General features: G+C 71.2%; 59 protein-coding genes and 4 pseudogenes (2 of these 63 only partly in view). 25 read left to right on the top strand and 38 right to left on the bottom strand.

Going from position 1 to position 53,820, the window contains the following annotated elements; translation table 11 throughout:
* Positions 1-94, top strand: partial view of a flavoprotein gene (locus tag ACYVF7_RS35300; RefSeq protein ID WP_460349278.1) — the 3' portion only. 434 nt of this gene lie to the left of the window's left edge; only the last 94 of its 528 coding nucleotides appear in the window; its start codon lies off the left edge, out of view; its stop codon occupies positions 92-94.
* On the opposite strand, the gene ACYVF7_RS35305 is transcribed toward ACYVF7_RS35300, so the two are convergent.
* A complete protein-coding gene (locus tag ACYVF7_RS35305) occupies positions 88-582 on the bottom strand; it encodes an FAD-dependent oxidoreductase (protein ID WP_460349280.1) in 495 nt (164 codons plus the stop codon). The genes ACYVF7_RS35300 and ACYVF7_RS35305 overlap by 7 nt on opposite strands.
* Positions 583-641: 59 nt before the next feature.
* On the opposite strand from ACYVF7_RS35305, the pseudogene ACYVF7_RS35310 reads away from it, so the two are divergent.
* From ACYVF7_RS35310 to ACYVF7_RS35320, 3 genes and pseudogenes are all read left to right on the top strand, one after another.
* A pseudogene (locus ACYVF7_RS35310) lies at positions 642-764 on the top strand (hypothetical protein); the annotation flags it as partial.
* Between the two features lie 11 nt (positions 765-775).
* Positions 776-937, top strand: coding sequence for a hypothetical protein (locus tag ACYVF7_RS35315; RefSeq protein ID WP_460358281.1), 162 nt, complete (start codon positions 776-778; stop codon positions 935-937).
* 111 nt (positions 938-1,048) lie between these two features.
* Positions 1,049-2,035 (top strand): MBL fold metallo-hydrolase, encoded by a 987-nt coding sequence (locus ACYVF7_RS35320; RefSeq protein ID WP_460349282.1) that lies wholly within the window; start codon positions 1,049-1,051, stop codon positions 2,033-2,035.
* Between the two features lie 21 nt (positions 2,036-2,056).
* Here ACYVF7_RS35320 and ACYVF7_RS35325 read toward each other — a convergent pair whose 3' ends face one another.
* From ACYVF7_RS35325 to ACYVF7_RS35340, 4 genes are all read right to left on the bottom strand, one after another.
* Positions 2,057-3,571: a beta-N-acetylhexosaminidase gene (locus ACYVF7_RS35325; protein ID WP_460349284.1), complete on the bottom strand. Its 1,515-nt coding sequence runs from the start codon at positions 3,569-3,571 to the stop codon at positions 2,057-2,059.
* A 76-nt stretch (positions 3,572-3,647) separates the two neighbouring features.
* Entirely contained in the window at positions 3,648-4,511 is an 864-nt protein-coding gene (locus tag ACYVF7_RS35330; protein WP_460349286.1) for a hypothetical protein, read from the bottom strand.
* A complete protein-coding gene (locus ACYVF7_RS35335) occupies positions 4,508-5,467 on the bottom strand; it encodes a S66 peptidase family protein (protein WP_460349289.1) in 960 nt (319 codons plus the stop codon). Before ACYVF7_RS35335 ends, ACYVF7_RS35330 begins: the two co-directional genes overlap by 4 nt.
* Before the next feature lie 221 nt (positions 5,468-5,688).
* Complete coding sequence (locus ACYVF7_RS35340) at positions 5,689-6,246, bottom strand: MarR family winged helix-turn-helix transcriptional regulator (RefSeq protein ID WP_460349291.1); 558 nt, start codon at positions 6,244-6,246, stop codon at positions 5,689-5,691.
* Positions 6,247-6,295: 49 nt separating this feature from the next.
* Here ACYVF7_RS35340 and ACYVF7_RS35345 point away from each other — a divergent pair, with 49 nt between their 5' ends.
* Positions 6,296-7,021, top strand: coding sequence for an SDR family NAD(P)-dependent oxidoreductase (locus ACYVF7_RS35345; protein WP_460349293.1), 726 nt, complete (start codon positions 6,296-6,298; stop codon positions 7,019-7,021).
* Positions 7,022-7,082: 61 nt separating this feature from the next.
* A complete protein-coding gene (locus ACYVF7_RS35350) occupies positions 7,083-7,838 on the top strand; it encodes a glucose 1-dehydrogenase (protein ID WP_460349295.1) in 756 nt (251 codons plus the stop codon).
* Here ACYVF7_RS35350 and ACYVF7_RS35355 read toward each other — a convergent pair.
* On the bottom strand, positions 7,825-8,451 hold the full coding sequence (locus ACYVF7_RS35355; RefSeq protein WP_460349297.1) for a winged helix-turn-helix transcriptional regulator: 627 nt from the start codon (positions 8,449-8,451) through the stop codon (positions 7,825-7,827). The genes ACYVF7_RS35350 and ACYVF7_RS35355 overlap by 14 nt on opposite strands.
* 67 nt (positions 8,452-8,518) lie before the next feature.
* Between ACYVF7_RS35355 and ACYVF7_RS35360 the strand changes: the two genes are divergently transcribed.
* The 4 genes and pseudogenes from ACYVF7_RS35360 to ACYVF7_RS35375 all read left to right on the top strand — a co-directional run bounded on the left by ACYVF7_RS35360 (position 8,519) and on the right by ACYVF7_RS35375 (position 11,824).
* A complete protein-coding gene (locus ACYVF7_RS35360; protein WP_460349299.1) occupies positions 8,519-9,364 on the top strand; it encodes a maleylpyruvate isomerase N-terminal domain-containing protein in 846 nt (281 codons plus the stop codon).
* Positions 9,365-9,563: 199 nt separating this feature from the next.
* A pseudogene (locus ACYVF7_RS35365) lies at positions 9,564-10,196 on the top strand (glycoside hydrolase family 3 N-terminal domain-containing protein); the annotation flags it as partial.
* Entirely contained in the window at positions 10,115-10,663 is a 549-nt protein-coding gene (locus ACYVF7_RS35370; RefSeq protein WP_460349302.1) for a glycoside hydrolase family 3 N-terminal domain-containing protein, read from the top strand. The pseudogene ACYVF7_RS35365 and the gene ACYVF7_RS35370, both read left to right, overlap by 82 nt.
* 249 nt (positions 10,664-10,912) lie before the next feature.
* Positions 10,913-11,824, top strand: a complete 912-nt coding sequence (locus ACYVF7_RS35375) for a sulfotransferase family protein (protein WP_460349304.1) — start codon at positions 10,913-10,915, stop codon at positions 11,822-11,824.
* Here the strand turns inward: ACYVF7_RS35375 and ACYVF7_RS35380 are convergent.
* The 7 genes and pseudogenes from ACYVF7_RS35380 to ACYVF7_RS35410 form a co-directional block, all read right to left on the bottom strand.
* Complete coding sequence (locus ACYVF7_RS35380) at positions 11,799-11,927, bottom strand: hypothetical protein (protein ID WP_460349306.1); 129 nt, start codon at positions 11,925-11,927, stop codon at positions 11,799-11,801. The genes ACYVF7_RS35375 and ACYVF7_RS35380 overlap by 26 nt on opposite strands.
* Positions 11,928-12,100: 173 nt before the next feature.
* A complete protein-coding gene (locus ACYVF7_RS35385) occupies positions 12,101-12,493 on the bottom strand; it encodes a hypothetical protein (protein WP_460349309.1) in 393 nt (130 codons plus the stop codon).
* A gap of 22 nt (positions 12,494-12,515) precedes the next feature.
* Positions 12,516-13,052: a hypothetical protein gene (locus ACYVF7_RS35390; protein ID WP_460349311.1), complete on the bottom strand. Its 537-nt coding sequence runs from the start codon at positions 13,050-13,052 to the stop codon at positions 12,516-12,518.
* 54 nt (positions 13,053-13,106) lie between these two features.
* The gene (locus ACYVF7_RS35395) at positions 13,107-13,382 is read right to left on the bottom strand and encodes a hypothetical protein (RefSeq protein ID WP_460349313.1); all 276 of its coding nucleotides are present in this window, start codon (positions 13,380-13,382) and stop codon (positions 13,107-13,109) included.
* A gap of 125 nt (positions 13,383-13,507) precedes the next feature.
* Entirely contained in the window at positions 13,508-15,418 is a 1,911-nt protein-coding gene (locus ACYVF7_RS35400; protein ID WP_460358283.1) for an ABC transporter ATP-binding protein, read from the bottom strand.
* 167 nt (positions 15,419-15,585) lie between these two features.
* A pseudogene (locus ACYVF7_RS35405) lies at positions 15,586-15,948 on the bottom strand (ABC transporter permease); the annotation flags it as partial.
* A gap of 130 nt (positions 15,949-16,078) precedes the next feature.
* A complete protein-coding gene (locus ACYVF7_RS35410) occupies positions 16,079-17,332 on the bottom strand; it encodes a nuclease/transposase family protein (protein WP_460349315.1) in 1,254 nt (417 codons plus the stop codon).
* 473 nt (positions 17,333-17,805) lie between these two features.
* Between ACYVF7_RS35410 and ACYVF7_RS35415 the strand changes: the two genes are divergently transcribed.
* On the top strand, positions 17,806-18,186 hold the full coding sequence (locus ACYVF7_RS35415) for a substrate-binding domain-containing protein (RefSeq protein ID WP_460349317.1): 381 nt from the start codon (positions 17,806-17,808) through the stop codon (positions 18,184-18,186).
* 24 nt (positions 18,187-18,210) lie between these two features.
* On the opposite strand, the gene ACYVF7_RS35420 is transcribed toward ACYVF7_RS35415, so the two are convergent.
* From ACYVF7_RS35420 to ACYVF7_RS35440, 5 genes and pseudogenes are all read right to left on the bottom strand, one after another.
* Entirely contained in the window at positions 18,211-19,005 is a 795-nt protein-coding gene (locus tag ACYVF7_RS35420; RefSeq protein WP_460358286.1) for an aldo/keto reductase, read from the bottom strand.
* 151 nt (positions 19,006-19,156) lie between these two features.
* On the bottom strand, positions 19,157-20,215 hold the full coding sequence (gene bioB / locus ACYVF7_RS35425; protein ID WP_460349319.1) for a biotin synthase BioB: 1,059 nt from the start codon (positions 20,213-20,215) through the stop codon (positions 19,157-19,159).
* Between the two features lie 102 nt (positions 20,216-20,317).
* Positions 20,318-21,079: an enoyl-CoA hydratase/isomerase family protein gene (locus tag ACYVF7_RS35430; RefSeq protein WP_460349321.1), complete on the bottom strand. Its 762-nt coding sequence runs from the start codon at positions 21,077-21,079 to the stop codon at positions 20,318-20,320.
* Positions 21,080-21,199: 120 nt separating this feature from the next.
* On the bottom strand, positions 21,200-21,412 hold the full coding sequence (locus ACYVF7_RS35435; RefSeq protein ID WP_141961196.1) for a helix-turn-helix domain-containing protein: 213 nt from the start codon (positions 21,410-21,412) through the stop codon (positions 21,200-21,202).
* Between the two features lie 126 nt (positions 21,413-21,538).
* A pseudogene (locus ACYVF7_RS35440) lies at positions 21,539-23,136 on the bottom strand (ABC-F family ATP-binding cassette domain-containing protein).
* A gap of 279 nt (positions 23,137-23,415) precedes the next feature.
* On the opposite strand from ACYVF7_RS35440, the gene ACYVF7_RS35445 reads away from it, so the two are divergent.
* The 4 genes from ACYVF7_RS35445 (at position 23,416) to ACYVF7_RS35460 (ending at position 26,894) form a co-directional block, all read left to right on the top strand.
* A complete protein-coding gene (locus tag ACYVF7_RS35445) occupies positions 23,416-23,655 on the top strand; it encodes a hypothetical protein (RefSeq protein ID WP_460349324.1) in 240 nt (79 codons plus the stop codon).
* Between the two features lie 309 nt (positions 23,656-23,964).
* The gene (locus tag ACYVF7_RS35450) at positions 23,965-25,035 is read left to right on the top strand and encodes a DUF2330 domain-containing protein (RefSeq protein WP_460349326.1); all 1,071 of its coding nucleotides are present in this window, start codon (positions 23,965-23,967) and stop codon (positions 25,033-25,035) included.
* An 80-nt stretch (positions 25,036-25,115) separates the two neighbouring features.
* Positions 25,116-25,511 (top strand): ABC transporter permease, encoded by a 396-nt coding sequence (locus ACYVF7_RS35455; protein ID WP_460349328.1) that lies wholly within the window; start codon positions 25,116-25,118, stop codon positions 25,509-25,511.
* Between the two features lie 153 nt (positions 25,512-25,664).
* Positions 25,665-26,894, top strand: a complete 1,230-nt coding sequence (locus tag ACYVF7_RS35460) for an EAL domain-containing protein (RefSeq protein ID WP_460349330.1) — start codon at positions 25,665-25,667, stop codon at positions 26,892-26,894.
* A 4-nt stretch (positions 26,895-26,898) separates the two neighbouring features.
* On the opposite strand, the gene ACYVF7_RS35465 is transcribed toward ACYVF7_RS35460, so the two are convergent.
* The 3 genes from ACYVF7_RS35465 to ACYVF7_RS35475 all read right to left on the bottom strand — a co-directional run bounded on the left by ACYVF7_RS35465 (position 26,899) and on the right by ACYVF7_RS35475 (position 30,155).
* On the bottom strand, positions 26,899-28,101 hold the full coding sequence (locus ACYVF7_RS35465) for an alpha/beta hydrolase fold domain-containing protein (protein WP_460349332.1): 1,203 nt from the start codon (positions 28,099-28,101) through the stop codon (positions 26,899-26,901).
* A gap of 204 nt (positions 28,102-28,305) precedes the next feature.
* Positions 28,306-28,944 (bottom strand): response regulator, encoded by a 639-nt coding sequence (locus tag ACYVF7_RS35470; protein WP_460349334.1) that lies wholly within the window; start codon positions 28,942-28,944, stop codon positions 28,306-28,308.
* A 62-nt stretch (positions 28,945-29,006) separates the two neighbouring features.
* Positions 29,007-30,155, bottom strand: a complete 1,149-nt coding sequence (locus ACYVF7_RS35475) for a sensor histidine kinase (RefSeq protein ID WP_460349336.1) — start codon at positions 30,153-30,155, stop codon at positions 29,007-29,009.
* Between the two features lie 133 nt (positions 30,156-30,288).
* On the opposite strand from ACYVF7_RS35475, the gene ACYVF7_RS35480 reads away from it, so the two are divergent.
* A complete protein-coding gene (locus tag ACYVF7_RS35480; RefSeq protein WP_460349338.1) occupies positions 30,289-30,834 on the top strand; it encodes a hypothetical protein in 546 nt (181 codons plus the stop codon).
* Between the two features lie 109 nt (positions 30,835-30,943).
* Here the strand turns inward: ACYVF7_RS35480 and ACYVF7_RS35485 are convergent, their stop codons facing one another.
* Positions 30,944-32,272: an aminotransferase-like domain-containing protein gene (locus ACYVF7_RS35485; protein WP_460349340.1), complete on the bottom strand. Its 1,329-nt coding sequence runs from the start codon at positions 32,270-32,272 to the stop codon at positions 30,944-30,946.
* A gap of 90 nt (positions 32,273-32,362) precedes the next feature.
* On the opposite strand from ACYVF7_RS35485, the gene ACYVF7_RS35490 reads away from it, so the two are divergent.
* Both ACYVF7_RS35490 and ACYVF7_RS35495 read left to right on the top strand, forming a co-directional pair.
* Entirely contained in the window at positions 32,363-33,193 is an 831-nt protein-coding gene (locus tag ACYVF7_RS35490) for an alpha/beta fold hydrolase (RefSeq protein WP_460349342.1), read from the top strand.
* The gene (locus ACYVF7_RS35495; protein WP_460349344.1) at positions 33,190-33,963 is read left to right on the top strand and encodes an SDR family oxidoreductase; all 774 of its coding nucleotides are present in this window, start codon (positions 33,190-33,192) and stop codon (positions 33,961-33,963) included. The genes ACYVF7_RS35490 and ACYVF7_RS35495 overlap by 4 nt, the downstream gene beginning before the upstream one ends.
* Here ACYVF7_RS35495 and ACYVF7_RS35500 read toward each other — a convergent pair.
* On the bottom strand, positions 33,941-34,423 hold the full coding sequence (locus ACYVF7_RS35500) for an SRPBCC family protein (RefSeq protein ID WP_460349346.1): 483 nt from the start codon (positions 34,421-34,423) through the stop codon (positions 33,941-33,943). The two genes, ACYVF7_RS35495 and ACYVF7_RS35500, sit on opposite strands and share 23 nt — an antisense overlap.
* Before the next feature lie 31 nt (positions 34,424-34,454).
* Positions 34,455-35,039: an HD domain-containing protein gene (locus ACYVF7_RS35505; RefSeq protein WP_460349348.1), complete on the bottom strand. Its 585-nt coding sequence runs from the start codon at positions 35,037-35,039 to the stop codon at positions 34,455-34,457.
* Between the two features lie 96 nt (positions 35,040-35,135).
* Here ACYVF7_RS35505 and ACYVF7_RS35510 point away from each other — a divergent pair, with 96 nt between their 5' ends.
* The gene (locus tag ACYVF7_RS35510; RefSeq protein ID WP_460349350.1) at positions 35,136-35,642 is read left to right on the top strand and encodes a hypothetical protein; all 507 of its coding nucleotides are present in this window, start codon (positions 35,136-35,138) and stop codon (positions 35,640-35,642) included.
* Positions 35,643-35,649: 7 nt separating this feature from the next.
* Here the strand turns inward: ACYVF7_RS35510 and ACYVF7_RS35515 are convergent, their stop codons facing one another.
* The 10 genes from ACYVF7_RS35515 to argF all read right to left on the bottom strand — a co-directional run bounded on the left by ACYVF7_RS35515 (position 35,650) and on the right by argF (position 44,618).
* The gene (locus ACYVF7_RS35515; protein WP_360879074.1) at positions 35,650-35,970 is read right to left on the bottom strand and encodes a metal-sulfur cluster assembly factor; all 321 of its coding nucleotides are present in this window, start codon (positions 35,968-35,970) and stop codon (positions 35,650-35,652) included.
* Positions 35,967-36,413: a Fe-S cluster assembly sulfur transfer protein SufU gene (gene sufU, locus ACYVF7_RS35520; protein WP_460349354.1), complete on the bottom strand. Its 447-nt coding sequence runs from the start codon at positions 36,411-36,413 to the stop codon at positions 35,967-35,969. Before sufU ends, ACYVF7_RS35515 begins: the two co-directional genes overlap by 4 nt.
* A gap of 34 nt (positions 36,414-36,447) precedes the next feature.
* A complete protein-coding gene (locus tag ACYVF7_RS35525; protein WP_460358288.1) occupies positions 36,448-37,758 on the bottom strand; it encodes a cysteine desulfurase in 1,311 nt (436 codons plus the stop codon).
* 2 nt (positions 37,759-37,760) lie between these two features.
* On the bottom strand, positions 37,761-38,510 hold the full coding sequence (gene sufC / locus ACYVF7_RS35530) for a Fe-S cluster assembly ATPase SufC (protein ID WP_460349356.1): 750 nt from the start codon (positions 38,508-38,510) through the stop codon (positions 37,761-37,763).
* Between the two features lie 5 nt (positions 38,511-38,515).
* The gene (locus ACYVF7_RS35535) at positions 38,516-38,830 is read right to left on the bottom strand and encodes a non-heme iron oxygenase ferredoxin subunit (RefSeq protein WP_345436417.1); all 315 of its coding nucleotides are present in this window, start codon (positions 38,828-38,830) and stop codon (positions 38,516-38,518) included.
* The gene (gene sufD, locus ACYVF7_RS35540) at positions 38,827-39,945 is read right to left on the bottom strand and encodes a Fe-S cluster assembly protein SufD (protein ID WP_460349358.1); all 1,119 of its coding nucleotides are present in this window, start codon (positions 39,943-39,945) and stop codon (positions 38,827-38,829) included. Before sufD ends, ACYVF7_RS35535 begins: the two co-directional genes overlap by 4 nt.
* Position 39,946: 1 nt before the next feature.
* Entirely contained in the window at positions 39,947-41,359 is a 1,413-nt protein-coding gene (gene sufB / locus ACYVF7_RS35545; protein WP_345436413.1) for a Fe-S cluster assembly protein SufB, read from the bottom strand.
* Positions 41,356-42,114: a helix-turn-helix transcriptional regulator gene (locus ACYVF7_RS35550; RefSeq protein WP_460349361.1), complete on the bottom strand. Its 759-nt coding sequence runs from the start codon at positions 42,112-42,114 to the stop codon at positions 41,356-41,358. Before ACYVF7_RS35550 ends, sufB begins: the two co-directional genes overlap by 4 nt.
* A 76-nt stretch (positions 42,115-42,190) precedes the next feature.
* The gene (locus ACYVF7_RS35555) at positions 42,191-43,558 is read right to left on the bottom strand and encodes an MFS transporter (protein ID WP_460349363.1); all 1,368 of its coding nucleotides are present in this window, start codon (positions 43,556-43,558) and stop codon (positions 42,191-42,193) included.
* A gap of 67 nt (positions 43,559-43,625) precedes the next feature.
* Positions 43,626-44,618 (bottom strand): ornithine carbamoyltransferase, encoded by a 993-nt coding sequence (gene argF, locus ACYVF7_RS35560; RefSeq protein WP_460358290.1) that lies wholly within the window; start codon positions 44,616-44,618, stop codon positions 43,626-43,628.
* Positions 44,619-44,736: 118 nt separating this feature from the next.
* Between argF and ACYVF7_RS35565 the strand changes: the two genes are divergently transcribed.
* The 5 genes from ACYVF7_RS35565 to ACYVF7_RS35585 all read left to right on the top strand — a co-directional run bounded on the left by ACYVF7_RS35565 (position 44,737) and on the right by ACYVF7_RS35585 (position 49,164).
* Positions 44,737-45,648 (top strand): ABC transporter ATP-binding protein, encoded by a 912-nt coding sequence (locus tag ACYVF7_RS35565; RefSeq protein ID WP_460349365.1) that lies wholly within the window; start codon positions 44,737-44,739, stop codon positions 45,646-45,648.
* Positions 45,649-45,695: 47 nt separating this feature from the next.
* A complete protein-coding gene (locus tag ACYVF7_RS35570; protein ID WP_460358292.1) occupies positions 45,696-46,412 on the top strand; it encodes an ABC transporter permease in 717 nt (238 codons plus the stop codon).
* Between the two features lie 3 nt (positions 46,413-46,415).
* On the top strand, positions 46,416-47,357 hold the full coding sequence (locus ACYVF7_RS35575; protein ID WP_460349367.1) for an EamA family transporter: 942 nt from the start codon (positions 46,416-46,418) through the stop codon (positions 47,355-47,357).
* Positions 47,358-47,482: 125 nt separating this feature from the next.
* Positions 47,483-48,103, top strand: coding sequence for a Uma2 family endonuclease (locus ACYVF7_RS35580; protein WP_460349369.1), 621 nt, complete (start codon positions 47,483-47,485; stop codon positions 48,101-48,103).
* 53 nt (positions 48,104-48,156) lie between these two features.
* The gene (locus ACYVF7_RS35585) at positions 48,157-49,164 is read left to right on the top strand and encodes a COX15/CtaA family protein (protein WP_460349371.1); all 1,008 of its coding nucleotides are present in this window, start codon (positions 48,157-48,159) and stop codon (positions 49,162-49,164) included.
* A gap of 66 nt (positions 49,165-49,230) precedes the next feature.
* Here the strand turns inward: ACYVF7_RS35585 and ACYVF7_RS35590 are convergent, their stop codons facing one another.
* The 4 genes from ACYVF7_RS35590 to ACYVF7_RS35605 form a co-directional block, all read right to left on the bottom strand.
* Entirely contained in the window at positions 49,231-50,298 is a 1,068-nt protein-coding gene (locus ACYVF7_RS35590; RefSeq protein ID WP_460349373.1) for an alpha/beta hydrolase, read from the bottom strand.
* Positions 50,299-50,518: 220 nt separating this feature from the next.
* Complete coding sequence (locus ACYVF7_RS35595) at positions 50,519-51,607, bottom strand: PHP domain-containing protein (protein ID WP_460358294.1); 1,089 nt, start codon at positions 51,605-51,607, stop codon at positions 50,519-50,521.
* Positions 51,607-52,227 carry a helix-hairpin-helix domain-containing protein gene (locus tag ACYVF7_RS35600; protein ID WP_460349375.1) on the bottom strand — a complete coding sequence of 207 codons (621 nt, stop codon included), beginning with the start codon at positions 52,225-52,227 and terminating at the stop codon, positions 51,607-51,609. Before ACYVF7_RS35600 ends, ACYVF7_RS35595 begins: the two co-directional genes overlap by 1 nt.
* A 19-nt stretch (positions 52,228-52,246) precedes the next feature.
* Positions 52,247-52,864 carry a GntR family transcriptional regulator gene (locus ACYVF7_RS35605; RefSeq protein ID WP_460349377.1) on the bottom strand — a complete coding sequence of 206 codons (618 nt, stop codon included), beginning with the start codon at positions 52,862-52,864 and terminating at the stop codon, positions 52,247-52,249.
* 140 nt (positions 52,865-53,004) lie between these two features.
* Between ACYVF7_RS35605 and pdhA the strand changes: the two genes are divergently transcribed.
* Positions 53,005-53,820: the 5' portion of a pyruvate dehydrogenase (acetyl-transferring) E1 component subunit alpha gene (gene pdhA, locus ACYVF7_RS35610; protein WP_460349379.1), read on the top strand. Its footprint extends 243 nt past the window's final position; the window shows 816 of its 1,059 coding nt (coding positions 1-816); its start codon is at positions 53,005-53,007; its stop codon lies beyond the right edge, outside the window.

The raw sequence follows: 53,820 nt of genomic DNA on the forward strand, positions 1-53,820 counted from the left end.
GTACGGCCCGGGCATCTATGAGCCGTCACCGCCCGGGAGCGGAGGCGGGGATTACCCCTGGGAGCCGGTGATCGAGGCCCTCAAGGCTCAGTAGCCCTTGATCTGCGGCCAGGTGAGCTCGACGCCGTCGCGTACCAGGTCGTCCTGGAAGTCCTGGAGCAGACGTTCGGTCGCGTGCACCTGTTCCGGCTCGACGCGGTGCGCCAGGCAGTGCGCGGCGAGTGCGCCCGCGACCTCGCCGATGTTCCACTCGACCGGGTGCAGGCGGTAGCAGCCGTTCGTGATGTGCGTCGTCCCGATGTTCTTCGAGGCCGGCAGGAGATTGCGCAGTCGTACCGGGATGAGCGCGCCCAGCGGGATCTGGAAGGGACAACTGGCGACGTCGATGTAGGTGTCGCCGCCGGTCGACGGGTGCAGGTCGATGCGGTACATGCCGACGCCGACCGAGTCCGGATACCGCACGGCGCCATGCGCTCCACGGACGGCGAGGGACAGGTCCTGCTCGACGATGGTGCGCCTGGCCTGGATCCGGCGGGACTCACGGATGTACGGCGCCTTGGCCAGGCCGTCGCCGGTCCCCATCACGCCCCCGTGCAGCCGGAGTCCCGGCCACCCGGCGCCGCCGTCGGGGCGAGACCGGGTTGCTCGGGGTCGCCGTCCGGTTCGCCGACCATCTCGCCGAGACGTTCGGACCCGGCAGGCGCACCGAGCTGGACGGTCACCCGGCGGTCGAGATGGGCCTCGTCGAGCTGTACCGGCAGACCGGCACGCGGCGATACCTCGAACTGGCCCGGTACTTCGTCGACGCTCACGGACACGGAAACGCGACCAAACCGGGCTTCGACCCGTCCCGATCACCCTCGTCCCGTACTACGCCTGGGCCAACCGCGGCCCCCACGCCATGCGGATATGGATCCCGACGCTCGACCGCCGGTGAGCCGCACGAAAATCGGTGTGTCCGCGGAAACTCGGCCGCTACGATCGCGGAAACTTGATCATGGCGACAGTGACGTGCCGCCCACGACCGTTCCTGGAAAGGGCGCTCCCGATGACGCGGATTCCGGAACAACGGCCCGGCCACCCCGAACTGCTGGAACGGGCGCATCCCTTCCGGCAGTGGAAGACCTGGCGGATTCCCGGTACCGAGCTGACCCTCAGCGGCTACTCCCGCGCGAACGACAAGACCTTCTTTCACATCCCCGAGCTGCGGTGCAGCCTCGACGCGGGGCTGTGTGAAGGGCGGCAGGTCGACACGGTCTTCCTGACGCACACCCACCACGACCATTCCAAGGACCTCGACTACCTGGCTTCCAAGGACTCGGGCACGGACATCTACCTGCCGGCCGAGGCGGTGCCGTACGTGGAGTCCTACCTGCGCGCGTCCGCCGAGCTGAACCACGGAGCGGGGTTCGACCCGGCCCTGGCGGGGGGCCATCGCCTGCACGGTGTACGGCAGGACGACGAGTTCGTCTTCGGGCGCCGCGGACACCACGTGCGGGTGGTGGAGTGCGAACACAAGGTGCCCTGCGTGGGATATGCCTTCTCGGAGCGGCGCAAGGCGCTGCGGCCGGAGTTCGAGGAGCTGCGGAGGTCTCTCGCGCAAGAGGGCCGGGGCCGGGAGTTCGGCCGGATCATGGCCCGGAAACGCGCGGAGGGTGTCACGGTCGACGAGGAGGTCCACCGGCCGCTGTTCGCCTTCCTCGGTGACACGCACGTGAACGTGTTCGAGCGGAATCCATGGCTCTTCGAGTACCCGGTCGTCATCACCGAGTGCACCTTCATCGACGATGCCGAGATGGATCGTGCGAATCGGGTCGGGCACACGGTGTGGAGCCGGCTCCGGCCCGTGGTCGAGGCTCACCCGGAGACCTTGTTCGTCCTGACCCACTTCAGCCTGCGCTACTCGGACCGGGAGATCCTCGCGTTCTTCCGGCGGGAGTGGGAGGAGGCGAAGGACCCGCGGCCGGACAACGTCGTGTTGTGGGCGCACCCGGAGAGCCGCCTGCCCGAGCAGCACCAGCACAGCACGTCCTGAGCCTGGGCGGGCCGGCGGCGGTCAGTCCGCCATCCGCCACGTCTTCCGGGGCTTGCCGTGCATCCGTCCGGGGATGCCAGGGCGTTGCTGCCCTGGGCGGGGTCCGGTGGGCGGGCGGTAACCGACGCCCAGCGCGTCGAGGCGGGCGTAGTGCGCCGCGTTCATCCGGCGTTCGAAGCCGGCGAAGTCGCGTTCATCCGGGTGCGGCAGGTCGGACCAGGCCACTTCGGCGAACGCGACGAGCCGGGGGAACGCCTGGTAGTCCACCCGGCCGCGGTCCTCGGCGACTTCGGTCCACAGATTGGCCTGGGTACCGATGACGTTCGCCGCATACGGCGTACCGGTCAGCCGGGGCGGGATGGGCTCGAACCGGTAGACGTCCTCGAGCGTGTGCACCCACCCGACGGGCACGGGCTCCTCGGCACCGTGGGCCTGGACGTGGTCGAGGTAGACCTCCTGCTGAGGACACATCACCACACTGTGGCCGGCCTCCGCGGCGGCGATCCCGCCTCGGTACCACCGCCAGCACATGACGGCGGCGTCCTCCGCCAGGCCGCCTTCCAAGATCTCGTCCCAGCCGATGAGCCGCCGTCCACGCGCGGCGAGCCACCGGTCGAAGTGACGGATCATCCAAGACTGCAGCTCGTCCTCGTCCTTGAGCCCCAGGTCACGGATGCGCGCCTGAGCCGTGGGCGACTCGCGCCACTGGTCCTTGCGGCACTCGTCACCGCCGATGTGGACGAACCGGCCGGGGAAGATCTCCAGCACCTCCTCCAGGACGTCCTCGTAGAAACGCAGCACGACGTCGGTGGGGGCCAGCACGTTGGGGTTGATGCCCCAGTCGGTCAGCACCTCCAGCGCGGCGGTGTCGATGACGTCGGCGTTTCCGAGCTCGGGATGAGCGGCGATGGCCGCCTGCGAATGACCCGGCAGGTCGATCTCCGGGAGGACCGTGACGTGCCGCTCCGCCGCGTACGCGACGATCTCCCGCAGGTCGTCCTGCGTGTAGAAGCCGCCGTGCGGCCGCTCGTCCCAGAGCACCGGCTCACCCCAGCCCATGCGAGTCCGCCGCCGCCAGGCGCCGATCTCGGTCAGCCGGGGGTGCCGTTCGATCTCGACGCGCCACCCCTGGTCGTCGGTGAGGTGGAGGTGCAACACGTTCAGCTTGTGGGCGGCCAGCAGGTCGACATAGCGCAGCACATCGTCCTTGGGCAGGAAGTGCCGCGCGACGTCGAGCATGAAGCCCCGCCAGGCGAAACGCGGCGCGTCCTCGATCGTCACGTACGGCACCGTGACCGGTTCCGGCGCGATGGGGGCGCGGCGAAAGGCGTCCGGGCCCAGCAGCTGCCGCAGGGTCTGACGGCCCCAGAAGACACCGGCCTCGTCACCGCCCACGATCTCGGCGCCGTCGGCCGACACGGTCAGCCGGTACGCCTCCGGCGCGAGCGACGGATCGACTCCGGTACGCACCTTCCCGCTGAACGGCCCGGAGCCTCCCAGCCGCTCGAGCCGACGGGGGGCGGGTATCAAGCTCACCTCGGTCGCCACACGTCCAGTCTCATCGCGGAACGACTCACTCGCCAGGCCCGTGCCGGCCCCGTACTCAGTACACCTAGGGAAGGTCGTCGAGGAACTGGAGGAAGTCGGCCGGCAGGACGAGGCGGCCTCCGACGGAGCGGGTCTCCAGCAGGGTCAGGGTGCCGTTCCTGACCCAGAAGAGCTCGGGGGTGAGCGAGCCGGGCCCCTCGTCGTAGGCGTTGCGCGCGAAGGCGTGCAGCCGCTCGGCGGTGATCATCGCGGTGTTCTTGCGGATCGCGCAGGCGGCGATCGCGCTCCGGGTGGGCGCGACGGCGAGCGCGCCGTACGGCCCCGGATCGAGGTAGGCGTCCAGCCAGAGCAGGTGCGTCGCGGCGTAGAACGTCTGCCCTTCCAGCACCCGGATGCCGGTGTCGTCGATGACGTCGCACTCCAGGGGGCCGTCGGCGCGCACGCCGTCGCGGCCGACGGCGAACAGCTCATCGGCCGTCACCGGCCAGGTCACGGCGTCGTCGGTGACGATGGTGCGGACGGTCGTGGGAGTGTCGGCGACGATCGCCTCGATGAGCCCGGGCGCGAACGGCCGGCAGATGAGGCGGCCGGTGCGGGCCTCGGCCGGATAGACGCGGGCCCGCAGCAGGCCCTTGACCAGCGGGAAGTCGCGCAGGTCCAGCGGCTCCTCGATGGCGGTGATGATGGTGCCGACGTGGTCGGCGACCAGTGCGGGCCAGTCGTCGCGGGGCACCTGCCGGGCCAGTTGCCGCAGGTTACGCATGCCGATGTGCAGGCGCTGCGGGCCGTCGAGGAGCATGGCGTCGTTCTGGACGGGACGGCAGCCGTAGCCGTGGCTCTCGGCCACGAGCACGACGAGCGAGTCGAGGGCCCGGTCGTCGCCGCCGGCCGGGGCGGGCCGGTGGTCGCGGCGTTCGAAGGTCGTCATGGTGTCTCCCCCGCGAAGGCGCCCGGAGGTCCGGTCCGCCGCCCCCGGGCGTCCGGCACGCCCGGGTGGAGTACGAGCGCGTCCGCGTCGAGGAGGACGGGAACGCCCAGCCGGATGGTGAGCTGCCGGGGGCCGTGCCCGACCGGCACGCCCGTGAGGATCGGCACGCCGAGCGGGCCGAGGCGGTCGGCGAACACCGCGTCGAGGTCGCCGCAGCCGGTCCAGGTGCCGAGGACGACGCCGGCGACGCCGTCGAACCAGCCCGACTGGCGGAGCTGGGTGAGCATGCGGTCGACGCGGTAGGGCGCCTCATGGACGTCCTCGAGGAACGCGACGCGTCCGGTCGCCGGCTCCGGAGCGTACGGCGTGCCGAGGAGGGAGGTCAGGAGGCAGAGGTTGCCGCCGGTCAGGACGCCGGTGGCGCGGCCTCCGCGCAGCGCGTGCGTGCCGTGCACGGGCGCTCCCCGGTCGAAGAGGCCGGCGCGCAGGTGGGCGACCGCCTCCGGCTCGGCGTCGGCGACGATCAGTGAGGAGGCCATGGGCCCGAAGGAGGTGGCCACCCCGAGCCGCCGCCCGAAGGCCACGTGCAGGGCCGTGACGTCGCTGGATCCGTGGAGGATCTTGGGGGTCGCGCGGCGGAGCGCGGTCCAGTCGAGGTGGTCGAGGACCCGCGTCGCACCGTAGCCGCCGCGGGCGCACAGGACGGCGGCGACCCGCGGGTCGCACCAGGCCTCCTGCAGGTCGGCCGCGCGGCCGGCGTCGGCGCCGGCGAGATAGGGCACGTCGGGAGCGGTGTCGAGGACGTGCGGACCGATGGTGACCTCGAGGCCGAGGCCGCGCAGCACCGCCGCACCGCGCTCAAGACGGTCGGGATCCACCGGACCGCTGGGGGCGACGACGGCGACTCGATCCCCGGCATGGAGGGACGATGGCTGACCGCCCCCGGGGTCGCGCATCCGCCCCTCCTTGTTATGTGCTGCGTCAGAGCATGACACCAAAAACCCCCGCAGCGGAAGAGGTCAGGTGCCGCGCGCCCGAGCCCTCGGCGTCAGCCCACCTCTGACAGCAGGCGGTCAGAACCTCCCCGATCGGCTCGTTGATCACGGGCGGGCAAAGCGATCATACGGCGTTCACCACCCCTGGACGATCCAGAGCCCGTCTCATGTCCGGCCGCCGGTCAGTCCTCCGGCGGCCCGAGCCGGGAATCGGCGTCTCCGCGTTCGAGCAGGCCGTCAAGGAGCTTGCGCAGCAGTTCGGTGAGCCGGTCGCGTTCGGCCGGGCTGAGGTGATCGATCAGGCCGTCCTCATAGCGGAGCAGCCCCTCGACGCTGCCCTCGATCAGCGCGTGCCCGGCGTCGGTGAGCTCGACGCGGAGCGTACGGCCGCCGGGGCTGCGGACGGCACGGACGGCCCCGGCGGCCTCCGCGCGCGCCACCCGCTGGCTGATCGCGCCGGCGGTGACGAGGCACTGGTCCTTCAGCCGGGCGGGTGTCATGGCGTACGGGGGGCCGGCGCGCCGCAGGGTGGACAGCAGGTCGAGGGTCGCGCTGTCGATCCCGAGGCGGGTGAGGGTGCGGCGCCGCTCGTCACCGAGGATCTTCGCCGCCCGCCACACGCGGGTGATCACGCCGATCGACTCCACGGGGACGCCCGGCAGCTCGCGCAGCCAGGCGTGCTGAATCTCGTCGACGGCGTCGGGCTCACGGGAAGAGCCGGGTTTGCGTTCAGCCTCCACGCCGCCTAGCGTAACTGACATTGTTTAGCTCTAAACAAGGAGGTTTGTGATGACACGGACGGCCGTGGTGACCGGCGGCGGCACCGGCATCGGCCGGGCGATCGCGGAGACGCTGATCGAGCAGGGCCTGGACGTGACGATCACCGGACGCCGCAAGGAGGTGCTGGAGGAGACCGCCACCGCGATCGGGGCGCGTGCCGTGGCGTTCGACGCGGCGGACCCGGCCGCGGTCGAAGGAGCGCTCGCCGAGCTGCCCGACCGGGTCGACGTGCTGGTCAGCAACGCGGGCGGCAACGCCGAGCGCCGCCTTCCCCCGGTCGACGACGGCGACCTGGCGGGACTGCGCGAGCGGTGGCTGGCGCAGTACGACCAGAACGTGATCAGCGCGGTGCTCGTGACGACGGCGTTGACGCCCCGCATCGCCGACGACGGCCGGGTCATCCTGTTCGGGTCCATCGCCGGCGCGCGCGGCAGCGGCGCGTACGGCGCGGCCAAGGCGGCCGTGCACAACCTGGCCGCCGACCTCGGGGCCCGGCTCGGCTCCCGGGGCATCACCGTGAACACCGTGGCGCCCGGCCTGGTGGAGGACACCGAGTTCTTCGGCGGGACGCTGACCCAGGAGCGGCGCGAGTGGCTGCACTCCCAGACGTTCAACGGCCGGGCGGCCACGCCGGGCGAGGTCGCGGCGACGGTGGCCTTCCTGGCGTCCCCGTCGGCCGGGCACATCACCGGCCAGGTGATCCACATCAACGGCGGATCGTTCCTGGGCCGCTGACCGCCGAACAGGCGAGGAGCCGCCGCGCGACCGTCCACGGGCCGTGATGCATGATCGGAGGATGCGATTCTCTGGACGCGTGGTCGCGGTGACCGGTGCCGGCATGGGGATCGGGCGGGCGATCGCCCGGAGGTTCGGCGCGGAGGGCGCCGAGGTCCTCGTCGCCGACCTGGACGCCGCGAGCGCCGAGCGCACGGCCCGTGAGATCCCCGGCGCCCGGGCGCTCGCCGTCGACGTCACCGACCGCGCGAGCGTCCGGGCGGCTCTGGCCGGCACGCCCGTGGACGTCCTCGTCAACAACGCCGGCGGCGCGAGCGACGCCGCGTTCGAGACGCTGTCCGAGGAGGTCTGGGACCGGGACGTCGACCTGTGCCTGAAGGGGACCTTCCTGTGCACGCAGGCCGTGCTGCCCGCGATGCTCCAGCGGGGCGGCGGCGCGATCGTCAACATCGCCTCGGTCAACGGCGTCGTCCACGTCGGCAACGAGGCCTACAGCGCGGCCAAGGCCGGGGTCCTGAGCCTCACCCGGAGCGTCGCGGTCCGCTACGGCCCGCAGGGGATCCGCTGCAACGCCGTCGCGCCGGGCACGATCCGCACCGGCACGTGGGACGACCGCGAACGGCGCAGACCGGGCGTCCTCGACCGGGTCGCGGACTGGTATCCCCTGCGCCGGGTGGGCGCCCCGGACGACGTCGCCGCCGCCGTGGCCTTCCTGGCCTCGGACGACGCGGCCTGGATCAGCGGCGTGACGCTGCCCGTGGACGGCGGCCTGCTGGCGGGAAATCAGCGCATGGCCGACGACATCATGGACGGCTGAAGACGGCTCGTACGGCGGCTTCATCGCCTTCGACGTCGACGAGTCCACGGGCGTCGTCGAGGGTGAGCGCACCCGCTGCCAGCCCGAGAACGATCGAGGCGTCAGCGCGCACGACGGCATCGAGATCGCGACCATCGTGCAGGCTCACCTCCATGCCCGAGCGCGTCGCCCGCACCTGAAGCAGCTGATCGTCGACCGCGATCCCCACCGTCGACGACCGGCGTGCGGCCGTCCTGCCGGCGAGCAGGGCCGGGAGGGCGACGACGAGCCATTCGGCGCGGAAACGGTCGCCGCCCGGGCCCCGCGCCATCAGCGGCGTGGACCAGCGGATGAGGCCCTCGACCGGCTCCCGCAGCTCGGCGCCCCACGGGGTGAGGGCGTACACGATGGCGTTGCCCTCCTCGGCCAGGTGCCGCTCGACCACTCCGGCGGTCTCGAGATCGCGGAGCCGGTCGGCGAGCAGGTTGGTGGCCACGCCCGGGAGCCCGCCCAGCAGCTCGCGGTAGCGGGCGGGAGCCATGAGGAGTTGACGGACGATGAGCAGGTTCCACCGGTCGCCCACGACATCGAGTGCCCGGGCGAGACCGCAGTACTGGCCGTAGCTTCGACTCATCTCACCTACTTGACAATTTCAAGCTTGCCTGACTGAATCCAGCATAACCGGTGAAAGGAGGCTGGTCATGGCTGACACGGTCCCGGCTACGGCGCGCAGTGGTGCGCCCGACACCCTGACCCAGGCTCGTACGGCGTTGCGGGACGTCGCCCCCCGGCTCGCCGCGCTTGTGCGGAGCGCCCCTGACGCCGACTCCGCCTCGGTCGGTACGTGGACGGTGGGCGAGGTCGCGGCTCACCTCTCTCACGTTTTCCGCCTCGACGCCGACGCCATCGCCGCAAGACCGGTCCCGCAGGCCATCGTGACGACGGCGGGAATGGCCGAGGTCAACGCGAAGATGCTGACCGAGGACGGCGAACGGGACCCGGCCGTGCTCGCGGATCGCATCGGCACGCTCGCGGACGAGTTCGACGACGTCGTGTCGCGTTCGCGGGCGACCACCGTCGACTGGCTGCAAGGTATCCGCCTGCCGCCTTCGGCGGTGGCTTGTCACCTGCTCGAGGAATGCCTGGTCCACGGCCATGACATCGCCAGGGTCACTGGGAGCCCGTGGCCGATCGAGCGTCACCACGCTCTGCTCGCGATCGAGGGAGCCGCGCTTCCGCTCATCGCGGCTCTACCTCCCACCGCTTTCCTGAACCAGGAGAAGGCCGCCTCCTTCCGGGCCCGGTTCGATGTGCGTCTGCGCGGAGGTGGGCGCACGTCGCTCGTCTTCGACGGCGGTTCGTTGACGCTCGACGCGGCGGGCGCACGTGACGTCGACGCCCACCTCTCCGCCGACCCCCTGGCTCTCATGCTGCTGTTCATCGGCCGGCAGGGGCTGTGGAAACCGCTTCTCGGCGGGAAGCTCGCCGCTCGGGGTCGCCGGCCGTGGAAGCTCGCTCGCATGCTCAGCGTCATAAGCCCCCCGTAGCCCGTCAGCCGGACGATCGGCCGGGCAGTCCGCGTGAGGTCCCGGAGACTGCCGGGGTGGTCGTGCGAGCGGCCCCGGGTCCTGGCCCGGACGGGGCCCTGTTCCACAATCGGAGGAGGAGTCCGAATCCGGCCGCCCGCCGAGGCGGGCCTCAGGAGCGGGAGGAGGCGCGCCCCGCGCCGCGGGGCGCTGGACGGCCATGACGCATCGATCGATCAGCCGGCGGGACGCGCTCCGCGCGGGCGCCGGGCTCACCGCCGTGGCCCTCGGGCCGGCGCGCGAGGCCGCCGCGGACGCGCCGACGCCGGAGCAGCAGGCCGGGCAGCGGGTGATCTTCTCCTACTCCGGACCGGCCGTGCCGCAGCCCCTGCTCGACCAGGTCCGGGCCGGCACCGCGGCAGGCGTGATCTTCTTCGCCGACAACGTCACCGGTCTGGATCAGATCGCCTCGGTGATCCGGCGGCTGGAGGCCGCACGGCGGGCCGGGCCGGTGCCGGCCCCGCTGCTGCTGATGACCGACCAGGAGGGCGGCCGGATCCGACGCCTGCCGGGCGGCCCCCTCATGTCGCAGAAGGAGATCGGCGCGGCGTCCGACCCCCTCGCGTCCGCGGGGCGGGCGGGCGAGGCCGCCGGACAACTGCTCGCGAGCGTCGGGATGAACGTCAACCTCGCTCCCGTGCTGGACGTCCATCGCGTCGAAGGCGACTTCGCCGACCGGCTCGGGCGCTCGTACAGCACGGATCCGGCCGTGTGCGGCCGGCTGGGCGCCGCCTTCGTCACGGCGCAGCAGCGGACCGGGGTCGCGGCGACCGTCAAGCACTTCCCCGGGCTCGGTACGGCCGGCGCGGCGAGAACACCGACCTGCGACCCGTCACGCTCGACGTCCCCCGCGCCGTCCTGCAGCGCGTCGACGAGCCACCGTACGCTCCGGCGATCGCGGCCGGCGTCAAGCTCGTCATGCCGTCGTGGGCCGTCTATCCGGCGCTCGACCCGGCCCGGCCCGCCGGCCTGTCCCCGGTCGTCCTCCGTGAGCTGCGCGATCGGTTCGGGTTCCGGGGCGTGACGGTGAGCGACGCCATCAACGCCGGCGCGCTGACGGCGTTCGGCACGTACGCGCAGCGGGCGGTGGCCGCCGCACATGCCGGGGTCGACCTCATCCTGGTCTGCTCCCAGCGGGTCCCGGACGGGCAGGCGGTCGTCGCCGGCCTGGCCGGCGCTCTGCGGAGCAACCGGCTCGACCGGGGCGGCTTCGACGCCGCCGGGACGCGGGTCACGGCCCTGCGGCGCGCTCTCGGCTGAGCCTGATGCCCCGCCGGACCGAGCCCACGCCACGGGCCGATTGAGCCCGGCGACCGGCTCAGCGACCGACTGGGCGATCCGTTCCGCGTTTGATCGAACGTGCCTGCGGCAAAATCCGGGTTTCGGGCACTACCATCCGGTGTGTCCGTCAACCGGTCGTGGGCACGGCCGACGCATCCGGAGAGAGGCCCCCATGAGTGGCGATCAGGGCGATGGCGACCTGCCCGGGATGGCAGACTTATGGACCCCATGCGCACGACGCCCTCCCACATCCTCGTGGTCAACGGCACCAAGGTCCGCCGCCCGGTCTTCCTCCTGGGCGCCCCCCACTCGGGCACGGACCTGCTGGCGCGTGCGCTGCGGCGCACCGCCGCGTTCCATGTGACGATGGGACGGCCCGGAGTGGTCCGCACGGTGTACGCCTTCGCCCGGCGTCCCTCGATCGCCAGTGAACGGGGACAGGGCGCGGCCCGAGTGCTGCGCGACGCGTACGCGCACAGTTGGCAGGTCACCCGGGAGGGCTGCGGAGAGTGCCCGGCGGAGTGCCGGGAACTGGGCCGGATCGGGGCCGACGGCACGTGCGGGGATCCGCGAGGCGTCCAGCGGTTCGGCGACGCCACCCCCGACCTGATCTACAGCACGGACGTGCTGCTGGACGCCTTCCCCGACGCGCAGCTCATCCAGGTGATCCGGGACGGCCGCGACGCCGTCGCCGGGATGCTCACCGACGAACGCTGCCTGGCGTGGTTCCGGCCCGGGTTCGCGAACCTCGACGAGGTGTTCCCGAACCCGTTCTTCGGCGTCGAGGACGTGACCGAGCGCCTCCGCTGGCCGCGCGCCGGAGTCGCCGTCAAGTGCGCGCTGCGCTGGCGGGGATCGATCCGGCTCAGCGCCCGGCTCCGGGCGCAGACGCCGGAGGAGCAGCTGCTCACGGTCCGCTACGAGGAGCTCGTGGCCCGGCCGCGGGAGGTCGTCTCGGCCGTGTCCGACTACCTCGGCCAGCGGATCTCCCGCACCGCGCTGTACGGCATCCACGACGGCGGTGTCGGCCGGTGGCAGGAGGATCTGACGCCCAAGCAGATCACTCAGGTCGAGAAGGTCGCCGGGACGGAGCTCACCCGCCTGGGCTACCGGCTCAGCGACCGGTCATCGGCGTCGTGATCCGCCCTCGTTCGGCATAGCGCCAGCCGATCGCCAGCCCGGCCGCGCCGCATCCGACGACGAGTGCGGTGATGCGCCGCACTCCGCGCCTGTTCTTCACCATCGCGCTCAACTCCGCAGTGACGATTCGCCGCCTGCTCTCAGACTCACCAGGACGCGCGACGGCGGCGTTGCCATGAGAATGCGCTCAGGTGAAACCGTTCCAAAGGACTGAGCGGCGCAGGCCCGGTGCGGGGTCGGCCACCGTCCCTCGCCGGAGCGGCGGGACCCGGACGGTCAGTCGTCGGGGCCGTCGTCGGGGCCGTTGTCGCGCAGCACGGTGTCGCCCGACCGGTCGACGTCCTGCCCGGACCGCTGGACACAGTGCACCGCGACGCCGCGATCTGATCCGTGGGAGGAGGCACAGCCGCCCTCGGGCCGCGCAGGCGGACGCTGTCGGAGGGGGAGCGGCGTAACCTCACCGGCCACCCTCTCCCTGATCGCCCGCCGCCCCGTCCAGGCCTCCCCGTCCCCGCGGTGGACCGGCCCACGGTCCCGGTGGACGCGAAAGACCCTCGCCGCCCGGTGATGGGAGAGGTCCGCGTCCGGCGGCCCGGTCTCCTGGCGGCAGCCGGCCACCCCCAGCGCGGCCCCGAACACCGCGCCCGCCACGACGAGCGAACGTCTCATCCTCTCCCCCGATTCGCGTCCCTCAGGGACTGAAGTAGTGCTGCATCCGCGTGACCCGCCCCGCGGCGTCGAACCAGAGCTCGAACATGTGCGAGCGGTCCAGCAGCGGGTGAAGCCGCTCCTGAAGTTTCAACAGCAGCGTGTGGAACTGTTGCGGGCTCAGCCGGACGCCGCGCACCCAGTCGGTGACGCCCTCGTTGGCGATCGGGGCCGACGCCCGGATCACGGCGCCGGAGGCCAGCCGGAGCCGGACGTACTGCCCCACGTTCGCCGGGTGGACCGTCTCCGGTCCTCCGGGCTGCACCTTGCGGGCCGGGGCGAACAGCACCACGTCCGCGGTGGGACCCGCCTCGACCAGGCCGAACACGCGGGACCGGTTCGCGTAGGCCGATCCGGGGGTCTCCGTGCCGGACTCCGCGCTGGGGGACGCCGACGGCGCGTCGGGCACGGGTGGGTCGGCCGCCTCCGTCCGCGCGCCGGTCAGTAGCAGACCACTCACGCAGGCGCTCGCCGCGACGACGGTTACCCACAGTGTCCGTGCGTTATACGCAGCGCTCACGCGGTGGACCTACCCTCCGCGCCACCGCTTACTCCTGGGAATCACGGCACGCGGTCAACGGTCGTGGCCCTCGGGCCGGAAGTCCGTCTCCGGCTCCTGCCCCCGGTCGGCGGACCGGGCCTGCTCCTGCCCTCGGTCGGCGGGCCGGGCCTGCTCCGACCGCGGCCTCCGAGGTGTGCGCTCCCGCGCCTGATCCTTCCCGGTGCTCCGGCCAGGGCGTTCGAGCTCCTCGGCGACGACGCGGCCGACCTGCCGCATCAGCTCGCTGATCGGCCAGAGCTCGACCGGCGGCGGGATATGGGTACAGGGGCGGTCATCCGGCATCACCATGACCGTTCCCTTCACTCGCGTACGGGTGCTCGATGAGATCGTCTACCCGCGATCGGCGGTTGTACGCCACTCCCCCGCCGATGTGCCCGGCTCCGGGCGGGCACCGGCTCCGGGCGTACGGTCGCTCAGTGCACCGCGTCGGGGACGTTCTGGCGGGCGAACTGCGTGTCGTAGAGCTCGCTGTACAGGCCGCCCTCGTCGAGCAGTTCTTCGTGCCGGCCCCGCTCGGCGACGAGACCGTCGTCGATCACGAGGATCTGGTCGGCCTCCCGGATCGTCGACAGGCGGTGCGCGATGACGATCGACGTACGGCCCGCGAGCGCCGTGCTCAGGGCCCGCTGCACGGCCGCCTCGGACTCGGAGTCCAGGTGGGCCGTCGCCTCGTCGAGCACCACGACGGACGGGGCCTTCAGCAGCAGCCGGGCGATGGCCAGGCGCTGCTTCTCCCCGCCGGAGAGCCGGTAGCCGCGATCGCCCACGACGGTGTCGAGACCGTCGGGCATGCTCGCGACGAGGTCCCAGATCTGCGCGGCGCGGAGGGCGTCGGCCAGTTGCTCGTCGGTGGCGCCGGGCCGGGCGTACTCGAGGTTCGCGCGGATCGAGTCGTGGAACAGGTGCGCGTCCTGGGTGACCACGCCGACGGTGCCGCGCAGCGACTCCAGGGTCACGTCCCGTACGTCCTGGCCGCCGATCCGTACGGCGCCGTCCGAGACGTCGTACAGCCGGGACACGAGCTGGGTGATCGTCGTCTTCCCGGCCCCTGAGGGCCCCACCAGAGCGGTCATCGTTCCGGGTTCGACGCGGAAGGTCACCCCGTGCAGCACCTCGCGGCTCGGCGCCGTGTCGGCCCGGGCGATCGACTCCAGCGAGGCGAGGGAGACCTCGGAGGCCGCGGGGTAGCTGAAGACCACGTCGTCGAACTCGATCGCCGGGGCAGCGTCCTCACTGTCCTCGGCGGTCCCGGAGTCGGCGGCGAGCCGGTCCGCGTCCGGCTTCTCGTCGATCATGGGCTTGAGGTCGAGCACCTCGAAGACGCGGTCGAAGCTGACCAGGGCGGTCATCACGTCGACCTGGACGTTCGACAGCGCGGTCAGCGGGCCGTACAGCCGGGTGAGGAGCGCCGCGAGGGCGACCAGCGTGCCGAGCTGGAACCCGCCGTTCACGACGAGCGTGCCGCCGACGCCGTACACCATGGCGGTGGCGAGCGAGGCCACCAGCGTCAGCGCGGTGAAGAAGACCCGTCCGTACATCGCGGAGGTGATGCCGATGTCGCGCACCCGCCGCGCCCGGTCGGCGAACCCCGCCGACTCCTCCTCCGGGCGGCCGTACAGCTTGGCGAGCATCGCGCCGGCGACGTTGAACCGCTCGGTCATCAGCGAGCTCATCTCCGCGTCGAGCTGCATCTGCTCCCGGCTGATCTTCTGCAGCCGCCGCCCCACCCACTTGGCGGGGAAGATGAAGATCGGCGTCAGCACCAGCGCGATCAACGTGACCTGCCAGGACAGCAGGAACATCGTGCCGAGCACGAGCAGCAGACTGATCACATTGGAGACGACCGACGACAGGGTCGTGGTGAGGGCGCGCTGGGCGCCGATGACGTCGCTGTTGAGCCGGCTGACCAGCGAACCCGTCTGCGCCCGCATGAAGAAGGCGACCGGCATGCGCTGGACGTGGTCGAAGACCTCGGTGCGCAGGTCGTAGATGAGACCCTCGCCGATGCGCGCGGAGTACCAGCGCTGGGCGAGCCCGATCAGGGCCTCGACCAGGGCCAGGCCGCCGACCGCGATGGCGAGGCCGAGGACGACGCCGCTCTTGTGCGGCACGATGCCCTTGTCGATGATCGACTTGAGCAGCAGCGGATTGGCCACGACGATCACCGCGGCGACGGCGTTCAGGGCCAGGAACAGGATGAGCTCGCGGATGTAGGGGCGGGCGTAACCGGCGATTCGCCGGACCGTCCCGGCCTTCAAGCGCTCCTTGACGACGGATCTGTCACGGCGGAACGACGCCATCATCATCCAGCCGTTGTCCGGCATGCCCACGGCGACCCTCCCGTTGGGTTCAGCACGTAATCATGTAAGCGTCGGCGACAACGTACCGGACCGGCGGTTGATTCCCACCCTCCGGGACGCGATCGCGGCCCTCACGAACAGCCTGCGCCATTCGCGAGGGCCGCGCCATCGGCCATGCGCCGGAGAACGACTCAGGCTGAGGACCTACGGCGTCGCTGGAGCAGGAGGCCGTTCGCGGCGGCCAGCGCCACACCGATCGCGAAGATGAGCGTGCCCATGACGTTGACCTGCGGCGGTATCCCGTGGCGCGTCGCGCTGTAGACGCAGAGCGGGAAGGTGACGACCCGGCCGGCGTTGAAACTCGTCAGGATGTAGTCGTCGATCGACAACGCGAAGGACAGCAGCGCGCCCGACATGACACCGGGGAGGATCATGGGCAGCGTGACGAGCCGGAAGGTCGTGAACGGGCCCGCGCCGAGATCGCGCGCCGCCTCCTCCAGCGACCGGTCGACGCCGACCGCCCGGGCGCGGACGGTCACGGCCACGTACGCGATCCTTTTGGGAGAACTTCCGTGGCCAGTTCGGGCGCTCGGTAGCTGTGGGGCTGGCCAGCGAGGCGTCCCCGGAGCTGGCGCTGCGCGCGGCGGAGCAGCTCCCGTCGCCGACATCGAGAACCGTTCCTTTTCAGTGTGCAGGTGTTAATTCCTGTTCACTGACGCCCCGAACGGTGGTGGGCGTGCTGGTTGCCTGCGTTCGCCGCATGGTCCGGGGGCGCGCATCGGGTGCGTGGTCCGGGAACCGGGGGCAGGGTCCCTCACGCCCTGGGGTACCTGATGGGGCCTGGGCGGTCCGATGCCCATCACGATCGCTCTGGTCGTGGTGGGGCGGTGTCGTCCGTCGCCGGATCGGGTGTCCCAGGGCGCGTCGCCCGATCGCGATGCTCGCGGCATCGTGACGGGTGATCGTGCGGTTGGGGGTGGTCATGGGTTTCTGCCAGTGCTGGGCGCCCCACTTGGTGGTGTAGGCCGGGTCCACGGCCACGATCACCACACCGTGACTGCTGGCCATCGACACCAGGCGGGCTTTCAGCCGGGCGGTGGGGAATCGAGAGATCAGCTGCCGGAATCGTTTGCGGCGGCCGTGTTTCTCCCGGGTCTTTTCTTGTTCGAAGTGCAGGTCTTCGATCGCTATCGCCGCCACACTGCAGTCCTTGGTCCAGTGCAGCAGTCTGGTGATCGCGTAGCGGATTTGGGCGTCGCGGTGATCGGCCGACCCTGTCAGGTCGTAGAAGAATCGGCGGGGCGCGCCGATCGGGTTTCCGTGGATGTCGAGTCGCCAGGCGGCGAAGTGGTCGTTGTTGGTGTCCACCCCGATCACACCCCGCGTGAGGGCGGCCTGGATCGGGATGATGGTGGCGGGTGGGCGTTGCCAGGACGCGGTGATGTACCAGCGGCCCCGGTCCGGGTTGTAGTGGATGCGGTAGGCCACCGCCCGATTCGCCGCGATCCGGTCCGCCCATTCGACATGCCGGTATGCGAAGGTCGCCGGGGCGGTGAGGATGTACCGGCCGTGGGAGGCGTTCGCTAGATCCGCGAGGGGTGCGGGCAGTTTGATGGAGATCTGGCCGTCGGGGGTGATGCGGATGGTCTCGTTGCCGAACCGTTTCCCGCTCTCCCCATCAGCGGCCAGGAACCAGCGCGCCACCTCCCATCGCGCCCGCCACTGCTCCTCGGTCAGCTCGGCTTCCTCCAGGTTGTGGCGGGTGTTGGCCAGCCGTTTGCCGCCGCGCACGATGCGGACCCGTCCGGCCTGCCAGTCCGCCACCACACCCGCATGCCGGGCCTGCAGTGTGGCCAGACGACGGGATTTGGCGTGCCACTCCTGCGCCGACCGGTACCCGCCCGGTGCGCGTTTGGTCCCGGGTTGCCCGACAGGCAAGGACAGCCGATGCGAAAGCGTGGCGATGCCGGCCTCGAGGGAGTGGATGTGGGTGAGTTGGTTACGACGTGCTAACGCCCACTGATCATGCGTCGCCTTGGTGATCGACCCGGCCCACCGCGACGACGATTCAGCGGTCAACCCTCGCTTACGCGCCGCCCACCTCTCGCTGTCGTGGTCCAGGCCGTCGGAGCACCTCGTCTTCAGATCACCTGAGGCCAACGTCCCCAGATGAGCGCCCACCGCTCGCAACACCATCTCATCGCGGGCGGTCAGACGCCTGAGGCGATCACGGATCGCAACGCCCGACGACCCCGAGACCACGAACGACGCGGCAAACCCACGGCCAGGACCACCGGTCGGGGACGGATTGGAAAACGAGGCTGAACGCACGTTCGAAGGTTAGCCACAGCCGACCCTGACGACAACCCAAAGTAATAACCCAGATCCGCTGTGTTAGCAGATTTGTTGTTGTGCGCGGCCGCCCAACACCGGTCAGGCGCTCAACCGTTCTCATACGCACGCTGCTCGGCCTGGCCGACCCGCCCACGGCCGTGTTCGCCACCGACAGCATCATCTCGCTCGGCGTGCTCACGGCCCTGCAGTCCGAAGACCTGCGGTGGCCCGACGACCTGTCGGTGATCGGCTTCGACGACGCCGACTGGGCCGACGTGGTGCGGCCGGCGCTGACCGTCATCGCGCAACCGGCGTACGACCTGGGCACCCAGGCCGCCCGCCGGTTGATCGCCCGGATCCGCGGCGACCGCTCCGAGCCGCGCGACTACTTCCTGCCGACGGCGTTCGTCGAACGCGCCTCCGTCGGGCCGCCGAAAGCGGTCACGCGGCGAGCCTGAAGGCGTTCAGGCCTCCCAAGCCGGTCACGCGCCGAGGTTGAAGGTGTCCGGGTCCGGTCCAATACGCTCGCCGCGGTTCAGGCGCGCGATGGCGGCCAGCTCGTCGTCGCTCAGCTCGAAGTCGAAGACCTCGATGTTCTCGCGGATGCGGGACGGCGTGACCGACTTGGGGATCACCACGTTGCCGATCTGGACGTGCCAGCGCAGGACGATCTGCGCCGGGGACTTGCCGTGCTCGGCAGCCAGCCGGGCGACGGTGTCGTCCTTGAGCAGGGTGCCGCCCTGGCCGAGCGGGCTCCAGGCCTCCGTCGCGATGTCGTGCTCGGCGTGGAACGCCCGCAGCTCCTCCTGCTGGAAGTACGGGTGCAGCTCGATCTGGTTGACGGCGGGGACGACGTCCGTCTCCTCCAGGAGCCGCCGCAGGTGCGGGATCTGGAAGTTCGAGACGCCGATCGCCCGGGCGCGGCCCTCGTTGTACACCTTCTCGAGGGCCTTCCAGGTCTCGACGTAGGCGTCCTTGGCCGGGAGCGGCCAGTGGATCAGGTAGAGGTCGACGTAGTCGACGCCGAGCTTGTCCAGGCTCACGTCGAAGGCCCGCAGCGCTCGGTCGTACCCCTGGTCGCCGTTCCACAGCTTCGTGGTCACGAACAGCTCGTCGCGCGGCACCTCGGGCAGGACGATCGCCTTGCCGACGCCCGCCTCGTTCTCGTACGCCGCGGCGGTGTCGATGCTGCGGTAGCCCGCCTCCATGGCGGTGCGGACCGCCGAGACGGCCTCCTCGTCGGGAACCTGCCAGACGCCGAACCCCAGCTGCGGCATCGTGGCACCGGTGTTCAGGGTCACGGTCGGGACGGTGGTCACGAGGAAGAGTCCTTCCCTTGTTGTCGTGTTTCTTGCCCTCCACACGGTAGGGCCCCGACCGGAACGCGCCTCCGGCCGGGGCCGGTTCAGCCGCCGAGGGGGTGGATCATCAGGTATTGCCCTCTTTGTCGGTCCCTATTCCGCGGTCGCGGATGGCGACGAGGTCGCGCCGGGCCTCCGGGCCCTTCCCCTCTTCGGCGCCCTCGACGACGAAACCGGCGTCGGCGATCATCCGCAGGTCGTCGTCGCCGGCCTGCCCCTCACTGGTGAGGTAGTCGCCCAGGAAGATCGAGTTGACCACGTGCAGCGCGAGCGGTTGCAGGCTTCGCAGGTGGATCTCCCGCCCGCCGGCGAGCCGCACCTCCACGTCCGGGAAGACGAGCCGGAACAGCGCGAGGATGCGCAGGCAGCGCAGCGGCGTCAGCTCCCAGGTGCGGGCCAACGGCGTGCCCTCGAACGGGATGAGGAAGTTCACCGGCACCGAGTCCGGGTTCAGCTCACGCAGCGCGAAGGCGACATCGATGACGTCCTCGTCGCTCTCTCCCATGCCGAAGATCGCTCCGGAGCACGGGGACAGCCCGGCCGCCGCCGCCTCGTTGACCGTGTCGACCCGGTCCTGGAAGCCGTGAGTCGTGCAGATGTCGCCGTAGCGCTCGGCGCTGGTGTTGAGGTTGTGGTTGTAGGCGAACGCCCCGGCCTCGCGCAACTGCTCGGCCTGGCCCGGCTTGAGCAGGCCGAGGCACACGCAGACCTCGACGTCGCGGGAGGCGATCTCCCGGACGGCCTCGCCGACCCGGTCGATGTCCCGCTGGGCCGGCCCCCGGCCGCTGGCCACCAGGCACACCCGGCGGGCGCCGCGCGCGACGGCCTTGTCGGCCGCGCGCACCATCTCCTCGGTGTCCTGCCAGGAGTACTTGAGGATGTCGGCGTCGGACCCCTTGCGCTGGGAGCAGTAGAAGCAGTCTTCCGGGCACAGGCCGCTCTTCATGTTGACCAGGTAGTTCAGCTTTACGCGGTCATCGAAGAACTTCCGCCGTACGCGCCCGACCGCCGCGACGAGTTCGAGCGTGCCCGCGTCGGAGACGCCGAGCACGGCACGGGCCTCGTCCCGGGTCGGCGCCTCCCGGCGCATCGCCTTGACCACGATCGGATCCACGAGATCGTCCATGGGGCGAGTCTGCCGTGTCGCGCTCGAGGCGCGGAACAGCCACCGGCACAACAGGGCGGACCGTGGCTTGTAGGCGCGGTCTACTTGACGCCGCCGCGCGCTTCAGCCGCCGAGGAGGGGCACCTGCTCGCGGCGCTCGGCCGCCGCCTGCTCCTCGAGGGTGTTGTGCGGGGCCTGCCGCAGGAGCCGCTTGGTCGCGGCCGCCGTCTCCGGCTTGACCTGCAGGATCGCCGCGACGAGGTCGGCGACCGCCGAGTCGAGCTCGGCGGTGGGCACGACCAGCTCGGCCAGGCCGAGGCGGGCGGCCTCGTCAGCGAAGATCGTACGGGTCGTCAGGCAGATCTCCAGGGCCCGGGGCACGCCGACGATGTCGACGAGCGGCTTGGTGCCGGTGAGGTCCGGGACGATGCCGAGCGCGGGCTCCTTCATGGCGAACTTCACATCGTCGGCGACCACGCGCAGGTCGCACGCGAGCGCGAGCTGGAAGCCGCCGCCGATGGCGTGCCCGTGGACGGCGGCGATGGAGACGATGTCGGGGCGGCGCAGCCAGAGGTACCCGGCCTGCAGGCCGGCGATGAACTCCTCGTCGCGAGGGCCGGCGGTGTCCTCTCCGGGAACGCCCTCCGGGCTGAACAGGCGCAGGTCGATCCCTGCCGAGAACGACGGTCCGTCGCCGCGTACGACGACGACGCGCACACCACTCGGCAACGTCTCGCCGATCCGGGCGAGCGTCCGCCACGTGCTGAAGGTCAGGGCGTTGCGCCGCTCGGGCCGGGCCAGAGTGATCGTCGCCACGGCGTCGTCGACGTCGAGGCGCAGACCGGCTCGTTCGAGCTCGGCGGTGGTGAGCGGTGAGTCCGCCATGACGCCCCTTCCGGCGTGTGCGTCGTGGCGGAAAGGCCCGCCACCGTGCCCGACCCTAGCGGGTCGGGCACGGTGGCCTCTCATGCGGTCCGGCGCCGAGAGTTGGGGGGAGCTAGTCCGTTAGGACTTCTTACCGCGGGTAGCCCCGCCGCGTCCGCGCAGATTCACGCCGGACTCGGTGAGGATGCGGTGGATGAAGCCGTACGACCGTCCGGTTGCTGCAGCCAGGGCACGGATGCTCTCGCCGGAGTCGTAACGCTTCTTCAACTGCTCCGCCAACTTATCTCGCTCGGCACCGGTCACGCGGGTGCCCTTCTTTAGGGTCTCGGCCACGAGTACCTCCCGTAGTGATGCGGTGACCGCTGCGTTATCCCCAGCCATGATCAGACATTCGCGCGCGATCGGCTACCCACTACGCCAGAAAAGATCTGCTTCCTTGGGTCAAGGCTGCAGTGCAGGTCAGGCAAGTGCCACGAGATCGGAAAATTCGTCACTCCAGATGTCCTCTACACCATCCGGAAGCAAGATCACTCTTTCCGGCTGCAACGCCTGCACCGCGCCCTCGTCGTGGGTCACCAGAACGATGGCCCCGGCATAGGTGCGGAGGGCCGCCAGGATCTCCTCGCGGCTCGCCGGATCGAGGTTGTTCGTGGGCTCGTCGAGCAGCAGCACATTGGCGCTGGACACGACGAGAGTGGCCAGCGCCAGGCGGGTCTTCTCGCCTCCGGAGAGCACGCCTGCGGGCTTTTCGACGTCGTCCCCGGTGAACAGGAAGGAACCCAGGATCTTGCGCGTCTCCGTCTCCGGGAGGTCGGGGGCGGCGGACCGCATGTTCTCCAGCACGGTACGGTCGACGTCGAGCGTTTCGTGCTCCTGGGCGTAGTACCCGAGCCGTAGGCCGTGTCCGTCGATAAGCTCGCCCGTATCGGGCTTTTCGACGCCTGCGAGCATGCGCAGTAGGGTCGTCTTGCCCGCGCCGTTGAGGCCCAGGACGACCACTCGACTGCCCCGATCAACCGCTAGGTCGACATCGGCGAAGACTTCCAACGAACCGTACGATTTGGACAAAGCTCGCGCCATGAGCGGCGTTTTGCCGCACGGAGCCGGCGCGGGAACCGAATCTTGGCCACCTTGTCGGCCTGACGCTCGTCCTCGACCCCCGCCAGGAGGCGCTGGGCACGGCGCTCCATCTGCTGTGCGGCCTTCGCCTTCGTCGCCTTGGCCCGCATCTTGTCGGCCTGGGCCTGCAGGGTGCCCGCCTGGCGCTCGGCGTTGGCGCGCTCGCGCTTGCGGCGCCGCTCGTCGGTCTCCCGCTGGGTCAGGTAGGTCTTCCAGCCGACGTTGTAGAGGTCGATGACGTTGCGGTTCGCGTCGAGGTGGAACACCTTGTTCACGACCGCGTCGAGCAGGCCCACGTCGTGGCTGATCATGATCAGGCCGCCCTGGTGCGACTTCAGGAACTCGCGGAGCCAGGAGATCGAGTCGGCGTCGAGGTGGTTGGTCGGCTCGTCGAGCAGGAGGGTGTCGGCCCCGGAGAACAGGATGCGGGCCAGCTCGACCCGGCGGCGCTGACCGCCGGAGAGGGTCCGCAGCGGCTGACCGAGCACCCGGTCCGGAAGATTCAGGCTCGAGGCGATGGAGGCCGCCTCCGCGTCGGCGGCGTAGCCGCCGAGGACGTGCAGCCGGTCCTCCAGCCGGCCGTACCGGCGGACGGCCTTGTCGCGCTCGGCGCCCTCGCCCGACGCCATCTTCTCCTCGGCCTCGCGCATCTCCCTGATGACCTCGTCCAGTCCGCGCGCGGACAGGATCCGGTCGCGGGCGAGGACCTCCAGGTCGCCGGTGCGGGGGTCCTGCGGGAGATAACCCACGGTGCCGGATCGCGTCACCTCGCCGGCGGCGGGCAGGCCCTCTCCGGCGAGCACTTTGGTGAGGGTGGTCTTGCCGGCCCCGTTGCGGCCGACCAGGCCGACCCGGTCGCCGGGGTTGACGCGGAACGTGGCTCCCTCGAGCAGCAGACGGGAGCCGGCGCGGAGTTCGATGTCACGGGCGGTGATCACAGTGAGAACGCTCCTGGGGGGCGGGCTGGGAGAGGCGGGGACGACGAAAAGGGCGCCGCCCGGTGCCTCATCCGGCCCGGCCGCGCCCTTGGAGCGCCTGATCAGCTCGCAAGCATGGTCCTCAGTGTAGGGGACAACGCCGGGATCTCCGCATCGCCGCCTCCGGCGGAGGGAACTCGGTGATCTTCCACGTGTGACGACCGGGATCAGGGGGAAACGTGTACGGCGACCGGCTCGCCGCGCCCGGCGGACCGCACGACCAGGAGTGGAGGCCGTGACATGGCCGACGATCAGTCGAGGGAGGACCTGGAGGAGGAGCTCCGGGTGGTGGAGGAGGACATCGCGTCCATCCGCCCGAACCTGGAGGAGATGCGCCGGCGGATCGGCGACCGGGACGAGGGCCCGACCGATGCCGCGGAGAATGCCGCGATGATCGAGAACGCCGATGAGCAGGAGGCGCTCCTCGGGCGGCTGGAGGAACGGCGCGTGGTGCTCCTGCGGCGGCTGGGCCGCGAGTGACTCATATCCCGGCGGAAATGCGTACCCATACGGGGAGTCCTCCCGTAGTCGCGCACCGTTCCCACGGCGAGAGTGGATATCGACCGTTTCCATCCCCTGACCTCCGAGGAGAGATCGTCTGATGCGCCGCATCCAGCAGGTCAAGGTCAAACGCCCGCGTCCGACCTCAGCCGCCGAGCTCGACCTGCGCACCCCCTCCGGCCGCGTGCTCCCCTACTGACCCCCGCCCCCTGACCGGCGGACCGCGCCGAGTCCGGATCGTGATCCGCGGCCCGAAACCGTCCTGACGCCCCCCGCGTCTGAGCCGGCATGCGCGGAAGATCGCTCGCCCGGCTCCTGATCCCCCTCGTGGTCGCCGCGGCCACACTGGGCGTCGTCCGACCGTCCTGGGCCTGCGGCTGCGGGGCGCTCATCACCTCGACGGACTCCGGAGTCAACGTCGCCGAGGAGACCTCCATCGTCCGCTACGACGGCTCGGCGGAGGAGATCGTCATGCGTCTGTCGGTGCGGTCCAGCGCCCGCGACGCCGCGTGGCTGATGCCGACGCCGGCCCGCGCCACGGTGACCCTCGGCGAACGCGGCTGGTTCGAGCAGCTCGACCGCCTCACCGAACCCCGTGTCGTGAAGCGCCGGCACTGGTTCCCCAACCTTGGCCCGGCCCGCGTGGCGGGCGCCCCGGCACCGAGACCGGGCGGCGGCGTGGGGGTGCTCAAGCGGCAGCGGCTCGGCCCCTTCGAGGTCACCACGCTGTCGGCCCGTGATTCGCACGCACTCGCGTCTTGGCTGACGAGCCATGGATACCGCCTGAAGGGTCGGCTCGCCCAAGCGCTCGAACCGTACGTGGCACGGCGGTGGACCTACACGGCGATCAGGCTCGCCCCCGAGAACGGCCCGCTCACCGGTGAGCTCGATCCGCTGCGCATCAGGTTCACGACCGCCGCGCCGGTCTACCCGATCCGGTTGTCGCGGCTGGCGAGCACGCCCCAGGCCGTGCACCTGTACGTCCTCGCGCCCCACCGGGTCACCGTCCGGGGCCTCGGGCTGTTCACCACGTACGCGGGCCGGGTGAGCCCCTCGCAGGTCTCCTCCCCCGGCCTGCGCGGCCTGGTGGGCGGCGGGGCGTTCCTGACCGAGGTGGTGCGCCAGGGGATCCCCCCGTCCGACTTCACCGACGACCTGACGTTCGCCAACGCCGGTGACACGCCGTACCGGCAGGTGGACTACGTGGAGGGCGGCCTGGTGACGTTCCTGGGCGTGCCGGCCTTCCTGTGGCTGCTCGCGGCACCGGTGGCGGCGCTCGTGGCCGTGGTGGTGCTCGTGGTGGTGGTGACCCGGCGTTCCCGGCGCACACGCCGCGGACGCGTCCCACAGCCCTCGTGACCAAGGGCCGCTCTGACCGGTGATCGCCATTTTCGTCACCGTCGGTTTGGGAACGGCGGCCCGGTGGGAGGATGTCGGGCATGTGGATCGCTCCCGAACGCCGGCGTGTGGGCCGGTGGATCGCACCGGCGCTCGCCATCGCCGCCGGTGTCGCGATCGGAGCCACCGAGGCCTCCCGGGGGCACATGTCGACGGGTCTGGTGGGGTTCGCGGTGCTTCTCGGCTACGGGGTTCTGCTGGCCTACCGCCGGGGCGAGTCGGTCCTCACCACGCATGAGGCGTTCGGAGTCGGCAGGCGCTCGGGGATCCATCTGCGCGCCGCCGCGATGACCGGTGACGTGCTCGTCGGGGTGATCGTCGCGGCGATGCTGGTGCAGGCGCTGCGCGGCGCGGAGATCGGTCTTCTCGCCGGCCTCGCCGCCGTCGCGGGCGTGACCTACTTCCTGTCGATCGTGATGCTCAACCGCACGTACTGACCGGCACCGCCGCACGCGCCGGAGAGGTTACGGAAGACCGCCTATCACAAACACGGCCCGCCCGATATCGGAACAGCGGCAAACTGTGAAATTTCCGATGAATAGTGAGGTCAGAGCCGTCCAACGGCGTGGAAGAGGTCGCAGAATGGTTCCGTGACCGCTTTCGCCGCCGCCCCCGGCGGCCCGGAGTCCGCGTTCGCGGGGCGTCCCGACGTCCCGCCTTCGACGCACGCAGCGCGCGCGGAGTCCGCGTTCGCGGGACGTTCCGACATCCCGCCTTCGACGCATGCGGGGCGTTCGGACGTCCCGCCTACCGCACACGTCACCTTCCACCCCATCGTCGACCTCGACGCCGGAACCGTCGTCGCCGTGGCGCCCTCCGTGCCCGGTCCCCCGGTCCTGGATCCGGATCTCGACGTCGACTGCGCGATCCTCGCCGCCCGTTCCCTGTCCCGCCGGGAGACGTTGCTCCCCATCCTGATGGTTCTGCGGATGGGGACGCTCGTGTACGACCGGCCGATGGAGCGGCTGCACCGGACGCTGGCGAGCCTGGGCCGCCGACCCGGCGGCGTCATCCTGGGGGTGACGGGCGGCCTCGGCGGGGTGTCGCTCGACGAGGCCGCCGCCCGGCTGGGCGGGATTCGCTCCGCCGGGTACCTGCTCGCCCTGGAGGCGGGGGACCTGCCGACGCGGTTCGTCGCCGACATCGCCCCGACGATCCTGATGCTCACGCCCGAGGTGACCCGGCGGGCCACCGCGGACCCTCGGCGCTCCGCGATCGCCGAGGCTCTGGTCGCGCTCGGCCGCCGCATCGGCGGTCATGTGCTCGCCCCCGGCGTGATATCCGACGATCAGCTCACCCACCTGCGGGGACGCGGGGTGCGGCTCGCGCAGGGACCGCTGCTGGCGTCTCCGCAGTGGCTGCCCGGGGTGCCGGTGAACGTCCCGGTCGGATCGCGCGACGTCGAACGCGACCGGCTCGGTCCGCGCGTCACGGAGTTCATGATGCCGGCGACGGTCATGCCCGACACGGCCACCGCCGAAGAGGTCCTCTCGGTGTTCAACGCGGAGCCGGCCACCAGCAGCGTCGTGCTCGTCGACCAGGCCCAGCGCCCCCGGCACATGATCGACCGCACCCGGTTCCTGCTCCGGCTCGCCGGGGCGTACGGCCACGCCCTGCACGCCCACAAGCCGGCCGCGCGGCTCGCCGACGCGCCTCGGCCGGTCCCGCGTACGGTGCCCGCGATCGCGGCCCTCCGCGCGGCGGGCGACGACGCCGAGCGCGTCTACGAAGACCTCGTGGTGATCGACGAGGTCGGGCGCTGCCTGGGCATCGCGCGGGTCGGCGACCTGATCCGCAGCCTGTCCGCCCTCGAGCACTGACGTTTCAGACGGGGTGCCCGGCCCGCCGCACCGAGGTGAGGAAACGCTCGACGCCCTCGATGACGCGGGCCGTACGGTACGACGGGAAGATGTCGAAGGCGTGCTGGGCGCCCTTCATCTCGGCGTACAGCACCGGGGCGGTCGACACCTTCCTGAGCCGCTCCGTGAAGGAGCGCGCCTGCGCCACCGGCACCAGCGTGTCGAGGCTCCCGTGGACGACGAGGAAGGGCGGCGCGTCCGCGTTGATCCAGTGCGCCGGTGAGGCCTTCTCGTACGCCTCGGGGTGCTCCGCCCGCCGTACGCCCATCACGTGGCGTTCCATGGCGGACGTGAACGTCTTCGAGCCGCCGTCCAGCAGGGCGGCGACGTCGTAGACGCCGTAGAAGGTCACGGCCGCCCGCACGGTCGTGTCGACGTCCTCGAACCCTGGCTGGTACTCCGGGGCACCGGGCGTGAGCGCGAGGAGGGCGGCGAGGTGGCCGCCCGCCGACCCGCCGGTGACGCACAGGAAGTCCGGGTCGGCCCCGTACTCCGCCGCGTGCTCGCGGTACCACCGGATCGCCCGTTTGAGGTCGATCAGGTGGTCGGGGAACTTCACGCGCGGGCTGAGCCGGTAGTCGACGTTGACGCCCACCCAGCCGTTGGCGGCGAGGTGGTTCAACAGCGGGATGCCCTGCTCCCGCTTGCTGCCGATCATCCAGGCCCCGCCGTGCACCTCCATGATCCCCGGGCGGCGCTCCCCCGGCTCCGAAGGCCGGTAGACGTCGAGCCGCATGTCCGGCTCGTCCCCGTACGCGATGTCTCGGGTCCGCGTCACCCCGGAACGGCGGGTCATGAGGAAGGGGAAGACGACGTGGGACCGGGGAAACGCCGGTGCCCGCTCCCCCGGATCGAGCTCCAGTTCGGCGCTCCACTCCCGGACGGTCACCGTCGTCCGCCGCGCCCGCGCCATCACGACCGCCAGTCCGGCCCAGCCGAGGACGGTCGCGGCGAGCCCCGCCCAGCCGGCCGCGCCCGCGAGACCTCCCGCGCCGGCGATGAGCGCCGTGACCACCGCCTCGATCACGAGAACCCAGGGCGCGAGCTCGATCGTGAGCCACGCGACGAAGAAGCCCGGGATCAGCAGGAGGCGCCCTCGGCGCGGCCACAGCGCGTTGACCATGGTCAGCAGCGCGAGGACGCCCGAGGCGAGCAGAACGTACGGCATCGTGCCTCCGAGGGTCGTCCGATTTCACGATCCATCACGGAGCGCGCGCCGACAACGTGACCACAGCCACACGCCCGGATTCCCGACGGTTCGGGCCGATGACGGGGTTCGGGCCGGGCTCTGGGATTCCGGCAGGCGACGCAGGTTCCGGCCAGGCTCTGGGGTTCGGGCAGGCGACGGCCGGGCGGGCTTCGCGATCGGGATTCAGGCGGAGGTCAGGCCGATCTCCTGGGCGTAGATCGCCGCCTGGACGCGGCTGCGGAGCCCCAGCTTGGCGAGGATGCGGCTGACGTGGGTCTTGGTCGTCGTCTCCGCCATGGCGAGCCGGGCCGCGATCTCCTGGTTGGACAGCCCCTCCCCCAGGCATGCGAGCACGTCGCGTTCCCGAGGGGTGAGCGCGCCCACCGGTCCGGTGGCCGCGGGCGGGCGGGTGGCGGCGAAGGCGGAGATCAGCCGCCGGGTGACCCCCGGCGCGATGAAGCCGTCCCCGGCGGCGACCAGCCGTACGGCCTCGACGAGACGATTCGCGTCGATGTCCTTCAGCAGGAAGCCGGCGGCGCCGGCCCGCAGCGCGCCGAAGACGTACTCGTCGAGGTCGAAGGTGGTCAGCACGAGCACGTCGGCGACGCCGGCCAGCTCCCGGGTGGCCGCGATGCCGTCGAGGCGCGGCATCCGGACGTCCATGACCACCACGTCCGGACGGAGCTCACGGGCCATGGCGACCGCCTCCCGGCCGTCGGCGGCCTCACCGGCGACCTCGATGCCGCGCGCGGAGCCCAGGATCAGCACGAGCCCGGCCCGTACGGCCGCCTGGTCGTCGGCGACCAGCACCCGGATGGTCATTCTCTCTCCTTCGTTCGCCTGCCGGCAGTCGGGAGTGGTTCTTCCAGCCGGCGTGAACTCGTTCATCCGTCCAGCGGAAGCCGGGCGTGGACCCGCCATCGGCCGCCGTCCCGGCCGGCGGCGAATGAGCCACCGAGCAGCGACGCCCGTTCGCGCATCCCGATGAGACCGGTGCCGGTCCCCGGAACCCCCGTCCTCCCGCCGAGCGGACTGTCGACGACGATGGTGACGGCGTCCCGGCCATGCGTGATCGCGATCGCCGCCTCACCGTCGCCGCCGTGCTTGACGACGTTGGTCAGCGACTCCTGAACGATCCGGTACGCGGCCAGCTCGACGGCGGCCGGCAACTCCGCGGGCTCGCCGTCCGTGGTGAGGCGGGTGGTGAGTCCGTCTCGCCGGGTGCGCTCGACGAGGACGGCGACGTCGTCGAGGCGCGGACGCGCCGCGGGGCCGGCGCCCTCGCTTCCGCGCAGCAGCCCGATCATGTGGCGCATCTCCGCGAGCCCCTGCACGCTGTTCTCCCTGATCACCTCCAGCGCTCGCCGTACGGCCGCGGCGTCCATGTCCGGCACCGAGAGCAGCGCCGACGAGTGCAGGGCGGCCGCGCTGAGATGGTTGGCGATCACGTCGTGCAACTCCCGTGCCATCCGCGCGCGTTCGTCGGCCACCGCCTCCCGGCGGTCCAGCTCGGCCAGCCGGGCGACCTGCTCGGCGCGCACGCGTTCCGCCTCCGCCCGGTCGCGGTGCTCGCGGACGACGATCGCGGTGAGAACCGGTCCCACGAGCACGAGAGCGAGACTCGCGAGGTTGGTGACGATCGTGCCGGGACTGCTGGCGTCGAGGAGGCTGATGACCCCGGTGAGCGCGAGCGTCACGGCTCCGGTCGCGGTCAGCACGCGGCGAGGAGCGGCGGCCGGGCCGTAGAGCGTCGCCGCGTAGAGCGCGTCGGTGAAGATCGCGATGGTCGGGAAGCTCAGTCCGAAGACGGTGTCGGCAACGACGGCGGGCGTGGCGACGGCGAGCGCCGCCATCGGCGCGGTCCGGCGGAAGAGCATCGCCGCGCAGACCCCGAGCAGGGGGATCGCCCGCCATACCGCGCCGACGTCAGGCCGCCCGGGCCACTGGCTGTAGGAGTGGGCGGCCAGCATCACCGCGCCGCCGGCGAGCGCGGCGGCGGCCAGCAACGCGTCCTGCCGCGTCGTCCATCGCATGGGTCGATCCCACCATCCCCCCGAGGGTGTTCGCACCGGCCAGAGGCCGATCGACGCGTACATCGAAAGGAGGACCCCCGATTCATCACCCGCGACGAGCGTCCGGCGAGGTCTCCCGGCCGACGATGGGACCGTGCTCTTCCTGATCATCGCCGGCTGCGAGGTCGGCTTCTGGCTGTTCCTGCTCGCCGGGCTGGCGACCCGTTACCTCGCCCGCCGGCGCGGGCTCGGCGCGGCGCTGCTGATCTGCGTGCCGCTCACCGACCTGACCCTGCTGATCGCCACGGTCGTCGACCTGCGCCGGGGCGCGACGGCCGGCTTCTCCCACGGGCTCGCCGCCGCGTACCTCGGCTTCTCGGTCGCGTTCGGCCACGCCATGATCCGCTGGGCCGACGAGCGGTTCGCGCACCGGTTCGCGGGCGGGCCCCCGCCGAGCCGGCCGCCCCGCTACGGCAGGGCCCGCGCCCGGCACGAGTGGAGAGAGTTCGGCAAGGCCGTCATCGCCTGGGCGGTCTCCTGCGCGCTCCTTCTCGCCGCGATCGCCCTGGTCGGCGACGCGGCCCGCACGGCCGCACTGCGCGGCTGGCTGGACCGCCTCACGGTCATCCTCGGCATCTGGGCGCTGTGGCCGATCACCTACACGATCTGGCCCGCCAAACCGAAGAAGGCCTCCCGCTGACGTCCTGGACGGCAAAGCCGCGCTGGGGCGTGTCTGACAGATCCGCTGTCCCGCTGCGCGCCGCTCGCTACGAACGGGATTTGTCAGACACGCCCTCGGGGCGCACGGCTCACTCGACCTCGGCGTCCTCCGGGGCGCTCCGGGCCAGGGCGGCCAGCGTCTCGAGAGCGGCGGCCAGGGTGTCGATCGGCGGCGCCGACAGGGCGAGGCGGACGGCGTTGGGCGCGCGGGACACGACGACGGTGAACGCCGCGCCCGGGGTGACGGCGATGCCGCGTCGGGCGGCGGCCGCGACGAACGTGTCGGCCCGCCAGGGATCCGGCAGCCGCCACCAGCAGTGGAAGGCCTGCGGATCGGCCTCGACGGCGAACTCGGCCAGATGCTCGCGGACGAGCCGCTGGCGGGCCGCCGCGTCGCGGCGTTTGAGCTCCTGAAGGGTCTTGACCGTGCCGTCGGTCAGCCATCGGGTCGCGGCCTCGACGGCGAAGCGCGGCGCCGTCCAGCCGCCTGAGCGCAGCGCCGAGGCGACGCGGTCGCCGATCGCCTCCGGCGGCACCGCGAAGCCGACGGTCAGGCCCGGGGCCACCCGTTTGGACAGGCTGTCGACGACGATGACGCGCTCCGGCGCCAGTGCGGCCAGCGGCGGAGGGTCGTCGCGGAGGAAGGCGTAGATGGCGTCCTCGACGGCGTAGACGCCGAGGTCGCACAGTGCGGCGGCGACCTCGGCGCGCCGGTCCTCGGGCATGGTGACCCCGAGCGGGTTGTGCAGCGTGGGCTGGAGGTAGACCGCGCGCAGCGGGCCGGCCGATCGGATGGCCTCCGGGAGCACGCCGGACTCGTCCATGGCGAGGGGCACCAGCGTGATGCCGAGGCGGGCGGCGATGCCCTTGACCAGGGGGTAGGTCAGCTCCTCGACGCCGACCCGGTCACCGGCGGGCACGAGGGCCGCCAGCGCCGCGGCGATCGCCTGCCGTCCGTTGCCGGCGAGGAGCACGCGCCCGGGGCCGGGAGTCCAGCCGGGACGGGCGAGCGTCGCGGCGGCCGCCTCCCGGACGGCCGGTGTGCCCGCCGCCCCCATGGGGGTCAGCGCCCCGGCCAGCACGTCGGGCCGCAGCATGCCGCCGAGGCTCTCCGCGAGGAGCGCGGGCTGCTCGGGCGGGAGGGAGAAGTTCAGCTCCAGGTCGACCCGGGCGCGGGCCGGCTCGGCGAGGGCGGGCTCGCCGGCCGGGGCGGCGGCGCGGACGAAGGTGCCGCGCCCCACCTCACCGACGGCGAGGCCGCGGCGGATCAGCTCGCCGTACACCCGCGCCGCGGTGGAACCGGCGATGCGGTGCCTGCGGGCGAACTGCCGCTGAGGCGGCAGCCGGTCCCCCGGCCGGAGGCGCCCGTCGGCGATCTGCGCCGCCAGCACGTCCGCGATCCGCCGGTAGTCGTCCATCACGCCTCCACGCCAACATTGCACCGAGAGCAATTTAACTATTGCACCGAGATATTGCCCTCATTAGCATCGAGCCGTCAAGCACGACCCATGAAGGAGACACAGGACGTGGGCGTTTTCCGCAATGGCCAGATAACGATCGAATACGACGACCACCGCTCCGACGGCGTCTCTCCGCCGCTGGTGCTCGTCCACGGCCACCCCTTCGACCGCTCGATGTGGGCGCCCCAGGTCGAGCACATCGACGGGCGGCGGGTGATCGTGCCGGACCTGCGCGGCTACGGCCGGAGCACCGTCGTCCCGGGCGAAACACCGTTCCAGGCGTTCGCCGAGGACATCGCCTGCCTTCTCGACCACCTCGGCGTCGGGGAGATCGTGCTCGGTGGCCTGTCCATGGGCGGCCAGATCGTCATGGAGTTCCACCGCCTGTTCCCGGAGCGGCTGCGCGGCCTCCTGCTCGCCGACACGACTCCTCAGGCGGAGAGCGAGGAGAGCAGGCGGGCCCGCAACGCCATGGCCGACCGGCTGGTCCGGGAGGGCATGGGCGGATACGCGGACGAGGTCCTGCCCAAGATGGTGGCGCCGGCCAACATCCGGCGGTTCCCGGCGGTGGCCGAGCACGTCCTCGGCATGATGCGAGGAGCGCCTCCGGAAGGCGCCGCCGCCGCGCAGCGCGGCCGCGCCGAGCGTCCCGACTACGTCGCGTCGCTGTCGCGCGTCCGCGTCCCCACCCTCATCGTCGTCGGCAGTGACGACGAGTACACCCCGATCGCCGACGCCCGGCTCATGCACGAGGTCATCCCGGGATCGACGCTCGTGGTGGTCGAGGGCACCGCGCACATGCCCAACCTGGAACGGCCGGCCGAGTTCAACGACGCGCTGGCCAAGTTCCTCGACGCGATCCCCGGGGCGACCTCATGACGATGACCGCGTTCGTCACCGGCGCCAGCACCGGATTCGGCGCCGCGATCACCCGTCGCCTCGCGGCCGACGGCGCCCGCGTCGTCGCGGCGGCGCGCCGGACGCGCCTGCTCGCCGAGCTGGCGGCCGACCACCCCGGTGCCGTCCACCCGCTCGAACTGGACGTCCGGGACAGGGCGGCCGTCGAGCAGGCGGTCGCCGGCCTGCCCGCCGAGTTCGCCGACGTCGACCTGCTGGTCAACAACGCCGGCCTCGCCATGGGCCTCGGCCCCGCCCAGAAGGCCGACCTGGAGGACTGGGACCGGATGCTCGACACCAACTGCCGGGGGCTCATGTACTGCACGCGCGCGGTCCTGCCCGGCATGGTGGCACGCGGCCGGGGTCACGTGGTCAACGTGGGCTCGGTCGCCGGTACATACCCCTATCCCGGGGGCAACGTCTACGGCGCGACCAAGGCGTTCGTCCACCAGTTCAGCCTCAACCTGCGGAGCGACCTGCACGGGACGGGCGTCCGCGTCACCTGCGTCGAACCCGGCATGTGCGGGGACACCGAGTTCTCCACCGTGCGGTTCGGCGGGGACCGGGAGAAGGCCGACGCCGTCTACGCCGGAATGCGGCCGCTCGGCCCCGACGACATCGCCGAGGCCGTGTCCTGGGCGGCGTCACTGCCGGCCCACGTCAACATCAACGTCATCGAGCTGATGCCCGTCGCCCAGAGCTTCGCGGCGTTCCCGGTGGACCGGTCGGTCAGCGCTCCAGCGCCGTCTTGACGCGGGCGAGGGTGGTGCGCATGCCCTGGCGGTTGACGTCGGCGCGCCCCTCCGCCGGGACGCCGGTGAAGACCCTGCCGAGGAGGGAGACGAACCCCGCTCCACGGTTGTCCCGCCGCAGGTCCTCCCAGTGCTCCGTCAGCCGGGTCGACCCGTCTTCGGCCGGATCGACCCGGTAGCCCCACACGGCCACCGGGATCCCGAAGCTCGCCACCCGGAACGCGAAGGCCTTGCCGGGCACCGCCTCGGTGACCCGGCAGTTCGTGAACCACACGCGCGGGCCCATGCGGTTGAACCCGACGAAGGTCAGGCCGGGGACCACGCGGCGGCCGCGCACCCAGACCGCGAAGACCTCCGGGCTCCACTCGCCCATGCGGCGCGGGTCGGCCACCGCCTCGTACACACGCTCCGGCTGTGCGTCGATGACGACGCTCTCCTCGACCGTCCACTGGCGTTCCATGCCCGCGATCATCTCGTACGGCCGGGCGCGGTCACCGCAAGTGGGCGAATCGCTCCTGCCAGTCGGCGAACCAGGCGGCGAACCAGGGCTCGCCCGCGGCCAGCGGCACGATGTAGGTGACCGTCTCGGCGTGGTAGCGGCGCTGGAAGTCCAGCGGCATCCGGTCCAGGGTCTGGACGTTGCTGACCCGGTCGGCGAGCTTGACCAGGATCGCCTCGCGGGGCGCGTCGCGCAGCCGCCGCAGGTAGGAGACCTTCGCGGCCCGCTTGGCGGCCTTCCCCCGCACCGGCGGCTTGGTCACCCAGTCCACCAGCTCCCCGACGACCGGGCCGAACTCCGCCTCGACGTCGGCGAGCGTCGCCGGGGTGTCCTCGACGACGTCGTGCAGCAGGGCCGTCACGAGCAGGTCGGTCTCGGTGACGCCGACGCCGCGGACCAGCACCTCCAGCGCTTCGAGGAGGTGCTCCACGTAGGGGGCGCCGGTGGGCCGCGTCTGGTCGCCGTGCCGGCGCAGCGCGACGTCGGCGGCCCGATCGAGGGTGGCCAGATCGACCGGCCACGAGGCCAGGGCGGCGCGGGCCTGCTCCCACGTGCGCCAGGTCGTGAAGATCTCCACCGTGCCATTTCCTCCGAGTCATCAGGCATCGTCACGAGGTCGTCTCGATCGCGTGTGAGCCTGCGCGAGGCCGTACGCTCGCGGCATCATTGCACGGTGAGGAATCCGCCCGACGATCACGCCATCGCGGTGTGGATATGGCCCCGGGCGCTCCCGCTCTCCGAGATCTTCGGACCGGCGTGGGACGGCCCGGAGATCCGCGCCCGCTTCCTCACCCTCACCGGCCAGTGGCACGCCCGCCATCCGGCCCCGGCGGCCACGGGCGAAGGCGCCTGGCCACAGCCCGGCCAGTGGATGTGGCACCCGCCCGCTCACCGGATCTACGACTGCCACACCTACGAGTCCGGGGACGACTGGCTCGAGGTGGCGATCCGGATGGAGACGGTCGACTTCTACCCGAACCACTGCCGGCTCGGCGCCAGCCTGACCATCGCGTGCCGGTGCGAGAGCGCGCACAAGGCGCACACGATCGTGGAGACGTCATGGCGCACCGGCGGGCCCGCCGGTGCGCTCGACGCCCTCACGGCGATCCTGCGGTACACCGACCAGTGGATCGCCAACTCCCAGCAGCCGGCCTGGCGACGGCACGCCGGCCTCGACTGACCTGACGTCAGACGTTGAAGCCCAAGGCGCGCAGTTGCTCCCGCCCGTCCTCGGTGATCTTGTCCGGGCCCCACGGCGGCAGCCACACCCAGTTGATCGTGACCTTCTCCACGAGCCCCTCCAGGGCGCTCGCCGTCTGGTCCTCGATCACGTCGGTGAGCGGGCAGGCCGCGCTCGTGAGCGTCATGTCGAGCGTGGCGACGTTGTCGTCGCCGATGTTGACGCCGTAGACCAGTCCGAGGTCGACGACGTTGATGCCGAGCTCGGGGTCGACGACGTCGCGCATCGCCTCGAGGACGTCGTCCTCGGCGGCCTTCGTGTCGCTCATGAGTTACTGCCTTCCATGGCCTTCGCGGTCGCGTCCTTCCACGCCATCCAGGCGAGCAGGGCGCACTTGATACGGGCGGGGAACTTCGACACCCCGGCGAAGGCGACCGCGTCCTCGAGCACGTCCTCGTCGGGCTCGTCCTGCCCGCGGGACTGCATCAGCTTGAGGAACTCGTCGCCGGTCACCATCGCGTCCTTCACCGGCCTGCCGATGATGAGGTCGGTCATCACCGACGCGCTGGCCTGGCTGATCGAGCAGCCCAGGGCGTCGTACGACACGTCGACGACCTCGTCGCCGTCCAGCTTGACGCGCAACGTCACCTCGTCGCCGCAGGTCGGGTTCACATGGTGCACCTCGGCGTCGTACGGCTCCCGGAGACCCTTGTGGTGAGGGTTCCGGTAGTGGTCCAGGATGATCTCCTGGTACATCGACTCGAGCTGCATCTGCTCCCCTTCCAAACGGCCGATCGGTGCAACGTCAGGCCGTGCCGAAGAATTTCTGCGTCTCCCGGAGCCCCTCGACGAGGGCGTCGACGTCGTCGCGGGTGTTGTAGAAGTACAGCGACGCGCGCGTGCTGGCGGTCACGCCGAAGCGCTTGTGCAGCGGCTTGGCGCAGTGATGGCCGGCGCGCACCGCGACGCCGTGGGCGTCCAGCACCTGGCTGACGTCGTGCGGGTGGATCTCCCGCCCGTCCGGGCCCTCCAGGGTGAAGGAGATCGCGGTGCCGCGGTCCTCAGCGTCGACCGGGCCGAGGATCCGCAGGCCGTCGACGGCGGTGAGCGACTTGAGCGCGTACGCGAGCAGCTCGTTCTGCTGCGCCTCGATCTCGTCCAGGCCCACCTCGGTGAGGTAGTCGATGGCGGCGCCGAGCCCGGCGGCCTCGGCGATCGGCATCGTGCCGGCCTCGAACTTGTGCGGCGGCGGGGCGTACGTCGAGCCCTCCATCGCGACGGTCTCGATCATCTCGCCGCCGCCGAGGAACGGCGGGAGCGTCTCGAGCAGCTCGGCGCGGCCCCACAGCACCCCGATGCCGGTCGGGCCGCAGAGCTTGTGCGCGGTGAAGCCGTAGAAGTCGACGCCGAGCTCCTGGACGTCGACGCGCATGTGCGGCACGGCCTGGGCGCCGTCGGCGAGCACGAGCGCGCCGACCGCGTGGGCCTTGTCCGCGATGAGCCGCAGCGGGTTGATCGTGCCGAGGACGTTCGACTGGTGCGCGACCGCGACGATCTTCGTGCGCTCGTTGATGAGCTCGTCGATGTTCGACAGGTCGAGGCGGCCGTCGTCGGTCACCCCGAACCAGCGGAGCGTCGCGCCGGTGCGCTGGGAGAGCAGCTGCCACGGCACGATGTTGGAGTGGTGCTCCATCTCGGTGATGACGATCTCGTCGCCGGGGCCGACGCGGAACCGCTCGGCCTCCCGATCGAAGGTGCCGGGAGGTCGGTCGGGGTCGGTTGGTCGGGTGAGAGTCGCGTTGCCCATGGCGTAGGCGACGAGGTTGATGCCCTCGGAGATGTTCTTGGTGAACACCACCTCGGTCTCGCTCGCCGCGCCGATGAGGTTCGCGGCCTTGATCCGGGCGCCTTCGTACGCCTCGGTCGCCTCCTCGCCGAGCTGGTGCGTCGCCCGGTGGATGTTGGCGTTGTGCGCGGCGTAGAAGTCGTCGATGGCGTCGATCACCTGGCGGGGCTTCTGCGAGGTGTTCGCGCTGTCGAGGTAGACCAGCGGCCGCCCGTCGCGGACGGTGCGGGTCAGGATCGGGAAGTCCGCCCGGATCCGTTCGACGTCGATGCTCACGCGGACGCGCCCGCCTTCGTGAACTTCTCGTAGCCCTCGTTCTCCAGCAGCTCGGCCAGCTCCGGGCCGCCCTCCTCGACGACGCGGCCGGCCGCGAAGACGTGCACGAAGTCCGGCTTCACGTAGCGGAGGATGCGGGTGTAGTGCGTGATCAGCAGCACGCCGGTGTCGCCGGAGCGGAACCGGTTGACGCCCTCGGAGACGACCTTCAGCGCGTCGATGTCGAGGCCGGAGTCGGTCTCGTCGAGCACCGCGACCTTCGGCTTGAGCATCTCGAGCTGGAGGATCTCGTGGCGCTTCTTCTCACCACCGGAGAAGCCCTCGTTGAGGTTGCGCTGGGCGAACGCCGAGTCGATCTGCAGGTCGGCCATCGCCTGGCGCATCTCCTTGGAGAACTCCCGCAGCTTCGGCGCCTCGCCGCGCACGGCGGTGACGGCGGTGCGCAGGAAGTTCGACACCGAAACGCCCGGCACCTCGACGGGGTACTGCATCGCGAGGAACAGCCCGGCGCGGGCGCGCTCGTCGACGCTCATGTCCAGGACGCTCTCACCGTCCAGGAGCACCTCGCCGCCGGTGACGGTGTACTTCGGGTGACCGGCGATGGCGTAGGCGAGGGTCGACTTGCCGGAGCCGTTCGGCCCCATGATCGCGTGGGTCTCGCCCGCCTTCACGGTCAGGTCGACGCCCCGGAGGATCTCCTTGTCCTCGACGGAGACGTGCAGGTCGCGGATCTCAAGCGTGGCCATGGTCTTCAGGACTCCTTGAGCGACACGTACACGTCGTCGCCCTCGATCTTCACTGGGTACGTGGGAACCGGCTGCGTCGCCGGCGGGTTGGTGGGCTTGCCGGTGCGCAGGTCGAAGCACGAGCCGTGCAGCCAGCACTCGATGGTGTGGTTGTAGACGTCGCCCTCGCTGAGCGCGACCTCGGCGTGCGAGCAGACGTCGCGCATGGCGTAGACGTCGTCGCCCGTGCGGACGACCGCCACCGGGGTGCCGTCGATCTCCACCGCGAGCGCGCCCTCCTCGGGCAGCTCGGACAGCGAGCAGGCGCGCGTGAAGCTCATCGGTCGAGCTCCTCGTCGATCGCGGCCAGGACGCGCTCCTGGATCTGCGGCAGGTCGATCTTCTCAACGAGCTGGCCGAGGAAGCCGCGCACGACCATCCGCCGCGCGGTGTCGTACGTGATGCCCCGCGCCTGGAGGTAGAACAGGTGCTGGTCGTCGAGGCGGCCGGACGCCGAGGCGTGGCCCGCGCCGGCGACCTCGCCGGTGAGGATCTCGAGGTTCGGCACCGAGTCGACGCGGGTGCCGTCGGTGAGGACGAGGTTGCGGTTGAGCTCGTACGTGTCGGTGCCCTCGGCCTCGGCCCGGATGATCACGTCGCCGATCCAGACCGCGTGCGCGTCCTCGTCCTGCAGCGCGCCGCGGTAGTCGACGCGGCTGCGGCAGTTGGGCTGCGTGTGGTCGACGAGCAGGCGGTGCTCCAGGTGCTGGCCGCCGTCGGCGAAGTACACGCCGTACAGCTCGGCGTCGCCGCCGGGCGCGTCGTAGGCCACGGTCGGGGCGATGCGCACGACCTTGCCGCCGAGGCTGACGACGAAGCTCTTGAACCGCGCGTCGCGGCCGAGCCTGGCGTGCTGGTGCGACAGGTGCACGGCGTCCGGCGCCCAGTTCTGCAGGCTGAACACCGTGAGCGAGGCCCCGTCGCCGACGACGAACTCGACGTTGTCGGCGTAGGCGGCCGAGCCGGTGTGCTCCAGCACGACCGTGGCCTGCGCGAACGGCTCCAGGACGACGGTCGTGTGGCCGTAGGCGACGCCGCCGCCCTCGCCGCGCAGCGACAGGACGGTCGGCTCGGTGGCCACGACCTCCTTCGGCACGGTGACCACGGTGGCCTGCGTGAACGAGGCGTACGCCTGCGCGCTCACACGGTCGGACGGGACGTACGCCTTGCCGACGCGTTCGTCGTCGCGGGACACCGTCTCGACGGTGACCTCGGGCGCGGCGGACACGTCGACGATCACCTTGCCGTCGGCGGCCGCGCCCTTGTGCAGGTCGCGGATGCGGCGCAGCGGGGTGAACCGCCACTCCTCCTCGCGCCCGGTGGGCACGGCGAAGTCGTCGACGTCGTACGACGTGTGCTCGTGGAGGGTGGACAGCGGTTTGGTCTCCAGACCCATGTCAGCCCACCGCTCCTTCCATCTGCAGCTCGATCAGGCGGTTGAGCTCCAGCGCGTACTCCATCGGCAGCTCGCGCGCGATCGGCTCGACGAAGCCGCGCACGATCATCGCCATCGCCTCGTCCTCGGTGAGCCCGCGGCTCATGAGGTAGAACAGCTGGTTCTCCGAGACCTTGGAGACGGTGGCCTCGTGGCCCATCTCGACGTCGTCCTCGCGGACGTCGACGTAGGGGTAGGTGTCGGAGCGGCTGATCTGGTCGACCAGCAGCGCGTCGCACTTGACCGTCGACTTGGAGTGCTCGGCGCCCTCCTGGATCTGGACCAGGCCGCGGTAGCTCGTGCGGCCGCCGCCGCGCGCCACCGACTTGGAGATGATCGTCGAGGAGGTGTTGGGCGCGGCGTGCACCATCTTCGAACCCGCGTCCTGGTGCTGGCCCTCGCCCGCGAAGGCGATGGACAGCGTCTCGCCCTTGGCGTGCTCGCCCATGAGATAGACGGCCGGGTACTTCATCGTGACCTTGGACCCGATGTTGCCGTCGATCCACTCCATCGTCGCGCCCTCGTAGGCGACGGCGCGCTTGGTGACGAGGTTGTAGACGTTGTTCGACCAGTTCTGGATGGTCGTGTAACGACAGCGGGCGTTCTTCTTCACGACGATCTCGACGACCGCGGAGTGCAGCGAGTCGGACTTGTAGATCGGCGCGGTGCAGCCCTCGACGTAGTGGACGTACGCGCCCTCGTCGACGATGATCAGCGTCCGCTCGAACTGGCCCATGTTCTCGGTGTTGATCCGGAAGTAGGCCTGCAGAGGGATCTCGACGTGCACGCCCGGCGGCACGTAGATGAACGACCCGCCCGACCACACGGCCGAGTTGAGAGCAGCGAACTTGTTGTCGCCGACCGGGATCACCGAGCCGAAGTACTCCTGGAAGATCTCCGGGTGCTCCTTGAGACCGGTGTCGGTGTCGAGGAAGATGACGCCCTGCTGCTCCAGGTCCTCGCGGATCTGGTGGTAGACGACCTCGGACTCGTACTGGGCCGCGACGCCGGCCACCAGGCGCTGCTTCTCCGCCTCGGGGATGCCGAGCTTGTCGTAGGTGTTCTTGATGTCGGCCGGGAGCTCTTCCCACGACGCGGCCTGCTTCTCCGTCGACCGGACGAAGTACTTGATGTTGTCGAAGTCGATGTCGGTGAGGTCGGCACCCCACGTCGGCAGCGGCTTCTTGCCGAACAGGCGCAGGCCCTTCAGGCGAAGGTCGAGCATCCAGTCGGGCTCGTTCTTCTTCGCCGAGATATCGCGGACGACCTCATCGGACAGCCCGCGACGGGCCGAGGCGCCGGCCACGTCAGAGTCGGCCCAGCCGAACTTGTAGTTTCCGAGCCCTTCGAGCTCGGGATGGGCTGCCGTAGTCATGCGGAGGTGCCTCCGGAGTCCTGCTTGTCGTTCTTATCGGTTTTTTCGGTCAGTTCACGTGACGTCACGTGGGTCGTGCATATTCCATCGCCGTGCGCGATCGTGGCCAGCCGCTGCACAGGGACGCCGAGCAGCCGGCCGAACGCCGCCGTCTCCGCCTCGCACAGCTGAGGGAACCGGGCCGCGACGTGCGCGACCGGGCAGTGGTGCTGACACAGCTGCTGCCCGCCGGCGGGGGCGGTGCCGGCCGAGGCGGCGTAGCCGTCCACGGACAACGCCTCGGCGAGGGCCTGCGCCCGCTGCTGCGGCGGGACGGCCCGGATCGACGCGCCGTAGCGCGCCTCCAGGTCGCTCACCTGGCGGCGGGCGAACTCCGCGACGGCCTCCTCGCCGAGCTTGTCGGCCAGGAAGCGCAGCGCGTTGGCCGCGAGATCGTCGTAGGCGTGCACGAAGGCGCTGCGCCCGGCGTCGGTGATGACGAACATCTTGGCCGGACGGCCGCGCCCGCGCCTGGACTGCGGACGGCTCCGCCGCTCCTCGATCATCCCCTCGGCGAGGAGGGCATCGAGGTGGCGGCGCACGGCCGCGGGCGTCAGCCCGAGCCGCTGTCCGAGCGCCGAGGCGCTGATGGGACCATATTCAAGAATCAGGCGTGCCACCCGGGCACGGGTGGTGCGCTCGGTGTGGTTCGGACCGAGCGCGGGCACACCGGCAGGCGCCGGCGCGGTGCTCGTCGTCTCGGTCACGTTTTTCACAACATCAGTGTGGCCTAATTCCTTCCCGGGACACAAACGGATCCCGGTAATCCGCATCACTAAGGCGAGCCTTGCCTCACCTGCCCGGACGCTCCCGGACGGTGAGCGCCACGATCACGGCTCCGATGAGGAACGCCGCGCCCGCGCCGGCCATCGGCGCCGCGAGCCGCCCTCCGGCCCCCAGCGTGCCGAGCAGGGCGACTCCGACCGTGCTGCCGACCTGCCGGGCCGTGTTGACCGCGCCCGAGGCGACGCCCGCCCGCTCCCGCGGCGCGGCCTCGACGACGGTGGTGGTGGCGGCCGGCATCGTGAAGGCCATCCCGAAACCCGCCGCCATCAGCCCGAGCATGATCAGCAGGTACGGCGTGTGCGGGCCCACGGCCATGAGCGCCAAGAGCCCGGCCGCTCCCATGCACAACCCGATCAGCATCGTCGGGCGGGTACCGGACCGGCCCGACAGCCGCCCGGACAGGAACGACGCCACCGAGACGAGGATCCCCTCCGGCAGCAGCGCCAGGCCGGCCATCGTCGGGCTCATCCGCCGGACGTCCTGGAAGAACAGGCTGACCACGAACAGCTGACCGTAGAAGCCCAGGTTGATCAGCATTCCGACGGCGTTGCCGCCGGAGAACGCCCGGCTCCGGAACAGGCTCAGTGGCAGCATCGGGTTCGCCGACCGCCGCTCGACCGCGACGAAGGCCGCGGCCGACAGCGCGGCGAGGGCCAACCCGCCGAGAACGAACAGCGAGAGCCAGCCCCGGGTCCGCGCCTCGATGAGGGCGAAGGTCAGCAGCCCGAGCGCGGCGACCGCGGCGACCTGCGCGCCCGGATCGAGGCCCCGCCGGCCGTGCCCCTCCGGCCGTACGACGTGGCGGACCGTCAGCAGCAGGGCGACCAGCCCGATCGGCACGTTGACGAAGAACACGACTCGCCAGCTCACCGCGTCGGTCAGCACGCCGCCGAACACCGGGCCCGAGGCGGCCCCGATCCCGGCGACCGCACCCCAGATGCCGACGGCCCGGGCACGTGCCGCCGGGTCGGGGTTGGCGGCCTGCAGCAGCGCCAGGGAGGACGGCACCAGGATGGCGGCCGCGGCGCCCTGCACCAGCCGCGCGGCGACGAGGAGGACGGCGGTCGGGGCGAATCCGCAGGCCGCCGAGGCGACGATGAACAGCAGGAGCCCGGCGCAGAAGACCCGGTGGGGTCCCATCCGGTCGCCGAGCGCGCCCGCGGACAGCAGCAAGGTGGCGAACGTGAGGGTGTAGCCGTCGACCACCCACTGCAGGACGCCCATCCCGCCGCCGAGGTCACGCCCCAGCGCGGGCAGCGACAGGGTCACCGCCGTGGCGTCGATGATCACCATGAGGTAGCCGAGGCAGATGGCGAGCAAGGGCAGCACACCGGCCCGCGGCGGGGTCTGCGTGTCGAATTTCAGTGCGGACATGCCCCGATGCTTGCCCGCATTCGTTTTGACGAGCGCCGAAGCGTCGGCGTGACGGCGCGGGGCAGGCTCAGCCGGCGAGGGTCGCGACCAGGACGGCCTTGATGGTGTGCAGGCGGTTCTCGGCCTGGTCGAACACGATCGAGGCCGCCGACTCGAAGACCTCGTCGGTGACCTCGAGCCCCTCAAGGCCGAACTGCACGTAGATCTCCTCGCCGACCGTCGTCGCCCGGTCGTGGAACGCCGGGAGGCAGTGCATGAACCGCACCGACGGGTTCCCGGTCGCGGCGAGCGCCTCGGCGTTGACCTGGTACGGCCTGAGCAGCGCGATCCGCTCGGCCCAGACCTCCTTGGGCTCACCCATCGACACCCAGACGTCGGTGTGCAGGAAGTCGGCGCCGCGCACGCCCTCGGCGACGTCGTCGGTCAGGGTGATCCGGGCGCCGCTGCGCTCGGCCAGGCCGCGGGCCGCGGCCTGGACCTCGGCGGACGGCAGCAGCCCGCCGGGCGCGACGAGCCGGACGTCCATGCCCAGGAGGGCGCCCATGACGAGCAGGGAGTTGCCCATGTTGTTGCGCGCGTCGCCGAGGTAGGCGAAGGCGATCTCATCGAGGGGCTTGGCCGCGTGCTCGGCCATCGTGAACGCGTCGCACAGGCTCTGGGTCGGGTGCCACTCGTCGGTGAGACCGTTCCAAACGGGGACGCCGGCGTACGCGGCGAGGGCCTCGATGTCCGCCTGGCGCCTGCCTCGGTACTGAATACCGTCGAACATCCGGCCCAGCACCCGCGCGGTGTCCTTCACCGACTCCTTGTGCCCGATCTGGGAGCCCGACGGGTCCAGGTAGGTCACGTGCGCGCCTTGATCGTGCGCCGCGACCTCGAACGCGCTGCGCGTGCGGGTCGAGGTCTTCTCGAAGATCAACGCGATGTTGCGGCCGGTCAGGCGGGGCTGCTCGGCGCCCGCACGGCGGGCCGCCTTCAGCTCTCCGGCCAGGTCGACGAGCGAGCGGAACTCCTCCGCGGTGAAGTCGAGCTCCTTGAGGAAGCTCCGGCCGCGCAGCATGTGACCTCCCAGGTACGTGAACCCAGACTGTATCGCCATGCGTCCAACTGAATCAATATTCAGAACGATCTCCGGGGCCCATGCCTCGCGGCGAGCCGCCCCTCCTAGAATCGGGGGCATGGAACCCCTCGCCGTCGCAGTGAATGACCTGGTCAAACGCTATGGCATAGTCACCGCGGCCGACGGCCTCTCATTCGACGCCCGGCACGGCGAGGTGACCGCCCTCCTAGGCCCCAACGGAGCGGGCAAGACCACCACGGTCGAGATCTGCGAGGGCTACCGGCGCGCCGACTCGGGCACCGTGCGCGTCCTCGGCCGCGACCCCCGCGACCCGGAGCTGAAAACGCGCATCGGCGTGATGCTGCAGTCCGGGGGCGTGCCGACCAACGCGCGCGCCGGGGAGTTCCTGCGCCTGATCGCGAGCTTCTACGCCACGCCCCTCGACCCCGCCGCGCTCCTCGAGCGGCTCGGCCTCACCGCCGCGGCCCGCACGCCGTACCGCCGCCTGTCCGGCGGCCAGCAGCAGCGGCTGGCCCTCGCCGCCGCGGTGGTCGGCCGCCCCGAGCTGGTCTTCCTCGACGAGCCCACCGCCGGCCTCGACCCCCAGGCCCGCCACGCGACGTGGGAGCTCGTCGAGGACCTCAAGGCCGCCGGCGTGGCGGTGATCCTCACCACCCACCACATGGACGAGGCCGAGCGGCTGGCCGACCAGGTGGTGATCGTCGACCACGGGACGGTCATCTCCTCCGGCCCGCCGTCCTCGCTGACCGGCGCCGAGCGCCAGCTCCGCTTCCGGGCGCGCCCCGGGCTCGGCCTCGACGAGCTGCTGTCCGCGCTGCCGCCCACGACGATGGCCAAGGAGTCGCCGGCCGGGCACTACGTCATCGAGGGCGATCTCGTGCCCGAGCTGCTGGCGACCGTGACCGCCTGGTGCGCCTCCAACGGCGTCATGACCGAGGACCTGCGGATCGAACGGCGGACCCTCGAAGACGTGTTCCTGGAACTGACCGGACGGGAGCTCCGCTCGTGACGGACCTGACCTTCGCCCCCTCGCCCGGCGCGGCACCGGCGTCCCGGATGATCCGGGCCCAGACCGCGTACGAGCTGCGCACGCTGCTGCGCAACGGCGAGCAGCTGCTGCTCACGCTCATCATCCCCATCGCGTTGCTGGTCCTGTTCAGCGCCGCGCCGCTGCTCGACGTCGGCGCGGGCAAGCGGGTCGACTTCCTCACCCCCGGCGTCCTGGCGCTCGCCGTGATGTCCACCGCGTTCACCGGACAGGCGATCGGGACGGGCTTCGAACGCCGGTACGGCGTGCTGAAGCGCCTCGGCTCGACGCCGCTCCCCCGGTCCGGGCTGATCGCCGCGAAGACCCTCACGGTCGTGGCCGTCGAGGTCCTGCAGGCGGTCGTGCTCTGCGTCGTGGCGTTCGCGCTCGGCTGGAGCCCGCATGGGAACCCAGCGACCGTCGTCCTGCTGCTGATCGTGGGCACGGCGGCGTTCAGCGGCTTCGGGCTGCTCATGGCCGGCACTCTGCGCGCGGAGGCCACCCTGGCCGCCGCCAACCTCGTCTACCTGCTCCTGCTCGTCCTGGGGGGCGTCGTATTCCCGTTGACAAAGTTCTCCGGCGGCGTACGGTCGGTACTCGAACTGCTACCGATCTCCGCGCTCGCCGACGGGCTGCGCCAGGTACTGCAGCACGGTGCCGGGTTCCCCGTCCGCGACCTGGTGATCCTCGCCGTGTGGGCGGTGCTCGGCCTGGCCCTCGCCGCGCGCTTCTTCAAGTGGGAGTGACGCATGGCGCTCGCTGACACCCCGGGTTCCTACGGCCGCGCCGGCTGGTTCCGTTCCCGCCCGTCCGGTCTCCGGCTGTCCCTGGGCTCGGTGCCGCCGCCGGCCCTGATCCTGCTCGGCATCGTCTCGGTGCAGGTCGGCGCCGGCCTGGCCAAGAACCTCTTCGGCCAGATCTCCCCGGACGCGATCGTGACGCTGCGCCTGCTCACGTCGGCCGTCGTCCTCTCGGTGATGGCCCGCTCCGCGCTGCGCGACCTGCGCCGCGCGCACTCCTGGCGGGACCTCGGGATCGCCGTGCTGTTCGGCCTCACCCTCGCCGGCATGAACTTCAGCTTCTACCAGGCGATAGCCCGGATCCCGCTCGGCGTGGCGGTGACGATCGAGTTCCTCGGACCCCTCACCGTCGCGATCGTCGCGTCGCGGCGCCGGCTCGACCTGCTGTGGGCGGTCCTGGCGCTGGGCGGGGTCGTGTTGCTCGCCCGCGGCAGCGGGGACATCCCGCTGACGGGGGTGGTGTTCGGGCTGCTCGCGGCGGTCGGCTGGGCCCTGTACATCCTGCTGAGCGGGGCGACGGGCAAGCGGTTCTCCGGATCCACCGGCCTCGCCATCGCCAGCGTCGTCGGGGCGGCCGCCATGATGCCGGTCGGGATCACCACCGGCGGATCGGCGCTGCTCGACCCGAAGATCCTGCTGATCGGCCTCGGCGTCGGCCTGCTGTCCTCGGTCATCCCGTACAGCCTGGAGCTGGAGGCGCTGCGCCGCATGCCGGCCCAGCTGTTCGGCATCCTGATGAGCCTGGAGCCCGCGGTGGCGGCCCTGGTCGGCCTCGTCTTCCTCGGCGAGATCCTGCAGTGGCGCGAGTGGCTGGCGATCGGCTGCGTCATCGCCGCCTGCGTCGGCGCCACCCGCTCCCAGCAGTCCCCACCCGAAGCCCCCGAGGCCTGACCGGCGGAGCAGTGCCCTACAACCATCCCGTCGTCACAGTCAGCTACATTTCATGTACTATTCGTGCACGCGACGGCACTCTGGTGTTCGGCCGGTGACCTGACAGACTGGAGAGGAGTCATGCCATGCCCGACATGGCCACGACGTCTCTACCGAGGACTCCGATGATCGCCGTTCCGGACTGGCCGTACGGCCCGTACACCGTCGACGACCTGGACGCGCTGCCCGACGAGGGTGTACGGCGCGAGCTCGTGAACGGATGGATCATCGTGGCCCCCTGGCCGAGCACCTTCCATGACCACGCGGCCAAGAAACTGGAGCGTGCGCTGGATGACGCGGCTGCCGACGCCGCGGCCGACGTCTACATCAAAGGGCCGCTCGACATCGATACCGGGCCGTCCATCCGGGTGCCTGACCTCGTGGTGGTCGAGGGCGAGGCGGCCCGCGCGGCGCGTGCTCGCCGGGCGCGGGCGTACGACGCAGCCGACGTGCTCCTGGTCGTAGAGATCGTCTCCCCGCGAAGCGGCAGTGAGCAGCATGACCGGGTCGACAAGGTCTTCGAGTACGCACGGGCCGGAATCCCGCAGTACTGGCTGGTCGACCTCGAGCCGGAGCCGCGCGTACTCGTCCGGAGACTGGGCGATGACGGGAGATACCACGTCGTCGCATCGGCCGACCAGGCGGCGCCGCTGAAGACCGACGAGCCCTTTCCCTTCACTTTCGACGTCGCGGCGCTGGTCGACTGAGGGCGGGGGCGTCGGAGGGACCCGGATCCGGGGCATGGGCGGGCGCTCGTACGATGAAGGGCGTGCGATCCGATACCCCGCTGACCCGGCTCCGTGACCTCGTGTGGCGTCCCACGCCCGCCTCCCTGCGCGGGCTCGCGCTGGCGAGCGTGGTGGGCAACGCCTTGATCATGGCGACGGGCGCGGCCGTGCGCGTCAGCGGTTCGGGTCTCGGCTGCCCCACGTGGCCGAAGTGCACCGGCACCAGCCTGGTGCCGACGCACACTCCCGCGCACTCGGCCGTCAACATGGCGATCGAGTTCGGCAACCGGATGCTGACCTTCCTGGTGCTGGCGCTCGGCGCGCTGGTGTTCGTCGCGGCGCTGCGGCTGCGTCCCCGGCGCCGTGGCCTGGTGGGGCTGGCCGCGATCCAGCCGTTCAGCGTGGTGGCGCAGGCGGTCGTCGGCGGGATCGTCGTTCTCACCGACCTGCACCCGGTCGCGGTGACCGTGCACTTCCTGCTGTCGCCGGCGATTCTCGCGGCGGCCGTGGTCCTGTGGGTGCGCGCGGACGAGGGCGACGAGCCGGCCCGGAGCCTCGTCCGCCAGGAGCTCGTCTGGCTGGGACGCGCCCTGACGGGTGTGGTGTTCCTGCTGCTGGTGGCCGGCACCGTCGTGACCGGCACGGGACCGCACGCCGGCGACCCGAAGGCCCGGCGCTACGGCTTCCAGATCGAGCAGGTCGCCCAGCTGCACGTCGACATCGTCTGGGCCACGGTCGGGCTGACCTTCGCCCTGCTCCTCGGCCTCCGCCTCACCAACGCCCCGACGCGCGTGCAACGGCGGGCGCTCGAGCTCCTGGTGGTGGAGCTGGCGCAGGGCGTCATCGGCTACGTGCAGTACTTCACCAACGTCCCCGGCACGCTCGTCGTCGCGCACGTCCTGGGCGCGGCCCTCGTGTGGATCGCGACCCTGCGCGTGGTCTTCGCGCTCCGCGACCGCGGCCCCATGCCGGCCGCCCCGGCACCGGAGCCGCCGGCCGCCACCCGCGACACCGCTCCGGCCGCCTCTCTCGGCACCTGACACGGCCGTCGCTCCGACCCTGTGGCTCGGGGCCCGGCACTGTCTACTGAGCGGCCGGAGACGGGCTCAGGAGGCGTGGGTGAGCTTGGTGGTGAGCCACTGGAAGCACTTGGGGAGCATGGCGGTCCAGACCCCGATGTTGTGGCCGCCGCGCGGCACGACGTAGGTGTAGACGATCGAGGGCGGCTTGGCCGCCTGGACCATCGTGTTCACCGCGGTCGTGGTGCCGGGGTCCTGCTTGCTGGCGGTCAGGAGCAGGTCGATGGGCGGGTGCCTGGTCTCCAGGAGAGCGGGGACGTTCTCGCCCGGCACTCTGGCGAGCGCCGGCGTGGACGGGGTGAAGTAGCCGGACATGCTGACACCCGCGCGGAACAGGTGGGGGTACTGCGCGGTGAGCTTGGCGGCGCAGTAGCCGCCCGTCGAGTAGCCCATGGTCCCCCAGGCGTCGCGCTCGGGCAGGGCTCGGAAGTTCTCGGTGACGATGCGCCGGACGTCCTCGGCGAGCCAGGTGGCCACCTTGGGGCCGTGCGGCACGTTGGCGCATTCGGTGTCGTGGCCGGGGACCACGGTGATCGTCGGCGAGACGAGGATGTACGGCTGCGCGGCGCCCTTCTTCATCGCCTCCTGCAGCTTCTTCGGCCCCTGCATGGTGTGGAACCAGGTGACCGGCGTGCCGGGGAAGCCCGGGAACAGCTCGATGACGGGGAACCGCGCCCGCGGGTGCTGCTGGTACTGCGGCGGCAGCCACACCCAGACCTTGCTGCGGATCCCCGACTTGGCGCCCACCAGGGTGGCCGAGAAGGTGCCCTTCCCATTGTCGGGACGGAAATCCTTGCGGAGACGCTTTGACAGACCGCGCGCCAGGGGCTCGGACCCGCCGTTCTGCTGCTGGATGGGCGCGTCGGCGCCGTTCTGACCGGTCAGGTCGCTCCATGAGGCGAAGAACTGGAAGTGGTCGTTCAGGCCGACGCCCGCGACGAGGACCGCCGTCAGCTGGCTCAACACGATCAGCGAGACCCTCACCGGCCAAGCGCCCATGCCGCGTATCCGTCCCCACAGCAGCGCACAGCCGACCGGCGCGGCGACCGCGAGCAGGATCGACAGGACGAGCAGCGGCCAGCCCAGCAGACTCACCCGTGGCCTCCCCGAAAGGCATTGGAACTGAGCATCGCCGCAACAGAAGCTGGATGGCGGCTCAATATGCATGTATCGCGGGCCGATCGTAGAGGCGTTAGGGTTCACCCTTGCTTGATCACAGGTGTCCTTCGCATGTACTCCGCGTTCACCTGACGTGAAGGTTGCCGCCCCGCCCTCCCGGCGGGCGCACCTGGCGCCCCAGTCACGCGATCAACACCTACTCGGCATGGAGGTACGCGCGCAGGCGCTCCAACGGCCAGGTGTTGACGACGTCGTCCGGGGTGAGCCAGCCGCGCTGGGCCGTGCCGACGGCGTAGCGGAGGTTGTCGAAGTGGCCGGGGGCGTGCGCGTCACTGTCGATGGCGAACTTCACGCCGTGCCGCCGGGCGTGCCGGATCAGATCGGCGGGAAGGTCGAGGCGGTCGGGGAAGGCGTCGATCTCCAGGACCGTCCGGGACCGGGCGCACGCCGCGAACACGGCCTCCCAGTCGGCGTCCACGGGGGCGCGGCGGCCGATGCTGCGGGCGGTGGGGTGGCCGAGGACGTGGACGTGAGGGTTCTCCACCGCGCGGACGATCCGGCGGGTCATCTCCTCGCGGTCCTGGGTGAAGTGCGAGTGGACCGACGCGACGCAGATGTCGAAGCCCGCCAGGAACTCGCCCGGCCAGTCGACCTCGCCGTCGGGGTCGATGTTCAGCTCGGTGCCGTGCAGCAGCGTCATGTCCGGATAGCGCTCCTGCAGCGCCCGCACGGCCTCCCGCTGGGCGAGCATCTTCTCGTCCGTCATCCGCTGCATGAACAGGTTCGGCGCGTGGTCGGTGATCGCGTAGTACTCGTTGCCGCGCGCGGCCGCGGCGGCGACCATGTCCTCCAGCGAGGCCACGCCGTCGGTCAGGTTCGTGTGGGTGTGCAGGTCGCCGCGGAGGTCGGTGAGCTCGACGAGGCTGGGCAGCTCGCCGCGCAGCGCCGCCTCGATCTCCCCCTCGTCCTCGCGCAGTGGCGGCGGGATCCACGGCAGGCCGAGCCGCGCGTAGACGTCCTCCTCGGTGGCGGAGACGACGAGCTCGCCGGTCTCGACGGAGAACAGGCCGTACTCCGACAGCTTCAGCCCGGCGCGGACGGCCATCTCGCGGGTGCGGACGTTGTGCGCCTTCGACCCGGTGAAGTACTGCAGCGCCGCGCCCCACGCCTCCGGCGGCACGACGCGCAGGTCGACCTGGATCCCCTTGACGGTACGGACGGAGGTCTTGGTCTCGCCGCTGCCGATGATCTCGGTGACGAAGGGCAGGGCGCTGAACGCCGCCATCAGCGGGCCCGAGTCCTCGGCGGTGGCGAGGATGTCGATGTCGCCGACCGTCTCCCGGCACCGCCGCAGCGACCCGGCGTACGCGCAGCGCCCGGCGAGCGGGGACAGCTCGGCGACGATCTCCTCGGCCAGCTCGGTGGCGACGTCCATGAGCGCCCGCTCGCCCGCGTGCCGCAGCAGCTCGATGCCGTGGAGGATGTTCTCCTCGGTCTTGGCGCCGAAGCCCTTGAGTCCTTCGAGCCGGCCGGGATCGCCTCGGCGAGCTGCTCGACCGAGGAGATCCCCAGCTCCTCGTAGAGCACCATCGCCTTCTTCGGCCCGAGGGTCGGGATGGCGGTGAGGGCCCGCACGCCCGCCGGGATGCGCTCGCGCAACGCCTCCAGCTGCCGGATCGTGCCGGTCTGCTGGTAGTCGAGGATCTTCTTGGCGATCGCCTCGCCGACGTTGGGGATCTTCCGCAGGCCCTTGAGGTCGAGCCGGGTGACGTCCTCCGGATATCCGCCGATGGCCCGTGCCGCCTTCTCGTAGGCACGGACCTTGTACGCGGCCTCGCCGGTGATCGAGAGCAGGTCGGCGAACTCCTGGAACAGAGCCGCGACGTCATCGTTAGGGCGCCCCATGCTCCCGATCCTAGGAGCCCTACGGCGCGTAGCTCATCACGTGGGCGTGGACCAGGCGGCCGACGCCCGGGTCCTGACGACGGAACGCCTCGGTGATGTCGGTGTGCTCGGCGGCCTTGCCGCACAGCTCGGTGCCCCGGCGCCGCAGCGACAGGGTCGTCCAGACCTCGATGCCGAGCGACTGCCACACCGAGCGGAGCAGGCGGTTGCCGGACGCCTCCACGATCTCGCGGTGGAACGCGATGCTGTGCCGCATGACCTCCCCCGTGTCCGTCGCGGCGGCGAGGCGCGCGATGTGGACCTCGAGCGCGTCGACCTGGCCCGCCAGCCGTTGAACGGCGAGGTCGGCGGCGGTCTCCTCCAGCCCGGCGCGGACGGGGAAGACCTCGGCGAGGTCCTCGTCTGTGAAATCGCGCACTCTCGCGCCGCGGTTGGGCAGCGTCTCGATCAGCCGGAGGGCCTCGAGATGACGCAACGCCTCACGGACGGGCGCCTGGCTGACGCCGAGTTCGACGGCGATGCGGCGCTCGACGATACGCTCACCGGGTGCCCACCGGCCGGAGGTGATGCCGTCGATGAGCACCTGGCGGATCTGGTCGCCGAGGCCGGTGCGCACCAGCGAGGGAGAGGCGTTCATGTTACTCCATGGTAGCCGCCGCTAACGTGGTCAGACTCTAATATGACTGATCTATGATCGATCATTGATCGCCTCCTGATTGTATGGGCGCAGGACATGGGAACCCCATCGAAGCGCCCGAGCACGAAGGGAAGACCTCGATGGGTGACACCAAGACGAGGACTCCGGCACGCCGGACCCGGAGCCGGAAGGCGCGACCCGAGCCGGAGACGCTCGTCGCGTACTACCGGCAAATGCTGCTGATACGCAGGTTCGAGGAACGCGCCGCCCGCGCGTACACCGAAGCCAAGATCGGTGGCTACTGTCACCTCAACCTCGGCGAGGAGGCGACGGTCACCGGGCTGATGGCGGCGCTGGAGCCCCGTGACTACCTGTTCACGAACTACCGCGAGCACGGATACGCCCTCGCCCGCGGCATCGACGCCCGCCGGGTCATGGCCGAGCTGTACGGCCGCAGCACCGGCGTGTCCAAGGGCTGGGGCGGGTCGATGCACATGTTCGACCTGGACACGCGGCTGCTCGGCGGGTACGGCATCGTCGGCGGGCAGCTCCCGCTCGCCACGGGCGCGGCGCTCGCCGTGTCGTACAAGGGCGGCGACGAGGTCGTCATGTGCCAGATGGGCGACGGCACGACCAACATCGGCGCCTTCCACGAGTCGCTGAACATGGCCGCCCTGTGGGACCTGCCGATCGTGTTCGTCGTCATCAACAACGGCCTGGGCATGGGCACCACGGTCGAGGCCTCCTCGGCCGAGCCGGAGCTGTACCGCCGGGCCTCCGCCTACCGCATGGAGAGCGCCCGCGTCGACGGCGCCGACGTCGTCGCCGTACGCGAGGCCGCCCGCGAGGCGGTCGAGCGGGCCCGCGCCGAGAGCAAGCCGTTCCTGCTGGAGACGACGAGCCCGCGCCTGCGCGGCCACTCGGTCGTCGACCCGGCCCGCTACCGCACGGTGGAG

This window comes from Actinoallomurus acanthiterrae (assembly GCF_054775715.1).

Excerpts from the sequence above, each read along its gene's own strand:
- ACYVF7_RS35320 (WP_460349282.1), top strand. The coding sequence starts at position 1,049 with ATGACGCGGATTCCGGAACAACGGCCCGGCCACCCCGAACTGCTGGAA.
- ACYVF7_RS35385 (WP_460349309.1), bottom strand. The coding sequence starts at position 12,493 with ATGAGACGTTCGCTCGTCGTGGCGGGCGCGGTGTTCGGGGCCGCGCTG.
- ACYVF7_RS35335 (WP_460349289.1), bottom strand. The coding sequence starts at position 5,467 with ATGCGCGACCCCGGGGGCGGTCAGCCATCGTCCCTCCATGCCGGGGAT.
- ACYVF7_RS35575 (WP_460349367.1), top strand. The coding sequence starts at position 46,416 with ATGGCGCTCGCTGACACCCCGGGTTCCTACGGCCGCGCCGGCTGGTTC.
- ACYVF7_RS35470 (WP_460349334.1), bottom strand. The coding sequence starts at position 28,944 with ATGACCATCCGGGTGCTGGTCGCCGACGACCAGGCGGCCGTACGGGCC.
- ACYVF7_RS35475 (WP_460349336.1), bottom strand. The coding sequence starts at position 30,155 with ATGCGATGGACGACGCGGCAGGACGCGTTGCTGGCCGCCGCCGCGCTC.
- ACYVF7_RS35380 (WP_460349306.1), bottom strand. The coding sequence starts at position 11,927 with ATGGTGAAGAACAGGCGCGGAGTGCGGCGCATCACCGCACTCGTCGTC.
- ACYVF7_RS35395 (WP_460349313.1), bottom strand. The coding sequence starts at position 13,382 with ATGGTGATGCCGGATGACCGCCCCTGTACCCATATCCCGCCGCCGGTC.
- ACYVF7_RS35455 (WP_460349328.1), top strand. The coding sequence starts at position 25,116 with ATGTGGATCGCTCCCGAACGCCGGCGTGTGGGCCGGTGGATCGCACCG.
- ACYVF7_RS35345 (WP_460349293.1), top strand. The coding sequence starts at position 6,296 with ATGACACGGACGGCCGTGGTGACCGGCGGCGGCACCGGCATCGGCCGG.
- ACYVF7_RS35465 (WP_460349332.1), bottom strand. The coding sequence starts at position 28,101 with ATGCCGTACGTTCTGCTCGCCTCGGGCGTCCTCGCGCTGCTGACCATG.
- ACYVF7_RS35450 (WP_460349326.1), top strand. The coding sequence starts at position 23,965 with ATGCGCGGAAGATCGCTCGCCCGGCTCCTGATCCCCCTCGTGGTCGCC.
- ACYVF7_RS35500 (WP_460349346.1), bottom strand. The coding sequence starts at position 34,423 with ATGGAACGCCAGTGGACGGTCGAGGAGAGCGTCGTCATCGACGCACAG.
- ACYVF7_RS35555 (WP_460349363.1), bottom strand. The coding sequence starts at position 43,558 with ATGTCCGCACTGAAATTCGACACGCAGACCCCGCCGCGGGCCGGTGTG.
- ACYVF7_RS35585 (WP_460349371.1), top strand. The coding sequence starts at position 48,157 with ATGAAGGGCGTGCGATCCGATACCCCGCTGACCCGGCTCCGTGACCTC.
- ACYVF7_RS35605 (WP_460349377.1), bottom strand. The coding sequence starts at position 52,864 with ATGAACGCCTCTCCCTCGCTGGTGCGCACCGGCCTCGGCGACCAGATC.
- ACYVF7_RS35490 (WP_460349342.1), top strand. The coding sequence starts at position 32,363 with ATGAAGGAGACACAGGACGTGGGCGTTTTCCGCAATGGCCAGATAACG.
- ACYVF7_RS35495 (WP_460349344.1), top strand. The coding sequence starts at position 33,190 with ATGACGATGACCGCGTTCGTCACCGGCGCCAGCACCGGATTCGGCGCC.
- ACYVF7_RS35355 (WP_460349297.1), bottom strand. The coding sequence starts at position 8,451 with ATGAGTCGAAGCTACGGCCAGTACTGCGGTCTCGCCCGGGCACTCGAT.
- sufB (WP_345436413.1), bottom strand. The coding sequence starts at position 41,359 with ATGACTACGGCAGCCCATCCCGAGCTCGAAGGGCTCGGAAACTACAAG.
- ACYVF7_RS35330 (WP_460349286.1), bottom strand. The coding sequence starts at position 4,511 with ATGACGACCTTCGAACGCCGCGACCACCGGCCCGCCCCGGCCGGCGGC.
- sufD (WP_460349358.1), bottom strand. The coding sequence starts at position 39,945 with ATGGGTCTGGAGACCAAACCGCTGTCCACCCTCCACGAGCACACGTCG.
- ACYVF7_RS35580 (WP_460349369.1), top strand. The coding sequence starts at position 47,483 with ATGCCCGACATGGCCACGACGTCTCTACCGAGGACTCCGATGATCGCC.
- ACYVF7_RS35515 (WP_360879074.1), bottom strand. The coding sequence starts at position 35,970 with ATGAGCGACACGAAGGCCGCCGAGGACGACGTCCTCGAGGCGATGCGC.
- ACYVF7_RS35445 (WP_460349324.1), top strand. The coding sequence starts at position 23,416 with ATGGCCGACGATCAGTCGAGGGAGGACCTGGAGGAGGAGCTCCGGGTG.
- ACYVF7_RS35305 (WP_460349280.1), bottom strand. The coding sequence starts at position 582 with ATGGGGACCGGCGACGGCCTGGCCAAGGCGCCGTACATCCGTGAGTCC.
- ACYVF7_RS35400 (WP_460358283.1), bottom strand. The coding sequence starts at position 15,418 with ATGCCGGACAACGGCTGGATGATGATGGCGTCGTTCCGCCGTGACAGA.
- ACYVF7_RS35360 (WP_460349299.1), top strand. The coding sequence starts at position 8,519 with ATGGCTGACACGGTCCCGGCTACGGCGCGCAGTGGTGCGCCCGACACC.
- ACYVF7_RS35485 (WP_460349340.1), bottom strand. The coding sequence starts at position 32,272 with ATGGACGACTACCGGCGGATCGCGGACGTGCTGGCGGCGCAGATCGCC.
- ACYVF7_RS35595 (WP_460358294.1), bottom strand. The coding sequence starts at position 51,607 with ATGGCGGCGTTCAGCGCCCTGCCCTTCGTCACCGAGATCATCGGCAGC.
- ACYVF7_RS35600 (WP_460349375.1), bottom strand. The coding sequence starts at position 52,227 with ATGGGGCGCCCTAACGATGACGTCGCGGCTCTGTTCCAGGAGTTCGCC.
- ACYVF7_RS35430 (WP_460349321.1), bottom strand. The coding sequence starts at position 21,079 with ATGGCGGACTCACCGCTCACCACCGCCGAGCTCGAACGAGCCGGTCTG.
- sufU (WP_460349354.1), bottom strand. The coding sequence starts at position 36,413 with ATGCAGCTCGAGTCGATGTACCAGGAGATCATCCTGGACCACTACCGG.
- bioB (WP_460349319.1), bottom strand. The coding sequence starts at position 20,215 with ATGGACGATCTCGTGGATCCGATCGTGGTCAAGGCGATGCGCCGGGAG.
- ACYVF7_RS35350 (WP_460349295.1), top strand. The coding sequence starts at position 7,083 with ATGCGATTCTCTGGACGCGTGGTCGCGGTGACCGGTGCCGGCATGGGG.
- ACYVF7_RS35420 (WP_460358286.1), bottom strand. The coding sequence starts at position 19,005 with ATGCCGCAGCTGGGGTTCGGCGTCTGGCAGGTTCCCGACGAGGAGGCC.
- sufC (WP_460349356.1), bottom strand. The coding sequence starts at position 38,510 with ATGGCCACGCTTGAGATCCGCGACCTGCACGTCTCCGTCGAGGACAAG.
- ACYVF7_RS35375 (WP_460349304.1), top strand. The coding sequence starts at position 10,913 with ATGCGCACGACGCCCTCCCACATCCTCGTGGTCAACGGCACCAAGGTC.
- ACYVF7_RS35565 (WP_460349365.1), top strand. The coding sequence starts at position 44,737 with ATGGAACCCCTCGCCGTCGCAGTGAATGACCTGGTCAAACGCTATGGC.
- ACYVF7_RS35535 (WP_345436417.1), bottom strand. The coding sequence starts at position 38,830 with ATGAGCTTCACGCGCGCCTGCTCGCTGTCCGAGCTGCCCGAGGAGGGC.
- ACYVF7_RS35570 (WP_460358292.1), top strand. The coding sequence starts at position 45,696 with ATGATCCGGGCCCAGACCGCGTACGAGCTGCGCACGCTGCTGCGCAAC.
- argF (WP_460358290.1), bottom strand. The coding sequence starts at position 44,618 with ATGCTGCGCGGCCGGAGCTTCCTCAAGGAGCTCGACTTCACCGCGGAG.